Source organism: Flavobacterium laiguense, from assembly GCF_003097655.1.
GTDB lineage: Bacteria > Bacteroidota > Bacteroidia > Flavobacteriales > Flavobacteriaceae > Flavobacterium > Flavobacterium laiguense.
Genome location: NZ_QCZH01000021.1, coordinates 1 through 57671 on the forward strand (window position 1 = coordinate 1; position 57671 = coordinate 57671).

The 57671-nt window shown below is 32.2% G+C and carries 48 protein-coding genes and 1 pseudogene (1 of these 49 running past the window's edge); 24 read left to right on the forward strand and 25 right to left on the reverse strand.

The features are described 5' to 3' along the window. Positions 1–35: 35 nt before the first annotated feature. The 4 genes from DB891_RS14380 to DB891_RS14395 all read right to left on the reverse strand — a co-directional run bounded on the left by DB891_RS14380 (position 36) and on the right by DB891_RS14395 (position 5051). Complete coding sequence (locus DB891_RS14380; RefSeq protein ID WP_116764280.1) at positions 36–533, reverse strand: hypothetical protein; 498 nt, start codon at positions 531–533, stop codon at positions 36–38. Positions 534–586: 53 nt separating this feature from the next. Beyond that, entirely contained in the window at positions 587–3712 is a 3126-nt protein-coding gene (locus DB891_RS14385) for an SIR2 family protein (protein ID WP_116764281.1), read from the reverse strand. Between the two features lie 274 nt (positions 3713–3986). After that, the gene (locus tag DB891_RS14390) at positions 3987–4460 is read right to left on the reverse strand and encodes a hypothetical protein (RefSeq protein WP_116764282.1); all 474 of its coding nucleotides are present in this window, start codon (positions 4458–4460) and stop codon (positions 3987–3989) included. Between the two features lie 342 nt (positions 4461–4802). Next, positions 4803–5051, reverse strand: coding sequence for a helix-turn-helix domain-containing protein (locus DB891_RS14395; protein ID WP_116764283.1), 249 nt, complete (start codon positions 5049–5051; stop codon positions 4803–4805). Between the two features lie 114 nt (positions 5052–5165). On the opposite strand from DB891_RS14395, the gene DB891_RS14400 reads away from it, so the two are divergent. Then, the gene (locus DB891_RS14400; protein WP_189337155.1) at positions 5166–5537 is read left to right on the forward strand and encodes a hypothetical protein; all 372 of its coding nucleotides are present in this window, start codon (positions 5166–5168) and stop codon (positions 5535–5537) included. Between the two features lie 39 nt (positions 5538–5576). Beyond that, complete coding sequence (locus DB891_RS14405) at positions 5577–6164, forward strand: hypothetical protein (protein WP_124019523.1); 588 nt, start codon at positions 5577–5579, stop codon at positions 6162–6164. A 134-nt stretch (positions 6165–6298) separates the two neighbouring features. On the opposite strand, the gene DB891_RS14410 is transcribed toward DB891_RS14405, so the two are convergent. From DB891_RS14410 to DB891_RS14420, 3 genes are all read right to left on the reverse strand, one after another. Continuing rightward, positions 6299–6931, reverse strand: coding sequence for a recombinase family protein (locus DB891_RS14410; protein ID WP_116764285.1), 633 nt, complete (start codon positions 6929–6931; stop codon positions 6299–6301). 152 nt (positions 6932–7083) lie between these two features. Next, positions 7084–7395 (reverse strand): hypothetical protein, encoded by a 312-nt coding sequence (locus DB891_RS14415; protein WP_116764286.1) that lies wholly within the window; start codon positions 7393–7395, stop codon positions 7084–7086. 17 nt (positions 7396–7412) lie between these two features. Next, positions 7413–7736: a hypothetical protein gene (locus tag DB891_RS14420; protein ID WP_116764287.1), complete on the reverse strand. Its 324-nt coding sequence runs from the start codon at positions 7734–7736 to the stop codon at positions 7413–7415. A gap of 132 nt (positions 7737–7868) precedes the next feature. Between DB891_RS14420 and DB891_RS14425 the strand changes: the two genes are divergently transcribed. Next, on the forward strand, positions 7869–8147 hold the full coding sequence (locus DB891_RS14425; protein ID WP_116764288.1) for a helix-turn-helix transcriptional regulator: 279 nt from the start codon (positions 7869–7871) through the stop codon (positions 8145–8147). Positions 8148–8202: 55 nt separating this feature from the next. On the opposite strand, the gene DB891_RS14430 is transcribed toward DB891_RS14425, so the two are convergent. The 7 genes from DB891_RS14430 to DB891_RS14460 are packed head-to-tail and all read right to left on the reverse strand — an operon-like array spanning position 8203 to position 19398. Next, positions 8203–10326, reverse strand: a complete 2124-nt coding sequence (locus DB891_RS14430; RefSeq protein WP_116764289.1) for an ATP-binding protein — start codon at positions 10324–10326, stop codon at positions 8203–8205. A gap of 8 nt (positions 10327–10334) precedes the next feature. Continuing rightward, complete coding sequence (locus DB891_RS14435) at positions 10335–11777, reverse strand: SIR2 family protein (RefSeq protein WP_223256116.1); 1443 nt, start codon at positions 11775–11777, stop codon at positions 10335–10337. A gap of 57 nt (positions 11778–11834) precedes the next feature. After that, positions 11835–14867: a type I restriction endonuclease subunit R gene (locus DB891_RS14440; protein ID WP_116764290.1), complete on the reverse strand. Its 3033-nt coding sequence runs from the start codon at positions 14865–14867 to the stop codon at positions 11835–11837. 59 nt (positions 14868–14926) lie between these two features. Then, a complete protein-coding gene (locus DB891_RS14445; RefSeq protein ID WP_116764291.1) occupies positions 14927–15859 on the reverse strand; it encodes a hypothetical protein in 933 nt (310 codons plus the stop codon). Further along, entirely contained in the window at positions 15852–16316 is a 465-nt protein-coding gene (locus tag DB891_RS14450) for a DUF6932 family protein (RefSeq protein WP_116764292.1), read from the reverse strand. The genes DB891_RS14445 and DB891_RS14450 overlap by 8 nt, the downstream gene beginning before the upstream one ends. A 40-nt stretch (positions 16317–16356) precedes the next feature. Then, the gene (locus tag DB891_RS14455) at positions 16357–17667 is read right to left on the reverse strand and encodes a restriction endonuclease subunit S (RefSeq protein ID WP_116764293.1); all 1311 of its coding nucleotides are present in this window, start codon (positions 17665–17667) and stop codon (positions 16357–16359) included. A gap of 3 nt (positions 17668–17670) precedes the next feature. After that, positions 17671–19398: a type I restriction-modification system subunit M gene (locus DB891_RS14460; RefSeq protein WP_116764294.1), complete on the reverse strand. Its 1728-nt coding sequence runs from the start codon at positions 19396–19398 to the stop codon at positions 17671–17673. A gap of 565 nt (positions 19399–19963) precedes the next feature. Between DB891_RS14460 and DB891_RS14465 the strand changes: the two genes are divergently transcribed. The 3 genes from DB891_RS14465 to DB891_RS14475 all read left to right on the forward strand — a co-directional run bounded on the left by DB891_RS14465 (position 19964) and on the right by DB891_RS14475 (position 22926). Then, positions 19964–21535 (forward strand): hypothetical protein, encoded by a 1572-nt coding sequence (locus DB891_RS14465; RefSeq protein WP_116764295.1) that lies wholly within the window; start codon positions 19964–19966, stop codon positions 21533–21535. Positions 21536–21555: 20 nt separating this feature from the next. Continuing rightward, entirely contained in the window at positions 21556–21825 is a 270-nt protein-coding gene (locus tag DB891_RS14470; protein WP_124019524.1) for a hypothetical protein, read from the forward strand. Between the two features lie 93 nt (positions 21826–21918). Continuing rightward, on the forward strand, positions 21919–22926 hold the full coding sequence (locus tag DB891_RS14475; protein ID WP_116764297.1) for a tRNA dihydrouridine synthase: 1008 nt from the start codon (positions 21919–21921) through the stop codon (positions 22924–22926). 107 nt (positions 22927–23033) lie between these two features. Here the strand turns inward: DB891_RS14475 and DB891_RS14480 are convergent, their stop codons facing one another. The 4 genes and pseudogenes from DB891_RS14480 to DB891_RS17810 form a co-directional block, all read right to left on the reverse strand. Next, positions 23034–23549 (reverse strand): glutathione peroxidase, encoded by a 516-nt coding sequence (locus DB891_RS14480; RefSeq protein WP_394335999.1) that lies wholly within the window; start codon positions 23547–23549, stop codon positions 23034–23036. A gap of 165 nt (positions 23550–23714) precedes the next feature. Continuing rightward, the gene (locus DB891_RS14485; protein ID WP_116764299.1) at positions 23715–25928 is read right to left on the reverse strand and encodes a TonB-dependent receptor; all 2214 of its coding nucleotides are present in this window, start codon (positions 25926–25928) and stop codon (positions 23715–23717) included. A 7-nt stretch (positions 25929–25935) separates the two neighbouring features. After that, entirely contained in the window at positions 25936–27228 is a 1293-nt protein-coding gene (locus DB891_RS14490) for a tetratricopeptide repeat protein (protein WP_116764300.1), read from the reverse strand. Positions 27229–27304: 76 nt separating this feature from the next. After that, a pseudogene (locus tag DB891_RS17810) lies at positions 27305–28543 on the reverse strand (DUF4331 family protein). 219 nt (positions 28544–28762) lie between these two features. On the opposite strand from DB891_RS17810, the gene DB891_RS14505 reads away from it, so the two are divergent. Together DB891_RS14505 and DB891_RS14510 are read left to right on the forward strand one after the other, a co-directional pair. Next, the gene (locus tag DB891_RS14505; protein ID WP_116764335.1) at positions 28763–29293 is read left to right on the forward strand and encodes an RNA polymerase sigma factor; all 531 of its coding nucleotides are present in this window, start codon (positions 28763–28765) and stop codon (positions 29291–29293) included. Then, positions 29293–30075 carry an anti-sigma factor gene (locus DB891_RS14510; RefSeq protein ID WP_116764303.1) on the forward strand — a complete coding sequence of 261 codons (783 nt, stop codon included), beginning with the start codon at positions 29293–29295 and terminating at the stop codon, positions 30073–30075. Before DB891_RS14505 ends, DB891_RS14510 begins: the two co-directional genes overlap by 1 nt. Positions 30076–30509: 434 nt before the next feature. On the opposite strand, the gene ccsA is transcribed toward DB891_RS14510, so the two are convergent. Further along, positions 30510–33698 (reverse strand): cytochrome c biogenesis protein CcsA, encoded by a 3189-nt coding sequence (gene ccsA, locus DB891_RS14515; RefSeq protein ID WP_116764304.1) that lies wholly within the window; start codon positions 33696–33698, stop codon positions 30510–30512. Positions 33699–33896: 198 nt separating this feature from the next. On the opposite strand from ccsA, the gene DB891_RS14520 reads away from it, so the two are divergent. From DB891_RS14520 to DB891_RS14540, 5 genes are all read left to right on the forward strand, one after another. Beyond that, positions 33897–34658: a Rossmann-like and DUF2520 domain-containing protein gene (locus DB891_RS14520; RefSeq protein ID WP_116764305.1), complete on the forward strand. Its 762-nt coding sequence runs from the start codon at positions 33897–33899 to the stop codon at positions 34656–34658. Beyond that, a complete protein-coding gene (locus DB891_RS14525; RefSeq protein ID WP_116764306.1) occupies positions 34642–35169 on the forward strand; it encodes a KdsC family phosphatase in 528 nt (175 codons plus the stop codon). Before DB891_RS14520 ends, DB891_RS14525 begins: the two co-directional genes overlap by 17 nt. Positions 35170–35336: 167 nt before the next feature. After that, entirely contained in the window at positions 35337–36263 is a 927-nt protein-coding gene (locus DB891_RS14530; RefSeq protein ID WP_116764307.1) for a geranylgeranylglycerol-phosphate geranylgeranyltransferase, read from the forward strand. Next, positions 36256–36837, forward strand: a complete 582-nt coding sequence (locus DB891_RS14535; RefSeq protein ID WP_116764308.1) for a Maf-like protein — start codon at positions 36256–36258, stop codon at positions 36835–36837. Before DB891_RS14530 ends, DB891_RS14535 begins: the two co-directional genes overlap by 8 nt. Positions 36838–36847: 10 nt before the next feature. Continuing rightward, complete coding sequence (locus tag DB891_RS14540) at positions 36848–37381, forward strand: mechanosensitive ion channel domain-containing protein (protein WP_116764309.1); 534 nt, start codon at positions 36848–36850, stop codon at positions 37379–37381. Here DB891_RS14540 and DB891_RS14545 read toward each other — a convergent pair. Continuing rightward, positions 37352–37537, reverse strand: a complete 186-nt coding sequence (locus tag DB891_RS14545) for a hypothetical protein (protein ID WP_116764310.1) — start codon at positions 37535–37537, stop codon at positions 37352–37354. The genes DB891_RS14540 and DB891_RS14545 overlap by 30 nt on opposite strands. Before the next feature lie 417 nt (positions 37538–37954). Between DB891_RS14545 and DB891_RS14550 the strand changes: the two genes are divergently transcribed. Together DB891_RS14550 and DB891_RS14555 are read left to right on the forward strand one after the other, a co-directional pair. Then, positions 37955–38464 carry a hypothetical protein gene (locus DB891_RS14550; RefSeq protein WP_116764311.1) on the forward strand — a complete coding sequence of 170 codons (510 nt, stop codon included), beginning with the start codon at positions 37955–37957 and terminating at the stop codon, positions 38462–38464. A 180-nt stretch (positions 38465–38644) separates the two neighbouring features. Beyond that, the gene (locus DB891_RS14555) at positions 38645–39076 is read left to right on the forward strand and encodes a DoxX family protein (protein WP_116764312.1); all 432 of its coding nucleotides are present in this window, start codon (positions 38645–38647) and stop codon (positions 39074–39076) included. A gap of 61 nt (positions 39077–39137) precedes the next feature. On the opposite strand, the gene DB891_RS14560 is transcribed toward DB891_RS14555, so the two are convergent. Both DB891_RS14560 and DB891_RS14565 read right to left on the reverse strand, forming a co-directional pair. Next, positions 39138–40196 carry an AMP-binding protein gene (locus tag DB891_RS14560; RefSeq protein WP_116764313.1) on the reverse strand — a complete coding sequence of 353 codons (1059 nt, stop codon included), beginning with the start codon at positions 40194–40196 and terminating at the stop codon, positions 39138–39140. Positions 40197–40235: 39 nt separating this feature from the next. Next, a complete protein-coding gene (locus DB891_RS14565; protein ID WP_116764314.1) occupies positions 40236–41150 on the reverse strand; it encodes a CPBP family intramembrane glutamic endopeptidase in 915 nt (304 codons plus the stop codon). 104 nt (positions 41151–41254) lie between these two features. Here DB891_RS14565 and arsC point away from each other — a divergent pair, with 104 nt between their 5' ends. Together arsC and DB891_RS14575 are read left to right on the forward strand one after the other, a co-directional pair. Then, positions 41255–41596: an arsenate reductase (glutaredoxin) gene (gene arsC, locus DB891_RS14570; protein WP_116764315.1), complete on the forward strand. Its 342-nt coding sequence runs from the start codon at positions 41255–41257 to the stop codon at positions 41594–41596. 165 nt (positions 41597–41761) lie between these two features. Beyond that, complete coding sequence (locus DB891_RS14575; RefSeq protein ID WP_116764316.1) at positions 41762–44236, forward strand: TonB-dependent receptor domain-containing protein; 2475 nt, start codon at positions 41762–41764, stop codon at positions 44234–44236. A 118-nt stretch (positions 44237–44354) separates the two neighbouring features. Here the strand turns inward: DB891_RS14575 and DB891_RS14580 are convergent, their stop codons facing one another. After that, complete coding sequence (locus tag DB891_RS14580; RefSeq protein WP_116764317.1) at positions 44355–44513, reverse strand: hypothetical protein; 159 nt, start codon at positions 44511–44513, stop codon at positions 44355–44357. Between the two features lie 286 nt (positions 44514–44799). Here DB891_RS14580 and DB891_RS14585 point away from each other — a divergent pair, with 286 nt between their 5' ends. The 7 genes from DB891_RS14585 (at position 44800) to DB891_RS14615 (ending at position 56160) form a co-directional block, all read left to right on the forward strand. Next, positions 44800–46227: an L-serine ammonia-lyase gene (locus DB891_RS14585; protein WP_116764318.1), complete on the forward strand. Its 1428-nt coding sequence runs from the start codon at positions 44800–44802 to the stop codon at positions 46225–46227. A gap of 228 nt (positions 46228–46455) precedes the next feature. Continuing rightward, positions 46456–47274, forward strand: a complete 819-nt coding sequence (panB, locus tag DB891_RS14590; RefSeq protein WP_116764319.1) for a 3-methyl-2-oxobutanoate hydroxymethyltransferase — start codon at positions 46456–46458, stop codon at positions 47272–47274. Between the two features lie 56 nt (positions 47275–47330). Beyond that, complete coding sequence (locus tag DB891_RS14595) at positions 47331–48026, forward strand: RluA family pseudouridine synthase (RefSeq protein WP_116764320.1); 696 nt, start codon at positions 47331–47333, stop codon at positions 48024–48026. A gap of 76 nt (positions 48027–48102) precedes the next feature. After that, on the forward strand, positions 48103–49431 hold the full coding sequence (locus tag DB891_RS14600) for an aldehyde dehydrogenase (RefSeq protein ID WP_116764321.1): 1329 nt from the start codon (positions 48103–48105) through the stop codon (positions 49429–49431). Positions 49432–49723: 292 nt separating this feature from the next. Then, positions 49724–50512 (forward strand): hypothetical protein, encoded by a 789-nt coding sequence (locus DB891_RS14605; protein ID WP_116764322.1) that lies wholly within the window; start codon positions 49724–49726, stop codon positions 50510–50512. 223 nt (positions 50513–50735) lie between these two features. After that, positions 50736–54608, forward strand: a complete 3873-nt coding sequence (locus DB891_RS14610; RefSeq protein WP_223256117.1) for a PAS domain S-box protein — start codon at positions 50736–50738, stop codon at positions 54606–54608. 262 nt (positions 54609–54870) lie between these two features. Then, entirely contained in the window at positions 54871–56160 is a 1290-nt protein-coding gene (locus DB891_RS14615) for a DEAD/DEAH box helicase (protein ID WP_116764324.1), read from the forward strand. A 459-nt stretch (positions 56161–56619) separates the two neighbouring features. Here DB891_RS14615 and DB891_RS14620 read toward each other — a convergent pair whose 3' ends face one another. Both DB891_RS14620 and DB891_RS14625 read right to left on the reverse strand, forming a co-directional pair. After that, positions 56620–57318, reverse strand: coding sequence for a pseudouridine synthase (locus tag DB891_RS14620; protein ID WP_116764325.1), 699 nt, complete (start codon positions 57316–57318; stop codon positions 56620–56622). Positions 57319–57513: 195 nt separating this feature from the next. After that, positions 57514–57671, reverse strand: the end of a protein-coding gene (locus tag DB891_RS14625) for a YifB family Mg chelatase-like AAA ATPase (RefSeq protein WP_116764326.1). It continues 1378 nt past the right edge of the window; the window shows 158 of its 1536 coding nt (coding positions 1379–1536); its start codon lies beyond the right edge, outside the window — the gene reads right to left on this strand; it ends in the stop codon at positions 57514–57516.

Here is a 57671-nt window from a genome sequence, read left to right on the forward strand (position 1 = left end):
AGGTGGTCATTTTGAATTGGAATCAGGTGCTCACTTTAAATTGGAATTGGGTGGTCAATATCACCGGAATTTGCAGTTACTTCTTGACTAGCTGATATATAACCTGAATATGGAGATTTCTTTTTAGGGTCAATACCTTTATATAAATATCTTCCATAACAAGTAGCCATGGTTACATATAATTTATTACAAGTATTAACATTAATAACTCTAAATAAATCTGATAACACCTCCCAAGTTATAGTTGAGTTGTTTTTTAGAATTAATCCTTGTAAATTATCCAGACCATGTATTTCCAAATGTATAACTACACCTCCTTGCATATAAGAAGAGTTAACACCATAGTACTTTAATACTTCTATTAAAGCTTCTTTATCTTCAACATTGTGAAAAGAATGTGACATTTTAATATCTTGTGCCTGTACATATTCAATTTGCATTTTAATGGTATCATTATAAAGCTCTTCACCTGTTTTTTTATCACCATCAAACAAACTTTGTATAACAACTATGTGTTTTATATCTCCAACCATATTTAATGTATTAATTATATTTTGTACTTATATATATTAAATAATTTACATAGTTATATAAAATATCTATAATCATATTCAATCTTTTCTTTGTTTTCAATCAATTTACCAATTCTGGCAATATCATTTGAAGATGATATAGTTGCTGGTAATTGTGAGTACATGTTTAACGAATTCCAATTCATTTTTGTCAATCCTAAAATTTCATTAGCTATTTGCTCCAGACTACCTGTTCCGTGATGCTTAATAATTTTTAATGGTTTTGGAATATACCTGCCTCCTGGATAAAAATTAAACTTTGGATTGTTTACAGATGGAATTACACCGTGCGCCCATAATAATGCTTCGCTTGCATTTAATTGAATACAAGTCCCCCTAGATACTGAATAGCCATCTATTTCGGTCTTTCCATCTTTTATTTTACTTGAAACGTATTTTATGTCGTCTTCGAAATTAATCTCAACCAAATCAACAGATTCAATATTAATATTATCATGGAGGCTATCTAGAATTCCCTTTTTTTCTTCATCTGTAAAAAAAGTTCTTTTATGGATTACTACTCTTTTCGGTATTTCATTCATTGATTCATAAAAGAGATTAATTACACTTTTACCAAACTCATAAGCATCATCGTAGCCTAAATGAGGTTTTTTGTGCCTCCATTGAATTTTATCATTGCTAATCTTCGATAATTTATATTTTAGACCTTCGCCTGTAGAACTATAAATATGACTACATCCTAAAATTATATGTCCTTTATCTTCTTTCTTCGAATCAATACTATAACCAATTCCTGCAAAAGCTGTAGTTTTATCTGTATTGCTTAATATCCAAGGAGTTCTGAAAGATTTAACAAAATAAGATAATGATAGCCACCAATTTATTTGACAACTTTGTTTTAAATCTTTAATTGTTTTTTCTCTAATAAATTGAGAAGTGACCCTTTTTTCTACGCAAAATGCTTTTACATAATCATGTAAGTCATATGACTCTCCATCTTCATGGAAACTTGTGAAATTTTCCCATCTCTGAGGAATATAAATTATTATGACTTTTTGATTTCCAGTAGCACTCAGACTAGTAATTTTATCACAAATATTTCGTTTAATTTCATTTATATTCTCCTTAAATTTATCGCTAATTGGTTCAGATATATTCTCCCAATCTGAAGAAGTTGGTTCAGGTATATTAAGGCTTAAGCCATAAGTATTATAAAAACCTTTAAAATCAATAATATAATCTTCTTTTTTACTGAATTTTGATATTTCTTGATTCTGTTTTGATAGAAATTCAAATAAAATTTTAGAATCTTGCTCAGGAGCTATTACTCCTAGTTTTATTGTTGTATCAAGGAATGTATTTAAACTTGTTTCAAATGGTTTATTGGTTATTAGCCCCCTCATTGGATGAGTATCGGAAGTATGATTATTACCATGTTTTGTTGAAAACAATAGAGAAGCTTCTTTAAATTGAACACCTCTTAGCTTAATATACTTAAGAGGAACATTATGAGTATTTGAATATTTGTTATTTAAGTCACATATATTTGTAAATATTGGGATTTTGCCAATTGAAAAATTAAATCCACTTGCCGAATTTATTGGAAAATCATATCTGTCTTTAGTAAGTAATAGTTTGCTCCATTTTTTTATGTAATCGTTGTAACTGTTGTTCCATATTTTTTTATAAAATTCAATTCCAATTTGCTGTACTATGCTTTTATCAACACTATCTTTTTCTAGAGCGAAGCTTGGGTTTAATGTAAGATAAAACTCTTTATCTATCTTTTCTAACGATAATGTAACTGCACTATAAACCTTTTCATTTGCTATAATTCGAGACTCCTCTGACCATATTTTATCCCTATAGTTTGTATTTAAACCTTCAGATGATGATAAAATTTTACAAATTGAAGATAACATAAGTGAATTTATACCTGAATGATGAATTCTTGTGTCAGTTAATGGCTTTCTTACAATATCTCCAGAAAGCATATCTTTAAACGCTTCTTTAATGGATTCTAAAGTTCCAAATGTCCAAATTTTATTTTCATATGGTATTGCAGAAATATCATTCCTTTTTAAAGCAATATTATTCACAGCTTCCCATGGCTTTTCTTTAAAAATTGCATCAAAAACAAATACCTCTTCTGGAAATTTTATAGGGAAGAAGTTGCTTTTAAGAACTTTATTTACACGTTCTAGTTTTAAGTCAAAAGGAGTAAATGTTTCATTTACAATGTTATTTGATTGTTGAATAGAGCTAAGTTCTTGTTTTAAGTTGTTATTACCTTCAATTACAAGCTTTGTAATATTAAGCATTGTAGAATCAAAACCATCGGTAGGAATATAGAATGCTTGTCTATTATTATTTTTAGCATGTTGAATTAAGTCAGAAACCTCTTGACTGTTATTATTGTGATAACCACACCAAAATAACATTCCTCCTCCTTTTTTTGAGTAAGCATCTTTTAAAGCATTCATCAATGAAGTATCACGTCCACTATATCCAACTACAATCAAATGTTTGTCTCCCAAGTATTCTATTAGTTTTTGCCTAAATGTTTCATCTTGAAACTGTAATTCTTCATCTGTATTTTTTAAATCACCGTATTTAAAATCGCCATGTAATTTTATGATTGGTAATTCATTTCTATTTTGTGTTCTTTGATTAATTCGTTTTACCGTATCTAAGGTAATTTCAATTCCTTGTACACCACCTAAAACACAAGAATTCATTACTAAATCATCTAAATTGGTTGTCCAAACAGAATCTAATAAACCATTTTTAACTAATAATGGAATAGTTCGATACCCAATCGAGGGTTTTATATTTGAACATATTTTTTGAAAATATTGACTACGATTTTTTTCTATTGGAAAACACTTTTTTGCATAAAATGAATATTCTTCCTTACTATCCCTTTCTACATAACTTCCTTGATTATCTAACCAAGATTGTATAGTATTTTGAACCTTTGGGTTTCTGAAATTATTTATCCAATCATTGGTTGAAGAATTGTTAGATTTATATATTGTTCCTTTCCAATCCCAAATACAATCATTTGCAGAAGGAATTCCAGATGTAATTGAGCTACCTGCTCCTAATAAAAGTGTGTAAGTATCATTTTTGCTTATTGCGACTGACCTTAAAAATTCATCAAATTGTAATTGGTTCATGTAGTTTTTTTCTAATGGTTTGGTGTGTTGAACAATTCGATGGCTTTATTATATTTGTAGAATAGTTCCTTTAAATTTTATAAAACCAGATTGTAAAGTTTTGAATTTAGTCATCCAAATAATAATTTATTCAAAAACTAATTTCTCAAATCTAAGAAAAAAAAAGATGAGAATTCATGTGTAATAAAAATAGATTCAATCATTATGTTAGCAATTAATTTAATTACATTTTTACAATATAATACTCTGTTTTTAAATCAGCTTGTCATCTATCTTAATCTATTTTTTTCATAATTTCGATAATTCGCAAACATTCATTCATTAAACCTTTGTCCTTAATCTGTGCTGTTGTATATGGCTTTACTGATGAAAGACTAGTTTGAAGTCTGTCAACTTCTCTTCCAGATTGCTTTTTTGTGGATGCTCCAGTTGGATGGTCTGTAGTGGTTCTGATTTTATTTGACAACTCTTTTTTTCTTTTATCCTGTTTTGTCCAATTCTTAGCAAACACAATAATTCTATCCAATATCTCAATTTTTTCTTTGTCATCGTTATTGTTTAATGAATGATGATTTGAAAATGAATTAAGCTTAGCTAATTGCGATTTTGTTGCTTTTTCCAAGGCTATATACCTCAACGCTTCATCAAAGCCCTCTGGCTTTTTATCTTTTAAAACATAAATAGCGACGTTCTTTTTAAGTTGGTCTAGTACACTTGGTGGTATCGTAATTAAATCATTTTGTTCCATATTCTTCTTTGATTATAAATATCTGTAAAGATGGATTTAATTCATTTTTTTAAACTGAAAAAATTCCAAAAAAAAATTTTTGACACTTTTGGATTCTAAGAAGTGATTTTGGAAAATCAGGAAAAATAATAATATTTTAAAATGTTGAATTAAACATTATTTTGTGTTTGAACACCTCATCATAGGTGTACATTTTAGAAGAGGTGCTTATAAAGTGGAGTCATGGATTCTCTGGAGAATTTCATCAGTATAAAAAATTGAATTTTTATTTAAAATTTTCTTATATTTTGTAATCTGTATCGTTAAAAATTGAAATTGTAAAATAATGGTTTATTTTGCCTATTAGTTAGGGGCATCAATTCCTTTAAAGAAATCTTCTAAGCTAATTTTCAGCACTCTACATATTTTAATTAATGTTTTTAGTTCAAAGTTAGCTCCACTTTCTAATCGCCAATAGGCGGAACGACTCATACCTAATTCAAAGGCAATATGCTCGTAGTTAGAATATCCTTTAGCTTTTCTTAATTCTTTTAATCGTTCAGCTATTACTTTTAGTTCTTCTGAACAGTTTATTTGGTCTGAGTTTTCCATAAACCAAATTTCATTATTTTGTTTTTTTTAAGGTACTCTATAATGTAGTACACTATATAATAGAATTTTTTCTGTATTTTTGTCAGGATTTTAAACCAATTAAAAAACATTAAAATGAAACAAGCCTTGAAAATCATAGGAATTATGTCGTTTGCCGTATTTCTATTTGTAGCAATTGTACTGACAAAATTTAAAAACCATGTTGATGATGAGTACGATAATGACCATCCAAAAACACAAAACATTGAAGAATTAAAAGCATGGGCGCAGAAAGAAATCGTTCAAGATTATTGCGAAAGATATGCGAAGGTCAAAAATATCAATAATGAAACTAATCAACAACGAGAACTAAGTCGTGTTGAGAATAGCAGATTTGCATATGTACCGCAAAAAATTCGCAATGTAATTGAAGAAAACGATTTACCTGATAGTTATGCTGATGAATTATATCATTACGTAGATGACGAAATAAATAAATGTCAATAAGAAATTCAAAGAGTGTATTACTAAATTAAATCAAATTTTATGAAAAAAAATCTATTAATTGCATCGGTAGTTTTATTAACCATGTCAATGTTTATCGGGTGTTCAAGTGATTCAAATGATTCAAATGGCGATGCCAACAATTCCTCAAAATCGTCATTAAGCTTTACACTAAATAATGCACAATACGAGCATGACTCTGCAATTTCAGAAATGTATTGGGAAAAAAGTACTACTACAACTACGAGTGCCAATGAGTTTAAAATAGTTACATCACCAAAAATAAAAGGGGTTGCTTGTGATTTTTTAGAAATACTTGTCTTGAGAATTAGAACAACTGATAATGTATTAATTGCAAATAAAACTTATGATTTATACACAGATAACATGGGTGCTTATTTACCGCTAAATGACCCAGCTCTCTGTTATAAAGAGGTAAATTTATGGAGCAAAAGTGGAACATCAGGTAAAGTAAAAATAACAAGTTTTGACGGAACGATTTTAAAAGGAGAATTTAGTATAAGTAATTTAACCAATGACGGTGGATTTCCATTAGGTTATTGTAACGGCACTAAAATAGTTGAGAAAATATTCAATATTACAAATGGTACATTTACGGCACTTCCGTAAATTTTTTAGTACTGATAGAAAAAGCCATAGAATTCTATGGCTTTTCTATTTTTACAAATGTCTTATTTCCCTAGAAATGGCGATTTTACACATGTAGTTTATGCTACACTACCCTAATAATTCATTATACTTTATTAACTTATCAATTTTCTATTCAGCATAACTTTTTTCACCTTAATAATAGTAGCTGAGCTTGCTCCTGTAATTTCCGTAATCTCACGAATGGTTAAACCTTTTTGCAATTTCTTCATTACTGTTTGGTGTCGTTCCAATAGTTTTTCATCACTTTGAACGGCTCCAATTTTTCTACCAGAGAATTTTCCAAGAGCTTGAGCAATTTTTATCCCTTCCATAGAACGGGTTTTTATCTGATTACGGCTCATCTCTCCAATTGAACCCATTACTGAAATCACAAGATTAGCCATTGGGTTTTCTTCACCATTATCCAAGAATGTTGAAAATCCTTCTTTAAGTGATTTCAAATTGATGTGATTTTTTTTAAAGACAGATATTGTATTTAAAATATCAAGTAAATTTCTGCCTAAACGGTCGGTTGAATCCACTACTACAGTACATCTTTCAAATTGATTTGTGATTTCATCAAACATTTTAACTGCTTCTGGTCTTTCCATAAATGGAACATTTCCTTGAATCCTTTCAACAAACAATCTAGAAGTATCAAATCCCTCATGCGATTTAAATGATTCGATTTGTCTAGCAGAATTTTGAAGGACAGTTGATGTGCGAGAATAAAAATAGTATTTCATAATATTAGGTATTTAGGTTGAATTTTGTTTTAGTTTTAGAGTCCGAATTGTTTTAAAACATTATAATCGGTTTTGTTGGGTTTTCACTTTCAACTTCCGTTTTAGAAAAGAACCATGGTCTAATTCTAAAACGGACAAGTCAAAAAAAGGAATTACCTTCCTTCAATCCAATCTATAACCTCAACTAGCATATCACAATAAGCTCCCTCGACTTTTTTTACTTCTTCACGATTTTTGTTGATGAATATTATCGTGTAATCATCAACCCAACGAAGACAAACTTTAACCCATCCTTTGTGAACTAAACCATTAACTTGAAAAGTTAATCCACCTTCAAATTCTTTGCTTTCGCTGATTGCTGAAAAGTTTTTAGCTCCCCAAGCCATTAAAGCACTTCTATCAGCATATTTAATTTGTTCTAAAATTGTTTGAGCTATTTCCATTGTTCTTGATGTAGTTTCCATGTTTTTCTTTTTTCAGTTTAGTCTAAAGCTCCAAAGCTTCTAATATATTTTTCTGTTGTACTGTAATTGAAAAAACTTTCAAATTGTATAGCAGTAACTGTTTCTGTTTTGATTAATTCAGTAAGGGCTTTAATTGATTTTGCTCCAACAATACCAGCTTTAGTCCAAACTTGATTGATACGAAAATCATTCCCTTTGTTCTCTTCTTCTAAGATTGCATTACCAAACTCTTTCAAATTAAAATAAGGTCTGTAACCATTTTTAGTAACTAACTGAAGAGTTAAACCTTTTAGGTTTTCTTTGATGTCTTTAATTTCAGATTTAAATTCAGTTGCTTTCATAAATCAAGTGTTACTTTATTAATACAATACAAAGTAAAGCATTGTTTTATTTAAAAACAAGTTTTGTTTGATTTATTTTAAAAAAAGTTAAGTGACACTTTATTTATTTGTATATTTGTAAAAAATATAAAAATGGAAATTCTACGATTAAAGGAATTGATGATTCAAAAAGGAATGAGCCGTGAAGATTTGGCAAATAAAGTTGGGGTGTCAATGACCACCATAAGCAATATTAATTCAGAGAAAAATCTGCCAACAATACATTTATTATTGCAAATAGCTGAAACTTTAAACGTGGACATAAGGGAAATGTTTGTACCAACAAAGGGTACAGCCATTTCACAATTGGAAGTAGAAGAAGTTAAAGACTTTTTAAAAAGGAGTCTTAAAATATTAGAATTTGAAAAATAAAAAGTTGTAATAAACTAAATCTATTTTAATTTTATACAACGATTCTAAGAATAATTTATTCTTTTTTGGGTGGATTGTATTTTTCTCCTTTTTCCCATGCCTTACCAATTTCTTTGTAATTTGGAAAGTCATTTGGAATATCCTTTGTCCAATTTTCAATGAATTTTGGATTATTACTATTTGGTCTCGGATTTGCCGTATTCATTTTTGCTTGAACAGGTGTTCTTACAGCATCTCCCATGATTACTACATGTTGTTGGGGTAAAATTGGTAGTTGCTGTAGTATGTCTTCATTTGCGGCTGAAACAAGTTGTCTCACATATTTTTGGTCTTCTGGATTTTGAAGTCTATGGATTATAAATGAATTACATTGTGATAAAACGGTTTTTGACAATTCAGATGGACGTTGGCTTGAAACAAGAAGTGAAATTCCATATTTACGCCCTTCTCTAGCTATACGCTCAAAAACTTTTTTTGCAATTGATTCTTTATCACCTCGATTTTTTTCAGGAATATAGTTTTGTGCTTCCTCAAGTGCTATAACCATAGGCAACTTACCTCTATCACTTTCAGGAAACCGAGAAACAAAATCCAAAATTAGTCGTCCTATTAGACCTGTAATAGTTTCTAAAACTTCATAAGGTAATAAAGACATGTCAATTATTGTTATTTGGCTTGGTATATTAGGTAGATTTTCTAGTTTATCAATAGTGTCATCATAGTATTTTGTGAATAAGTCTGTATCTCCAGATTGATAAACTTTACAAAAGTCACCAAGAATAAATGAAATAAACTTAGCTAGTGCATCCATAATTTCTTCAGGCTGATTAAGAAGTAGTGGTTGAGATATTCTTTCATCTCCTAAATATGATTGTAGTCTTAATCTTAACGTTGAAACAAACTCTCTTAATCTATTTCCAGAGCTTTCTTGTTCAAGAATTGCTTCGTCAAAAAATCTAGTAATTAAATCACTAAAATTAAAATAAATAGGTAAGTCAATATTTCTGTCTTCTATAATTTCCAAATCTCTTAATGAAATATTATATCCTATTAATTGATTTCTTAATATTTCAGAAGAATAGTGTAAAATAACTGAACTTACATTACCATTTACATATTGCCCATTTTCTTTAAGATTTATTTTTTCTGCCAATAAATTACTTAAAGCTTTTGAAATTTGGGTTTTATCAAAATCCGTATCAAGAGAATTAATTTCAATAAGAAATTGTTCAAGTTCTCTATAAATTGTCCCTTTTATTTTAAAATTATTTTCGTCACATTCAACAATAATAGATTCTATTTTTGAAATAAACGTTTGAGGTATCATTTTTTTAACTGTAGCAACCCTTTGATTTTTAGCTAGACCTAAAGCTCTCTTAAAAACAGGTGCTTGTGTTCCTGAAGTTGGTTCAAAAAGATAATCGAAATCTGCAAAATTCATAAACCAAAAAGGGACTTTCATTCCCTCTTTATCAATATGAAACGCATTTACTTCATTCACATTTTTATATGGATTTTCTGGAGTTCCTTGAAATGCTTGTTTGTATTCCCCGTTGGTATCAAAAATAATTATGTGAGCATTTTTCAGTTTCTTACCATTATATTCAAATTCAAAGAGACTTTGGATAATGGAAGCAAAAGTACAAGATTTTCCAGAACCTGTATTCCCAAGTATTGCAACGTGCTTTCCAAAAAACTTATCAGGATTAATCTTTATTTTGTAGTCTGAAAAGGAAGGCGATGTCCCAATTGGCAAATAATAATCTTCGTCAAAATCAATTGTAGATTTCTCTTTTTGGTCAAAAATATTATCTAAATCCTCTCTGGTAACATACCAAACTGGATTATCAAGAATTGGATAATTATAAACACCTTGGATATATTTTCCACTATTTTCAATTGTTCCAATCATCGTAGCTACTAAATACCTCGCAGATTTTGTTAAAAATATTGCTTCTTTGTTTTTTCCAAGTTCAGTTTCGTCAATTGCTCTAACACTAGTAACCATCGCAACAATTCTATCTGCTCCAATTGGAATAATTACATAGGAATTAATTCTTGCAACTTCATAAATATCTTCAAATCCACTCTTAAATAAACTTTTCAAGTCATCATCTAATCGAATATAAGCTCTAAAACTGTCTACAGAAATTACTTTTCCAATACTTCTTTCACTCATTATTTAGTTTATTTAGCTGGTTCTTCAATTATTGGTTTAGTACTCAATAACTGGTTTAATGTATTAGCTACTCTTTCGTTACTGTCAATATTATTGAAATTTGGCATCAAAGTATCAGAAAAAGTCAAAAAATCACCAAAAAATTCACCCTCTAGAATTATGATTCTAGGGTCATTTAATTCTTTTAAGTTGTTAATATACTCATTTCTTGTTCCTTGAAAATCAATAACAATAAGTGTAAATGTGGGATTTGATAAAGCTTGATATATAATATCATTAAAATGCTCATCTCCAAATGAATACCCAACTGTTATAAGAACTGATTGTGATTGAGTTATTGTAGAAGCAAATTGTCTAAATAATTCTGAATATGGCAAATCAAGAGTATATGATTTTTTTACTGCTGAAGGATATATTATTATCTCTCCTTTTTTCTTTAGTAATTCAATTGATTCTAGTGATTTTTCTTCAATTCCGTATAGATTGTTAGCATCTCTTTGTCCTGAATTAACCCAAGATAAAGAACCATGTAATTTAAAATATCTCACTACCTTTTCAATTCTTTGTACCTTACCTGAAGTTGTTGAACCTGGATAAAAAATATCATATTCAAAAGTTTCAGGTTTGAAAAATCGTTTGTGAAAACCAGTAAAACCATCAATATAATGCACACCTAATTTATCAAAAGCATATTCAAAAGCCAAATCATAGTTTGCAGTAAAAATATTTGCTCTTCTTAAATTCAATGGTCTTTGGAGTAAAGTCTTAACGAATTTTTCATGAAAAATATATTTAGTATGAGTTTCTAAAAGTATTCCTTGCTCTCTATCTTTTTCAAATTGACTAGCCTTTTTTCTATCTATAACAAATTGTGATACTTTTCTGTTTTCTAAATCACAAACATTGAATAATCCTTCTTTAATAGCTGTTATTAATTCTGAATAATTATCAGTTCTTGGTTTACTTTTATCTTCATTAAGAATATACTCAAAAGCAATTAGATAATTTAAAACCTTTTCATATTCTATTACTATTTCATTAGACTCAATATCACGAACAATATCATTTTCAATTTTAAATTTCCATTTTCTTTCATCTTCAAAAGTCTGAGTGTCTTCAATTAAATTGGCTTTTCCGAATGATAAAAATTCACCTTGTAATTGTTTGATTATAAAAATAAAAGATTGATAGATTCCTTCAACAGTTTTTTCTTGTTCATAGATATATGTTTCAACCTCTAAAGGAAAATTACGTATTGCTACAGCTCCTAAATGAATGGAAGTGCCTGAACCAAAAAGAAAACTTACATTATCCAACTCAAGGTAATTTTTGAGCATTAATCTTATTTTTTCAATGATTTTATTTTGGTCGTGGTTATCTACAATCCAATCTACTAATTTATCAGTATTACCAAAGAATATTTTATTTTTTGTTGGGTCAAAATGTGTCATTAAATTTTGTTTAATATTGTTATTGATTTTTTTAACTTAAAATAATCATTACTATAACTACTGATTCAATCGATTATAAACTTTCTTCAACATATAATCTCTCACTATATCTCCAAACTCTTTGTCATTCATCATTTTGGTGAATATATCTTGATTTTGTTCCATTCTGCTTATTGTTGTATCCATGAATTTATCTTCAAAACCGTATTTAAAATTTTCCATGGTATTGGATTTGGCTTGAAGTCCTAAACTATTATCTGCTATCAACTCTTCATAAATCTGGTCAAAATAGAGTTTATCAGCTGTACTGAATTCTGTTCCAAATCGTTTGTTCAGTACATTGATGATTTCTGATAATGCCGTTTCTTCCTCTTGACTCATTCGGATTCCTGCTGAACCACCACCTTCTAACTCATAAATCCCTTGACTTTCTAATAAAATATCCTGTTCTGTTATTTTCTGAAGTCTGTAATATTCTAATGAAACTTCGTCACCCAGCTTGAATTTATCATCTTGACTGGTTCGAGGTAATTTCTTTATTAAGTATCTAGTGTAGGTAAACAACTTTTCCAAATCAATATCTGAAAATGGCATGATTTGAGTCAAAAATGAATACGTTCTGGTGAAAACCTGTAAAGTATTTTTTAAGTCTTCTTGCGTGATTTCTGTACCAATGGTGTTTTCTTTTGACTGCTCTTGTGGTAGCTTTTTAAATCTATCAACGGCTGGGTCAATAAATGAATATAACTTCTTTTGGTCTGATACAGTAAGGCTTTTAACTGATTTGAAATACACATTGCAAAAATTATCCACCTCAGATTGCCAAATGATTTGTGAAGCAACTATTTGAACTTTCAGGTCATACAAATGGTTAGGGTCTGAATTTTCAACGATTGATGTTAATTCATAATAGGGTTGAAACGAATTTAAAATATCTTCAGTTTCATTGGCAAAATCCAAAATAAAAGTATCTTCTTTACCAGCACACATTCTGTTAAGTCTGGAAAGGGTTTGCACTGCTTTGACTCCAGATAATTTTTTATCCACATACATAGTATGCAGTAAAGGTTGGTCAAAACCTGTTTGGTATTTGTCTGCAACTAACAATAATTGGTATTCATCGGATGCAAATTTCTTCGGTAGCATTTTTTCCGAAAAACCATTTAATTCTACTTCTGTTACTCCTTCAGGTGAAGCATCATAGATTACTTTTCCTGAAAAAGCAACAATGGTTTTCACATCGGTATATCCTTTTTCTGTAATATATTTATCAAATTCTTCTTTGTAGCGTACAGCGTGTAATCTTGAACTACTCACTACCATCGCTTTTGCTTTTCCTCCAATTTTTTTTGAAACTACCTGTCTAAAGTGTTCTACCATCACTTCCGTTTTTTGAGCTAAATTATGAGGGTGCAATGACATAAAACGTCCAATGGCTCTGGATGCTTTTTTCTTGTTTACTTTAGGGTCGTCTTCAATCTCTTTGGATAACTTGAAATAGGTTTTATAAGTCGTATAATTTTTAAGTACATCCAAAATAAATCCTTCTTCAATGGCTTGCTTCATCGAATACAAATGAAACGGTTCTGGTTTTCCGTTGCTTCCTTTTGTCCCAAATACTTCTATTGTTTTTGCTTTTGGTGTAGCTGTAAATCCAAAGAAACTCAAATTGTCTTGTTTACCACGTGCCAACATCGATTTTCTTATTTCATCCTCTGCATCTTCTTCCAGTCCTGTATAAGCTTCGTCTTTTTCTGCTTGTTCTAGTGATTTTAATGATAATACTTCTTTCAATTTTTTGGTAGATTCACCACCTTGAGAAGAGTGCGCTTCATCAATAATCACGGCATATTTTCGGGCTGGAATTTCACCTATCTTTTCTAATATAAAAGGAAACTTCTGTAAAGTTGTAATGATAATGTTAGAGCCAGCAGTCAAAGAGTCAGCCAATTGTTGAGAGTCTTTGTCAATCTTTTGAACCACACCATCTTTATGCTCAAACTGATAAATAGTGTTTTGTAATTGAGAATCCAATACTTTTCTATCGGTGATTACAATAACCGAATCAAATATCCTTTTGTTTGTATCATCGTGAAGACTGGATAATCGATAGGATAACCAAGCAATTGAATTTGATTTTCCTGAACCAGCTGAATGTTGAATTAAATAATTCTTTCCAGCTCCATTTAATCTAGCATCCTCAGTAGTTTTTCTAACTACTTGCATCTGGTGAAACCTTGGAAAAATGATGGTTTCTTTCTTCTTTTTAATTCCGTTTAATTCAAATTCTTCCACACTTAGGTGAAGGAATTTACCAATGATGTCCATGAAACTGTCTTTTGTCCAAACTCCAGCGTTTCCATCAGGAAGTTTATCCCATAAGTAGGAAGTACGGTAACCGTGTTTATTCAAAGGATTTCCAGCACCATTATTACTTCCTAGATTGAAAGGCAAATAACGAGTGCGTTTCCCATCCAGTTTGGTGGTCATATAACATTCATCAGCATCTACAGCAAAATGAACTAAAGTTCTTTTCTTGAATAAAAAGATTGGTTCATTGGGTTCACGGTCATAGACATATTGCTTTTTAGCATTTTCTACTGATTGTCCCGAAAACTGATTTTTAAGCTCTACAGTGGCTATTGGCAAACCATTTAATGCAAATACCATATCCAAAGAATTTTTACCCACACGCTCATAATAAACCTGTCTTATTACAGACAAATTATTCTTGTTGTACAATATTTCTGCATCAGGGTTTAAAGTACTTTCAGGCTTGAAAAATGCCATCTGGAACTTTACGCCATAATCGGTAAAGCCATTACGGATAACATCCAGAACACCACGCAAATCTATTTCTTTGATTAAGCGTTGAATTACTTTTTTATCCACTTCATCTTTGTGGATGTTATTAATTTTTGCCCACAAAATAGGTTGCGATTCTTTTAAGAAATTAATGATGTATTTAGGAAACAAACCCAATTGTGCATCAAAATCTTCTGAAAAACCTTTGGTATAACCCCCAATTTCTAATAAAGATTCCTCAATTGCTCTTTCAAAGGTGAGTTCTGTATGTATTCCTTTTGCCATATATTCGATATTTTTTGATTAGTTAGTTCCTCTCGAAGGAATAACTACTGCTAAATCTTTTAAGAATTTATTTCTTTTAATTCAAATGATGCCTTCTCTTCTTTAGTAATACTATTTTTAAGAGTGTTTTTAATAATTACTGCGGAAAAATTTTCTCCAATTTGAAATTCTTTTATTTTTTCTAAAAAAGACATCGGGAAAGATACTTTTACAGATTTCCCATCGTTATCTTCAATTTCAAGTTGTCCTTTTATACTTTGCATAACCAATGTACCAGAAATTTCAATTTCTTCTGGAGTAATGGTTTCTATTTTTGAAATAGAATTATTGAGTTGTTTTATTTTATCGGAACTACCTTCCCATCTATAAACTTTTGAGTTTGGTGAAGACCATTCTAAATCAAATTCTAAATGGTTAGTAATACTCAGGTTTAATATTCTATTCAATTTTTTTATACCTACTGCACCATATTTTTCTGATTTATCCATTAATTCAGAATCATTATTTACATTTAACAATTCAAAAGTATTGACCAAAGCATTTTCTATCATACTATTCCCAAATAAATCGGGACTGCTATTACCTGTAACCAAAATATGTGTCGAGCCAGGAACTAGCCTGTCAAATCTTAAATCTACAGTTTCTTTAATGGAGGTTAATATTTTTGTACCGCTTTTATTACCATATTGATATTTTCTAGATGATTCTATAATGCAGTCGGATAAGCTTTTGGCGAATTCTCCCAGTAAATCTAAGGGTAGCTTTCCAACTTTTGCAACTTTACCTTTCAAGCGAATATCTATAATTTCTTTTTCTCTTTTCTGTTTTTCGAAGGCAAGGTTGGAACGCAATTCTGTTATTTGTTCACGGGTGTTTTTTACCATACCTTTATTGAACAGACTATTTGGATTGCTTTTGAGCAAGTTCTCATATTTCAGTAAAGTATCTTCTGAATTTGCTAGTAATTCCTCTATGCGTTCTATACTATACATCTTTTGGTAATTGTATTTTATATATTCCTTTACTGTTTATTTTTCTTGAGTCAAAACCGTAAGTTGCTATCCATTTTTGTTTTTCAATTTCATCATTTTGGTCTATGAAATAAACATCTACGGAGTATCTAGCTTTAATTATTTCTCTATTTAAAAATAACTCTTCGAACAATTTCTGTTTTCTGTCGCTTAAATGCTCTATTTCATTTTCGTCTAATAAAAAAACAACATCCACATCTTGTGGCTCGGGTTTATATGTTGAAAATGAGCCGTCTATCCAAAGCTCTGCATTTAAGCCTAAAGATAAAACTTCACTAATATACGCAGATAAACGATTTATTAGATATTGTCTTTGTTCATTTTCTTCAAAAGGTTCTAGAAATACTTTGTCCAACTGCCACAAAGCAATTTGTTTAAATCCATTTTCCAATAGTGGTTCGTATTCTCTCTTGTACATTTTTATGATAAAATTAATTCAGCAATTTAAACTTTTTAATCTAATTTAAAACCACATCTCTAACATCAACTTTACCCGTAACAACTTCACTTATCAAAGCCGTTTTGTATTCTTTTAATAGTTCGATTTCTTGTTGAGATTTGGAAATAATTGAATCAATCTCATTTGTTTTTTTATCCAAATAAAATGCTATTTCTTTTTGCTCTTTAATTGAAGGTAATAAAACGGGAAGCCTTTTTAGTAATTCTTGACTTAAAGAAGCTCTGGTTACTAAGTTCATTTCTTTAACGAAAAATGTTCTTGGTATAAAGCATCTAAAATAATATTTCGAAAACTCTTTAATTATTATTTCTTTATTAGGTCTAAATCTAATAAGAAAACCAGCGAAGACTGCTTTTTCAATCGTATTGTAACAAATTGATGCAATGCCAATTTCTTCAATAGTTTCAGAGGTTCTTGTAAAAAAAATATCGCTTTCCTCTACCGAATAATGTTCTTGATGCTTTTCATTTGAATTTGCTAAACCAATAACATTATTCGGTAATATTACGTTCTTATAAACATCACCATAACTTACAAAAGGGTGACCTGTACCAAAGAACTCTGCTCCTTCACTTACTCCATTTTGACAATTTCCTACATACTTCAGTTTCTTCACCTCCCAATGTTCAGGAATTTCTCCCAACCATTCAATACCAGAATCTTTCATGTTTACTTTTGGGTCTAAACCTTTGGTAACCGTTTGGTTTATTACTGCAATTCGTTCTTCTTGTAGTAAAGTGATGAACTGTTCTTTTTTAGAAATTAAGCTATCTATTTGAGTAGTTTTATGGTCAAGAAAATTTGCTATTTTAGTTTGTTCAATTTTGGATGGTATAATAATTTTAAATTGATACAAATCATCCATTCTAAAAGATGGTTGCATATGGTCTGGGATAAGTCCTCTGTGGAACTTAAAAATCGGTTGAAATTGATAAAAAAAGAATCTATTATTTATTTCATTTTTATTTCGAGATGTTATAATCATACAGTTTTGTGACAAACTAAATTTTCCTCTTAAGTAAGAAATAGACATTGCTTTAGCTCCTACAGTTGTAGATAAAAGACATCCGTCTTCTCTAAAATCAAATTCGTATTCCTTTATTAAACTCATGATTCCATTATTCTCAGTTTGACCACTATAAACTGGAAAATTACCTTCAATCGTTCCGCAATATTCTTTGGTTAATAAAGCTGCTTTTTTCCCCTTTTCGGCTTTGAAATGATGAAATGTTTTTTTTACCTTCCAATGCTCTGGTATCTCACCTATATATTCAATGCCAGAATCTTTATAGCTATCGTATTTTTTCATAATTTACCCAATAACTTCTTTAAGTAAACCATCCGTTTCTTCCTCAATAGCCATAATGTCTTTACGAATTTCTTCTAAGGAACGTAACGGCTTGTATTGATAAAAATATTTGGTAAAGTTAACTTCGTAGCCAATATATGTTTTACTGTCGTCTATCCAAGCATCGGGAACGTGTGGCAAAACTTCTTTTTTCATATATTCTTGAAAATCCATTGTCAACGGAATATTCTCTGTATCACGCAAAGAAGAATCTGGTTTAGGATTTCCTTTTTTATCGGTTACGACCTCGCCTTTCACATTACGTTCAGGTCGCTCTACTGTAACTTTTGCATAACCAAAAGCTTTGTTGTCGAATATTTTAGAGTATTCGTTGGGCTTGAAATTACCATATATTTCAGTAATTTCAGCAATCTGTTTTTTGGTTATTTCATTTCGTTTATTACCTAATGATTTACTCATTTTCTTAAAGAAATCAATAGCATTTATTAGTTGAACTTTTCCTTTTCTTTCAATAGGTTTATGGTTAGATATTACCCAAACATAAGTTGAGATTCCAGTATTATAGAACAATTGGTTAGGCAATGCAATTACAGCTTCTAATAGGTCATTTTCGATAATCCATTGGCGAATACTGCTTTCGTTTTTAGTTTTACTAGGAGAACCAGAAAAGAGTGGTGAACCGTTGAATACCAATGCAAGACGAGAGCCACCTTCTTCAGGACGTTTCATTTTGCTCATTAGGTGCATTAAGAATAAAAAAGAACCATCACCTACAGAAGGTAATCCAGCACCAAAACGCCCGCCATGTCCTAATTGTTCGTGTTCAGTTTTTACAGGTTTAGCAAATTTTTCCCATTTTACCCCAAAAGGAGGATTTGTAATGAGGTAATCAAACTTTTCGTTGGATAATTTATCTTCAGAGATGCTATTTCCTTTTTTAATGTTGGATGCATTTTGTCCTTTAATCAATAAATCTGATTTACAAATAGCATAGGATTCTGGATTCAATTCTTGTCCAAATACTTCCAGACGTGCATCTGGATTCAGCTCATTTAAGTATTCTTCAGCAACAGATAACATTCCGCCTGTACCAGCGCAACAATCGTAAATGGTTTTGGTGATTCCTTTTTTGGTCAAAATATCTCTATCGTTTAAGAACAAGATATTAACCATCAGTTTGATTACCTCACGAGGTGTAAAATGCTCTCCAGCGGTTTCATTAGAAATTTCAGCAAATTTCCTGATTAATTCTTCAAACATGTACCCCATTTCCATACTAGAGATTCGGTCTGGATGCAGGTCTATTTCTTGAAATCGTTTGATGACCATGAATAACAAATTGTTGTCATCCATTTTATTTATTTGGTTTTCAAACTCAAATTGTTCAATAATTTCTCTTGCATCTTCAGAAAAACCGTTGATGTAGTTTCTTAGGTTTAAAGCAATATTATTTGGGTCAGCAACTAATTTATCAAAAGTAAAATTGCTTCGGTTGTGAAATTTATATCCAGAAGCCTTGTTGAGTAGTAAATCAAAGTCTTCAATTCCAGTGTTTTTTAGTTGTTCGTGTTTTTTTAAAACCGCTTCTTTTGAGGATTCTAAAACACAATCCAATCTTCTCAGTACGGTTAATGGTAGTATTACTTTTCCGTAGTCACTCTGTTTATAATCACCTCTCAATAAGTCAGCAATTGACCATATAAAATTTGCCGATTCTTTAACGTTCTTCATGTTTTATTTTGGATTGATATAGTATTTTAATGTTCAATTTATAGATAGATTAATTTATAAACTGATAAAAATGTCCATTGATTAATGTAACTTTTGGCTAAAAGTAAGCAAAATAATGAATTGGAAATAGGATTTTTACCTGAAAAATGGAGTGAGTGAGAACACCGTATTGAATGTAATTGAAAAAACAGCTTAAAACAACTCAAAATCAGCTTTTTCCCACATACCATGATAGAGCAGTTACCCACGTATCTGAATCCGTTTTGGTACCATAAAATCGATTAAAAGTTGATTTTTAGTACAAAAAAGTAAAAGTTTTTATTGTTTAAGTATTGACAATATCAGAATGTTTCATTATAATTGAGTGTATTTGATATTCATCTAATTCTGGACTCAATTTAATAAATAATTGACAAAATGGATTTTTAGATAAACATTCAGATATTTATAAAAGTAGTCGGAAATGATTGCCTTGGGTGCTGGGATAAAAGATAGGCATATCTCCCAGCTTCTCTCACCAAGTAAAAATGAGAGAACAATAACGAGAGAATAATATTACCCTTTAATGCTAACTATTAACCAGTTTAAAAATGTAAAAAACTCATTTATAGACAAAAACGTAACGATTGATGAAGTCTTTTCGACAATCAAAAATGGTGACTCAAATTTAGAAACAATTTTAGCCATCAGAAAACTTGGTAAATCATCTTCAATTTACCAAAAGACTAAAACCCATAACATTCCAACTTTTCGATTTAACTTTAAATTTGAAGGTAAAGCAACAAACGAAACAATAATTGAACCAACTGGTTTAATATATATTGATGTCGATGACAGCACTACTATTGATTTGACCAATCCACACATTTATGCTTGTTGGAAATCACTTTCTGAAACGGGATTAGGAATACTAGTTAAAGTTGATGGTTTATCTCTTAATAACTTCAAAGATACTTATCATGGAATTGGTAATATGTTAGGTATTCCAATGGATTTAGGAGCATGTAAAGCTACACAACAGAATGTATTGACGTATGACGCTAATTTGTATCATAACAATGAATCTCTTACTTTTCAAGCAATTAATAAAAAGGTATCATTTACTCCCATACAGGAGGGAGAGAAGAGAGAAAGACTTATAACAGTAAATGACACCTTTTTACAATCAGATAAAATAAGATTCAATAATATTGATGATTACTTTAAGGGTACTGATGGTGACTATATTGTGTTTGATAAGAAGAAAAATTTATGTATCCCATTTATACCAAAAAGAATTGAAGTTGGTCAACGGAACAGAACCATGTTTGGTGTGTTATCCCAATACGCACTTTTGAACCCAACTAAGGAAATTGGTTTTTTAATGGCATGTGCCAACGAAATAAATAAGCATTTTACTCAAAAATATGACCCAGAAAAAATTCAATCAATTGTTGCTGGTGTTATCAAAAAACGCAAAGAAGGAACACTAGAGACATACTTGAACAAGGAAAGAAGAATTCTCTTTAACCCAAATAAAAAAATATCTAAAGAAGAAAAGCAAAAAATGACCGCTGTATTAATGGGTAAAATAAAAACTGATAAGACTCAAAAATCTATCAATGATACCATTGAGGACTGGAATTTTCAAAGTGATGGTAAAATAACCCAAGAAAAAATCACTAAAAAGCTTAATAAAAGTCTAGCTACCATTAAACGTAACTGGTCTCCATTTAAAGAATTAGTTTCAGAATTAAATAACAGCTCTAAAGAAGATTTGATGATTAAGGATAAACTAATAGTGTCAGCAAAAGAAGATTCTCCAGAGGTGCTTAAAATCGATTCTAAAACAGTAATAGACAACCAAATTGAAAATATTCAGTCATTGCCACCACATCATAAAGAACTAATAACAAAACAAGTACCAACAATAATAAACTCAACAATAAGTGTTGAAAGATTTATACACAATTGTAAGTATAAATTTGGTAGCTATGTTGCAGATAAAAGATTTGATACATTAAAAAAAGACCTAGAAGAAATTTGGAATCTGAAATTCATGAATGAAGTTACTGAAGAAATTAGAAATTATATCAACTCGCAGATTGACTATTCAAATGAAAATGGCTCGTACATAAAATTACAACTATTAAAATAATGAAATTAAAAGAAAAAAAAATGAACTCAAAATTATTAAAACTTAAAACTATTGGGAGTACTGAAAAATTAGTGCTTATGCTCATACTGGATTTTCCTTCTATTGGAATATTCAATCTAAGAGCTGGGGATATGGCAAAAGAACTTGGAACTACCAGAAAAATAATCCTAGAAACAATAGAAAACTTACGTGTAGTTGGATATATCAAAACCAAAGTAGTTTCAGAATGTTATTCAAGAACGACTGAATTAACTTCAGATTTTTTGATGCTTATAAATGAAGGGGGATAAAGTTTTATAAATATAAAAGATAATTATCTATTTAAGATGATATTCTTAAACAAGTTTAAATAATCACTTACCTTTGCACCTTTAGAAATAATTATGAGTTTTACCCTGCTTTCCTCACCTTTACAAGGATTTACCGATTTCCGTTTTAGAAATGCTCAAAATAAATTTTTCGGTGGAATCGATACTTTTTATTCTCCATATATCCGTTTGAATGGAAAACTTGAAATAAAAAATTCCTATCACCGTGATTTGCTTCCTGAAAATAATGAAGGATTAGAAGTTATACCACAAGTACTAACCAACGATGCTGATGAATTTTTATTTGTTGCTAAATACGTACAGTCATTAGGCTATAAAGAGCTAAACTGGAATTTAGGATGCCCCTACCCAATGGTTGCTAGACCAAAGAATCCACCAAATATTGCTGGACAAAAGCAGTCCGCATTGTCTCAAATCGCAAACAAATGTGGCATGGGTTCTGGTCTTATCAGTAATACCGAGAAAATCAATCACATTCTTGATAGAGCACACTCAGAAACCGACATAATTGTATCGATGAAAATGCGTTTGGGGTACGATACTACTGAAGAAATTCTTGATGTTTTACCTATTTTAGACACTTACCCTATTAAGAATATTGCCATACATGCCCGCACAGGGAAACAACTATATAAAGGAGGCGTACATCTGGATGCGTTTCAGCAATGTATTGACAACACCAAACACAAATTGTATTATAACGGTGATATTACTTCGGTGGCTAAATTCCATGAAATGCAACAACGCTTTCCCACCATAGACCATTGGATGATTGGAAGAGGATTGATTGCAGATCCTTTTTTGCCGAGTATGATAAAAAGCAATGCTTTAGAATATCCTGAAAATAAAATGGAATTGTTCAGTGCTTTCCATGATACTCTTTATGAAGGATACAGTGAGTCATTATCTGGACAAACTCATATTCTACTAAAAATGCACCACCTATGGGAATACTTTTCGGTTATATTTTCGAATCCCCATAAAGTTCATAAAAACATCAAAAAATCCAAAAGCATCAAAAATTATGAAGCTACGGTTAAAGAAGTTATAGCTAAAGGATAGTTTTTGGTTTTTGGTCAAAATATAACACCCAAAAAAGAGTTTGACTAGCAAACTCTTTTTTTATAACTGAATACTAAAAACTGATCACTGATCACTTCCTTAATAAACTATCCCTTAATCCAATTCACCACTTCAGGATCGGTTGGCAAGGTTTTTGGAGAAATTACTTTTTCTAACTCCCCTTTTTCATTGATAAGGTACTTTTGAAAATTCCATTGTACTTCTGAATCCTCTAAACCATTTTTAGATTTTTGAGTCAAAAATTGATAAACGGCACACATATCCTCCCCTTTTACAGAAACCTTGTCCATCATAGGAAAGGTAACCCCATAATTCAATTGGCAGAAAGTGGCAATTTCTTCATTGGTTCCAGGTTCTTGTGAAGCAAAATTATTGGCTGGAAAACCTACAATCACAAAACCTTTGGTTGAATATACTTTATACAAAGCTTCTAAATCTTTATATTGAGGCGTTAACCCGCATTTTGAGGCGGTATTGACAATCATTACTTTTTTGCCTTTTAGAGTGGCAAAATCAAAAGTCTTTCCAGATAAATCTTCTACTTTAAATTGATAAATATTTTGTTTCACTTGAGCTTGTATTTGAATATTAAAAAAGAACATTGCGCAGATCGCTACTACTATTTTTTTCATGTGTTTATTTTTATATAAAATTAATCAAATATTTGTGTTATCATAAATTATTTTACTTGAACAAAAGTTAATTAAAACAGAAAACCCAGTATCAATAAAGATGCTGGGTTTTCAAACAAACAAATTAAATTAGGACTAAAATTTGTAGAGCACTCCAACTTTCAAGAAAAATGGTGCTCCTGGTGTAAAATGAATTTCTTCTACACTGGCCGTTTCGTTCTTCAATCTGGATTCTGTGGCAAATTGGGTTTCATTCCATTCCGAGTTAAATAAATTTTCAACCGTTACTCCAAAGACTATTTTTTTGAAGGTATAATTGACATTGAAATCAGTTATAAAATAGCCTTTTGCCACTATCGAATTATTTTCATTGGCAGGTCGGTCATCCATATATCTGTAACGTAAACCTCCCGAAAACTTTTTCCAGTTTTGAAAACTTAACCCACCGGTAGAGGTAAAATCTGGTGCCAGCGGAATGTAATTCTGCCCATTCGGCTCATTAATACTTCTGGCATGCGTATAATTGGCATCAAAATTAAAAAAGAAATAATTACTTAACTGATAGCGAATCCCTAAATCAAAACCAGCTCTACTTGTTTCTCCCCTTGGTTCAACAACTCCTGCATCGCCTACATAAACAAATTCTTGTTGCAAATACAAATACCACAAAGCCGAATTGACAATCAATCTAGGGAAAGGTTTCCATATTGTACCAATGTCTGTCCCAATTGCCTTTGGCAAAATTTCGTCTCCATTATTAGCAATCACAACTCGGGCATCATTTGAATGAAAACCCATTCCCGTTTTGAAATAAAATTGCAAATCATTGTTTTGGGAATACGCAACATTCATTTTTGGAGATACTTTTACTTGACTTTCTGTCTGTGTCATGTAATTACCCGCTAACTTATCCTGATAACCAAATTTAAAATAATCCAATCGAACAGCAGGATTGATCAACCATTTCCCCAAACGAATCTCAGTATTCAAATAACTAAAAACATTTGACTCGTCTATATCTCCCAATTTAATTGTTTCCAAAGTGGTAATTCTATTCAAGGTATGAGATAATTCAGTATTTGTTGTCGCATCGTTGCGGACACCAAATCCCAATTGAAATAACAAATCAACCGATTCTTTATTGATGTTTTTATTCAATTCTGCGTTGATTCCATATAGATTTCTATACTCTATTTGCTTAATCTGATCACCATTGACAGGATCTTCCAAGAAAAAAGTAAAGTTGGAAAATAATTCAAATTTATAATTCGAATAAAAAGTACTGGCTTTCAAAAACGTATTTTCATCAATTGGTTTGCGGAATGAAACATAAAAATTAGATCTCGAAGTAGCTCCTCCTTCTGTATCATCTACCGATCCAAATCTGGAAATAGTTCCATCATCGACCAGTCGTTGTGGAATTTGACCCGAAGTATCCCACTTGCTGGTGAAGCGAGAAGCAATAATAGAAAACCGACTATTATCTTCTAAAACAAATGAATATTTTCCAAACAAATTGATTCGGTTGAAATTTTGTGGAGAAACAAATGGACCATCAGTAAGAATATATTCGGTAGCAATATAAGCACTTTGCTTTTTGTTGCTTCCCAAAAGATCAAACAAACCCACCGTTCTAAACGTATTAAATTGCCCTACTTCAACTCCGATACTGCTAAAATCCAGCTTTTCTTTTGTGCCAAAATCAACATATCCGGCCGTTGCAAAATCACCTTTACTGGCATAATAAGTCCCTTTTCCAAAATCAATTTTATCTACTGTTTCCGGAATTACAAAATGCAAATCGGCGTACCCTTGTCCGTGTGCATGCGAAACCATATTTACTGGCATACCATCTACATTAATCGCGATATCCGTGCCATGATCGATATCAAAACCACGTAAAAAAATTTGTTCCGCTTTTCCTCCTCCTGCATGCTGACCGATAAATAATCCTGGAACTTTTCGCAAAATTTCCTGCGATGAATTGACAGGTGTGGTTTCCAAATCAATTTTGGAAATCACATTTATCGCTGCTATTTTTGACTGAATGACCACTTCCTCCAGTTTAAAACTACCACTTTCCATCAGAATAGTTCTTTCAGAATCCGTAATCGTATAGTCCGTTTTTTTATGTCCCAATGCACTTACATTAAGAACATCTCCAACATTGGATTTATCAATACTAAAATTTCCAATTTCATCAGTATGTGAATGGGTATTCGATTTTGGATTGGTAATGGTTGCATTTTCTATTGGTTTTCCGTTTTCATCAATAACAAAGCCTTTTTGAATCTGACTGAATGCATTTAAACCAAATAGAACCAAAAAAATCAGTATATATTTTTTCATTTCTCAATTACAATTGCATCACCTTTTTTTCCAAAGTTGGTCCTAATTCATAAGTGCTACCCAATAATTCTTCTTTGATTGGTTTTACTTTTTCGATACTATTATTTGATTTATAAATCATAGCCAAGTGGTATTGTACTTTAGGTTCAAAGGATTTACCAACAACATATTTTTGGGCAATTTCCAAAGCTTTTTTATTTTGCCCCAAATTCAGATACGACCAAGCCAATAAATCATAAGAATCTGGAGTTGGTCGGTGATCAATTTCGACTTTAGCAATTTCTAGCGCTTTTGAAGCTGTAGCTTTTGTATCGGCATAAATCAAAACATTGTATTTATTGTACATCGCTCCGTAATTATACTTCTTGAGCATTGAAAAGTAAGCGTTTCTATTCGCTACTTCCATTGACTTATCTCCGCTGAATTCTGCGATTTGTGATTTCAATAAATAAAAATCTGGTGTATCATGTTTTTTGGCGATAGCCGTAATAATTCTGTTCGCTTCGGTGGTATTTCTTTCGTGCGAAAAAACGATCCAGGCAATCCCTTTCAAGGCATACGAATAATTAGGATCTATTTCCAGGGTTTTCAAATAACTATCATACGATTCCTGTATTCGGCCTGCATGTCCATAAAAATCACCTAAATTAGAATACGACCAAATTTTCAATGTTTTATTATCGTCTTTTATCGATATGTCTCGAGCTTTTTCCATAAATGTTATTGCGGTCTTCAAATCCCCTTTATGGTCATTCCATTTGGCCAAACGAATTAAATAATCATAATCATTCATTTCTCGAATAGCATTTAGGTTTTTCAGCGCTTCAGGATAATTCCCCACTTCCATTTGCACATCAAACAGTAATTTTTGAGTCTCTTTTCGTCCTTCACCAATGGCTAATGCTTTATTGGCAAGATTCAAAGCTTCTTTAAAACGATGTTGAGAAATATAATTTCGAGCAAGCGCTCGAATGGTCGATACACGAGAATATTTATAAGCTTCATTATACTTTGTCAACAATTCCTCCGATTTGTATAAATCTTTAATGTTTCCTGTATATTGAAAAAGAGTTCCATAATTGGCAGCTAGCATTCCTAAATACATTGCTTGATTGGGTGCTGTATCAAATTTTGTTTGCCAGAAATTAATTTCACGGTTGGCAAAATCAATGGATTTATTGTCTTTTATGTTTAGGTATTTCTCGTAGTCCGAAGTTTGTGTAATTTGAGAAGGTGTATTGGTACAACTGTTCAGCATTGCTACAAAAAACAATAACGGTATTATTTTTAAATTCTTCATAATCTAATTTTGTTTGTTTGTTTTGAAAAAAAACAGAGCAAGCAGTCCAAAACCTACTCTGTTTTTTTATAAAATATTACCAAGCAGTTGCTAAGTAAGGAAATGATGTTGTAAATGCTTTATCATTAGCATTAACGTGATCTGAAGTAAGTCCCGCATTTGAAGTCCCCATTGGTCCACCAAAAATCAGTAACAACTCTACATCAATTACATCATCAGCCAAAGCTCTTCCTGTTAAAACATTGGTTCCGTCAAAGAAAGTAGTCTTGGCCGTTTTAGAAACATTCAATACATCAGTAGACAAAAGTCCTGTAAATGCTGCGGCATCTTGTCCTAATGCATTTGTTGTATAACCGGAATTCAGCGCCAATAATCTAGATTGAAAGATAGACTGGTATTTGGCTCCCATTTTAGAAGGAACTGCTGCATTGAAATCATCTTTCGGTTGTCCCGAAGCAATGAAAACGGTATTAATTGCTGGCCTAGCCATTTGATCCTGTTGCACATAAGTTCCTGAAAAATCCATACTTTGCACACCATCATTAGCATTATCATCATTATTGTCACAATTCACAGAGAAAAAAGCGACTACTAATGCTACCGTTATAATTTTGAATTGATTTGTTTTCATATTTGTAAAATTTAAAGAATAGTATATTAATTATTGTTTTTTCTTGGTTTCGGCCCAAACATTTAATGTACTTGAAGTACCTAACATTGTTTTTGGAACTTCAACAACTATAGAAAGAACATTCGTTCCTGCAAAAGTGTCTGTTCCAGGATTATTGAAACCTGTTGCTGTTCCTGCAAGAATTGATTTGAATTGTCCCAAATCAAAGAAAAATGGATCGTCTCTTGGACCTGCAAAAAATTTCATTCCATTTTTGGTCGCCATTGTCGGGGCGGCACCATAAGTAGAAATAGCTACTTCACCAGAAGCTGCACTTGTTTTAATCATACTGGAAGTCCCAGTGGCAGTTGGAGCATAAGGTCCAAAGAAGTACATTTTATCTCCTCTTTTGATGGCTTGAATTACTAAATCTTCCACATTGTCCCCAGTGTTGTCAATGTTAATTTCGACCATTACATTTTCTTTAAATGTTGCCATTGCTGTAGCATTTGGACTCAATAACCCTTGTGTGTTTACCGTAAAAACCAAATTATTGGTGTCTTGACCTTGAAACGTGTATACATCCGTAATGTCGCCGGCATCTCCTGACATTGTTCCCGGAACATCAATGTGATCCGCTGCTACTAAAATTAAGCCTGAAATCACTGCTAGTGATAAACCTAATATCATTTTTGTTTTTTTCATTTTGTTATAATTTAAAAGTTATAAAAGCATTTACGGGATTGGATGTCTTTTGGTTTTAAAAAAGTGAATAAAAAATTAAACTATTTTTCAAACAACTGATTTACAGCGATTATAGATCATATTTTTATTTCAAAAAAAAATAAAATTGTTGCATTAAGAAATATAATCTGCTATTTATTAATGGAATTGTATATGTTTGCAACTACTAAAAAAGAAAATATGACCCAAGATGAATTGTTAGTTTTAATTCACCAGAAAGATGAAAAGGCGTTTACGTATCTCTACGATATGTATTCCAAAAGTCTATTCTCGGTTATTAATGTGTTGGTAAAAAACCGAGAAGAAGCTGAAGATGTACTCCAAGAAGTTTTTGTCAAAATATGGAAGAATATTGATTCCTATAACGAGAGCAAAGGGCGATTTTATACTTGGATTCTCAATATTGCCCGAAACACTTCAATAGATAAATTGAGATCCAAAAATTTTAATGACAGTCAAAAAAACCTTTCTTCTGATAATTTCGTACATCTCTTAGACGACAGCAATAAACTGGTAAACAAAATCGATACAATTGGGATTCAGGAGTTTGTCAAAAAACTAAAACCAAAATGTATTCAAATTATAGATTTACTTTTTTTTAAAGGATATACCCAACAGGAAGCTTCAGAGGAATTGGCGATTCCACTTGGAACTGTAAAAACACAAAACAGAAATTGTATTAACGATTTAAGACTTTATTTGAAACTATAATGGATACGAAAGAATATATAGAATCAGGCATTTTAGAACTTTATGTTTACGGTTTACTCAGTGAAGCCGAAAACATAGAAGTGAGCACTATGGCCAAAAATCATCCCGAAATAAACGATGAAATCATAGCTATTGAGAAAGGAATTGTTGCTTTGTCCTCTAGCTTTTCTCCTTTCCATTCGGTTGCCAATTTTGAAAAGATAAAAGCCAAACTAGAACTCAAACATTCTAGCGTTATCCAAATGAAACCAAGAAATTGGTCCAATTATATGGGCTGGGCAGCAGCCATTGTATTATTGATTGGAATCGGTTACCAGTACCAAAAACTGGGACAAACCAATAACCAAGTTGTGACTATTGGTAACGAAAAAGAGAAACTCACTAAAGAATTAAATTTTTTAGAACAAAAAAATAAAGCAGCAGAAACTAGTCTGGCAGCAATTAGAGATCAAAAAAATACAGTAGTGGCCCTTAGCGGACAGGCTGTAAATCCGAAGTCATTTGCTAAAGTCTATTGGAACAAAGAAACCAAAGTCGTTTATGTAGATGCAGCTGGATTACCGGAACCGCCAAAAGGAATGGTTTATCAGGTTTGGGCCTTAAAAATGAATCCATTAACCCCAACAAGCATTGGTTTATTAGAAAATTTCGATACAAATAATCAAAAAATATTTGCAGTTGAAGATACTGGTAGTGCAGAAGCTTTCGGAATTACATTAGAACCTGCAGGAGGAAGTTTGACGCCAACAATGGAACAATTGTATACTTTAGGAAAAGTGTAGTTTAAACCCAAGAAATTGGGTTATTATCAATAAGACAAACGCTCACTCTAATAAACTAATTGGAGTGAGTTTTTTTTTAGGAATTTAGAACAAGTACAAAAAAAAGATGTCCTCAAAAAGGACATCTTTTGCAAATAATAATGATAATATTAAAGGCCCCCCTTTGTATTTTAATCTCCTAAACCTAACCTACTAAATTAGAAATTTACAAACCTTTAATAATTATCTTTGAATAGATAGGGCAAATATATAGAAACATATCCTTGAAAAGCAAATTTAATCGTTAAAATACATATTATTTTTATAATTGTAAGACTTGACTATTTGTTTTAAAACTTTATTTTGTATGATATGCAGAATATAAATACTCAATTGAACGTAACAAAAAAGGCTCAACCGCTAAGTTGAACCTTTTGAATTTGTTTAATCAAAACCTATTTTTTATAATACTTTCTGTATTTTGGATAAGTAATGGCTCCAATTAAAGATATTGTCCCCAATGAATACCAAATCCAACTCAAAGAATGCGCTTCGCCACTAGCGTAAGAATGTAATCCCACTAAGTGAAAGTTTACCCCATAATAGGTAAACAAAATAGAGATAAAGGCGAACATACTCATTAGGTTAAAGATCCACTTTCCTCTTAATGAAGGTACAAATCGAGCATGAATCACAAATGCATACACCATAATACTGATTAAAGCCCAAGTTTCTTTTGGATCCCAACCCCAGTAACGTCCCCAACTTTCATTAGCCCATTGACCACCAAGGAAGTTTCCAATAGTCAACATTATCAAACCAACTGTTAATGCCATTTCGTTGATATAGGTGATTTCTTTTATATTCAAATCCATCTTGGTTTTGTTCTTTTCATTGGTGAAAAAGATTAAAACAAGAGAGACAAAACCTAAAATCATTCCCAATGCAAATGGTCCGTAACTCGCCACAATAACCGCAACGTGAATCATTAACCAATAGGAATTAAGAACGGGTTGCAAATTGGCTATTTCTGGATCAACCCAGTTGGCATAGGCAGCCGCTAAAATCATTGCTGTCACAAATGCCGCCGAAGCTACCGTCAATTTTGATTTTATGTCAAATGCCAATCCAAAGAACATCGTCGCCCAAGCCACATACACAATGGCTTCATAAGCATTACTCCAAGGGGCATGCCCCGAAATATACCAGCGCGCTCCTAATGTAATGGTGTGCAATACAAAAAGAACTGCTATAATTACATGCATAGAATTGACTAAAATGTTTAAAATTTTAGACTCTTTAAATATTTTAAGAATAGTAAACAATAACATCAAAATCGCTGCAAATAAATACGCAAAAGGCAACTTTTGAAGCAAGTCATATTTGTTATATGTAATTTCTAAATTAATTTTCTCTTCACTTGGTCTCACTTTACTACCAAATTTTTTCTGGAAACCGTTAATGCTTTCCAATAAATCATCAGACGTTTTGTAATTCTTAGACTCAATGGCATGTCCTAAAGTCCCAAAATAAAGAGGCAAAATACTTTTGGTATACGTAGAATCCATTCCTTTCATACCAGCCTTTTCTAATTCTAGATACGAAATCCATTTATTGCCGGGATCATTCGGTATTGGAAAAATCCTTAAAATACTACCACTCAAGGCAGATTCCATCAGATTAACTTTCTTATCCGTTTCTATAAAATCTTTCTCAAATTGATTTGGATTTCCAGCTTTGTAGGCAGCATCCAGATAGGGTGATAATTTGTAATTTCCTTTTTCGTCAAAGAAAGCGATAAAAGGCGCATATTTTTGTTTGGAATCAATTCCTATAATTTTACGAATACTATCGTTTTCTGGCTTAATATAAATTATCGGAATTTCGATCCACAATTGAGCACTTTGGGTCATTGACAAAAACACTTGATCCGAGTTCATCCCTTTGTACGAATTAGAATGACTTACTTTTCGCAACAATTCAGAAGAGAATGTATTGATCGGTTTCATTCTACCTCCCGCATCTTGGATGACCAATCTACCAAATTTTGCAGCATGATCTTTATTAACTGTAAAAGCAGTCAATAGAGAATCCAATTGTCTTTGTGTAGGCTTAACCCTTACATGGCTTTCATTATGTGAAGCTTCGGTTTCATCGGCAGAGTGATTATGACCTTCATGCTCTTGTGCAAAACCTGTTAAACTAAATAACAAAACAAGAATTGGTAACAGCTTTGCTTTTTTAGTTTTCACTACTTCTAGTTTTCGTTTCACATCGGCAAATCGGGAATGCTTGGTAAACATTATCGCCATCATGGCAAAAAACAACATGAAATACCCAATATAAGTGATGGTAGTTCCCCAATAATCGTGATTTACAGATAAAACTGTTCCTTTTTCATCCGGATCAAATGAAGATTGAAAAAAACGGTAGCCTTCATGATCCAGAACATTATTCATATAAATTCTGGCATCAAATGGTTTTACAGAGTCTTGAACGGTCACTTGGCTCTCGAAAGAAGAATAACTTTTCTCGGTTCCCGGATATTTTTGAGCAATAAAATCGTTTAGTTTTATTTTGAAAGGCAAAACATAAGCTTTACTTCCGTAAAAGAAAGTATAGTCTAATCCACCTATTTTAAAGGTTTTAGAATCTCCCGTTTTTCCTTTAGATCCCAATAAGGTAACTTTTTCTTCTTTGCCATTGGCAATCACTTTAACTATTAAAGCGTCCTCATGACTTTTTTCTTTAAAATCATTTTTAGTCTGATAATCAATAACTCCAGTCAAGGCAGGCTCTGGAAAAACAAATCGAATATCTCCAATACTGTATAAAGAACGCATCATCAAAGGTTGCACAATGTCTTTTACCACTTTCCCTTGCATTTTATCCGCCATTCGCATAAAATCTCCCTCAAAAGGCATTTGAATAGTATAACTGCTTCCCGTTGTATTAATATTGATAGCACCTTCGGTAAATTTATTTAAGGCAAAAAGTACATTATGAATATTTTGAACTTCCCCTGATTTTAAGAAATGCTCTTCACGGCCACCATCACCGGCTTCAACCAGTTTAAAATACAAACTTCCTTTAGGATCCGGTTTAATGTATTCTTTGGCTCCCATAATGAAATTTTCGTATTTTACTTCAAACTTCGTGTCCGCAAAATCACCTTTCATGGTAAAATCATTATCGGTAACTGGTGATAATAAAACGGATTTTTCAAAAACCCTACGTTTCATTTCACCTTTATATTCTCCATCAACAAAAAGAGTCAGGAATGTTTTATCAGAATAAAATTGATTTTCCGCAGCTCCTTCACGAATAGGCATCATCCCTTCAAAACTGATATAACGAGTGATGAAAGCTCCACCAATAATAAATACAAAAGCCAAATGCAGCAATAAAGTCGCCCATTTTTCTTTTTTAAGCAATTGATAACGCTTGATATTCCCAATAAAATTAATCATAAAGAATCCCATAATAGCTTCAAACCACCAGGTATTATACACTAAAATTCGAGCAGTATCGGTATTGTATTTGCTTTCTATAAAAGTTCCAGCACCCATTGCTATTGCAAAAGTCAAAAACAACAAAGCCATTAATCGGGTTGAAAACAGGACAGAGAATAATTTTTTATCCATTTGAAAGGAGTTTCGTTTTATTTAAGTGTCGCAAAAGTACTCAAAATTGTCCACTTGTATAAGAGGGCAATTGTTAATTTAATCCAAAAATAAGCATCCTTAATTTTAGACAAAAAAAATAAATCATATGCATCTTTGTTACAATTGTTCAAAAAAAATACGTTCAGACTCTTCGTTTTTTTTTGTTAATTTTGCAAAATGATTAAAATAACAATTATCGGTTCGGGAAATGTGGCACAACACTTGATTGATGCTTTCGCAAAAAGCGGAGCGGTAGAGATCATTCAGGTTTTTTCAAGAACCCAAAAGGAAATTTCCCCTCTCCTTGATTCCGGCAAAATAACAAATGATTGGAATGCTTTGGCGGAAGCCGATTTGTACATTATAGCCGTTTCAGACGATGCTATTGCAAGCGTTTCTGCTCAATTGCCTTTCGAAAATCGATTGGTTGTACATACTTCGGGCAGTGCGACATTGACATCACTAGATGACAAGAACAGGAAAGGTGTTTTTTATCCTTTGCAAACTTTTACCAAAGGAAAAGCAGTAGATTTTAAAACCATACCTTTTTGCTTGGAAACTCAACTGGAGAGTGATTATGCGCTATTAGAAAAATTGGCTCAATCTATTTCTGATATTGTTTACAAAATCGATTCTCATCAACGAAAAGCATTGCACATAGCAGCGGTTTTTGTCAACAATTTTACCAACTATTTATACCAATTAGGAAATGAAATTTGTCAAGAAAACCACGTTCCATTCGATATTTTAAAACCTTTGATTCTGGAAACTGCCGAGAAACTCTTGACCCTTTCTCCCGAAGATGCACAAACTGGCCCTGCAAAACGCAATGACGTTTCTACTATTGCAGCGCATGAATCTTTTTTATCGAATGAAAATCAATCTACCATTTATAAAATACTAACACAATCTATACAAAATCATGGCAAAAAGCTATAAAGAAATAATGAATGATATTACTACGTTTGTTTTTGACGTAGACGGCGTACTTACAGATAGTTCTGTTTTTGTAACCAATGAAGGAGACATTCTAAGAACGATGAACATTCGCGATGGTTATGCCATGAAAGCAGCTGTTGAAAGCGGATATAACGTATGCATCATTTCAGGCGGAAGCAACGAAGGAGTTCGAGTGAGACTCCGCAATTTAGGGATAACCGATATTCATTTGGGGACTCCAGACAAGGTAGAAACATTTAAAGAATACACTGATGTTTACAGCATCAACCCAGAACAAGTTTTGTATATGGGCGACGATATTCCGGATTATCATGTCATGAAATTAGTGGGATTACCTGCGTGCCCACAAGATGCAAGTCCAGAGATAAAAGCGATTTCAAAATATATTTCCCACATAAAAGGTGGCAAAGGCGCTGCCCGCGATGTGATTGAACAAGTGATGAAAGTACAAGGAAAATGGATGACTTATTTTGACGGGAAACACGATTGATTAGTGATCAGTGGTCAGTTTTTTAGTAATCAGTTGCAATGATTGATAAAAAGTAATTTAGTTCTTTTTTTTATGAACACTGAATACCATATGAACAATAAAAACTGAACACTGAATACTAGATCCTCTAATCTGAACACTAAAAAAATGAACACTGAACACTAAATATGAAGTACCTTAAACTTATACGCTACCAAAACCTATTGATGCTGGCGCTGATGCAATTGCTTTTTCGCTATGGTTTTTTGAAATTGCAAAATATTCCTTTGGCGCTTAGTGATTGGCAATATTGCCTTTTGGTCTTATCTACTGTTTTAATTGCAGCTGGAGGGTATGTGATTAATAATATTTTTGATCAGGCAACAGACAATGATAACAAACCCAATCAAGTTGTTGTAGGCAAAAGTATTTCGGAAACCCAAGCTTATAATATCTATTTAGCATTGACTGTTTGGGGCGTTGGCATTGGATTTTATTTGTCTAATGTGATTGCAAAACCGGGTTTCGCTTCTATCTTTATTATGATAGCCGCAACGCTTTATTTGTACGCAACAAGCCTCAAACAAATGATGCTTATTGGGAATCTAATCGTGGCTTTATTATTATCGTTTAGTGTAATTATCATTGGAGTTTTTGATCTTTTTCCGGTTACAAATCCAGGAAACCAACAAATTATGTCCAATTTATTTTCAATACTTCTTGATTATGCCCTATTTGCTTTTATCATTAACTTTGTCAGAGAAATCGTAAAAGACCTGGAAGATGTCAATGGCGATTACAATCAAGGTATGAATACATTGCCAATAGTACTCGGAATTAACCGAACCTCAAAATTGATTTTGGTTATAAGTTTCATTCCGTTGCTAATGGTTATATTCTATATTAACACTTATTATATGCCAAACAATTTATACATCGCTACACTATATGCGTTGTTATTTGTTGTTGCTCCCCTACTCTATTTTATCATAAAAATGGCTACCGCAAAAAAGACCAAAAATTTTCATCACTTAAGTATAATTTTAAAACTAGTGATTTTATTTGGTTTATTTTCTATTGCGATTGTCACTTACAACATTCAACATCATGCTTAAAGAAAAACTACAGGATTACAAACTGATATTGGCTTCGGGTTCTCCGAGGAGACAACAATTTTTCAAGGATTTAGACTTGGATTTTGAAATTAGGTTAAAAGAAATCGAAGAAATTTTTCCTTCCGAATTGAAAGCGGAGGAAATCACCAACTTTTTGGCACAATTGAAAGCCAATGCCTTTGAAGGCGAGTTGCAACCCAACGAAATTCTGATAACAAGTGACACTATCGTTTGGCACAACAACAAGCCTTTGGGTAAACCAAAAGATCATCAAGACGCTTTTGAAATTTTAAAATCATTATCAAATGCGACTCACGAAGTCATCACTTCGGTATGTTTTAAAACTAATACGTCGTCTGATTTGATTTTTGAAACAACAAAAGTCACCTTTAATAAATTAAGTGATGAAGCTATCCTTTATTATTTAGAAAATTACAAACCCTATGATAAAGCCGGAGCCTACGGCATTCAAGAATGGATCGGTTTTATTGGGGTTTCAAAAATAGAAGGATCCTATGCCAATGTTATGGGAATGCCAACCGATAAAGTGTATGACTATTTGATTAATTTATAAAAAACAGAAAATGGATTTTTTTAATCATTATCTTAAAGAGGAAATCAGTACAGGAATCCTATTAATGCTAGTTATTCTAATGCGGATAATTGTTTCCAAATTAGTCCGAAAATACGCTAAAACAAGCCAAATAATTGAACGGAGAACCAACTTGGTTATCAAGTACATTCACATTCTGATTACTATTTTGGCATTGATTACCTTAATATTAATTTGGGGGGTTCAAGCCAAAGATATTTTCATTACGCTTTCGTCTATTGCTACCGTAATTGGTGTAGCGATGTTTGCCCAATGGTCTATTTTGAGCAATATCTCATCTGGAATTATTTTGTTTTTTTCGTTTCCTTTCAAAATTGGAGATATCATTTTAATTCATGATAAAGATTTCCTTGAAGAAGGCGAAATAGAAGATATAGGAGCTTTTCATGTGACTTTACGATCCAAAGAGGGAGAAGTGATCATCTATCCCAATAATTTATTTTTTCAGAAAGGGATTTCAATCATGAAGAAACCTTCAATCAACGATAATGAGTTTACTGATTAATTCAACACGATTTAACCACAGAACAATTGCTTTAATTTCCAAAACATTCTCTTCCTTAGAGGTTATTAAAGCTATATAACTATCAACAATATCAAATATTTTTTTGCCACGAGCCGATCTGCCAATGCCATTAAGCCAAGCTGTTTCAACTGCCACTTCGAGTAATTTTATACATTAATACAATAGCTTTAATGTATAAAATTGTATCGAGAAGCTTTCAAAACGTAAGGGCGAAGCTATTTTATTTGGCACGATTTTTGAACTTTAATAGAAAACACAGCCAATTTTGTGGAATTCATGGCTGAAAAATAATTATTGTCTCTTTAACGGATAGTTGTCCTATAAAATTAGTATTGACCCTTGAAATATGTGGCAAAAATGAAAACTTGCCAGAATTAAGGATAGTCCTAATAAATTAAACACAGACTAGAGAGCCCCTAAAATCATTCGATTCAAGTTATACAATAATACATTTAATGTTGAGTTATTGTCTATCTAAGTAATCCGAAAAAGACGAATTCCTTCTAATGAACTGCATACAAATAACCCCTAAATACCAAATTTTAAATTACAATGAAAACAATTAAATTATTCATTATCGGACTCCTGTTTTTTACAGCGATTTCAACACAGGCCCAAGTTTCTGTTAATGTAAATATAGGCACACCTAACGTAAATGTTAATATAGGAAGACCTCCTGTTTGGGGCCCTGTAGGGTATAATGATGTGGATTATTACTATTTACCGGATATAGAAGTTTATTATGACATTAGAGCATCTCAGTATATTTATTTTGGAAACGGAAACTGGGTTCGAACCAGACAATTACCCAACCGTTGTAGAAAATATAATTTACACAATGGCTATAAAGTAGTATTAACCGATTATCACGGCAATAGGCCTTACTCCCATTTCAACAGTCACAAAGTAAAATATTACAAAGGCTACAAAGGGAAACCTCAGAAAAACAGAGGTGACTATAGTGAGCATCGTGATTACGACAACCACGATCACGATAATCATGACCATGATCATCACGATAAGCATGAAGGAAAAAAAAACAATGGAAAAGGGAAACATTAACTCTCTAATTTACATTTTATCAGCATTTCTACTATAGCCCACTCCCGATAATTATCAGGATCAATCGTGGGTAAGCCAGTAAGAACAAAAAATAAAATTGATAAAAAATACCGTCACAAATTACACTTATCTCACTAAAAATTAATACCTTAGTATCGATAAACTTAAACTTGAAAAATTATGAACAGTGTAAAAACCTTGAATAAATGGGCCAATGCGCACACTTATTTAACAATAGATTTGATACGAATGGCACTTGGAGTATTTTTGTTTGTAAAAGGAATCACTTTTATAACAAATATCCAATATTTGGAAGATTTGATATCCTCAATTGACAATTATGAAAAAGGAATGTACGGATGGTTTATTATCCATTATGTAGCTTCGGCACATTTTTTGGGAGGTATCATGATTTTCTTTGGTCTGCTTACCCGATGGGCCATAATAGCACAACTACCCATTTTATTAGGCGCAATTGTCATTAATTTTATGGGAGAGATGCATTCCGAAAATTTACTTCAAGCAATAATAGTTTTCGGATTTTGTGCGTTTTTTACATTTTATGGAAGTGGAAAGAACTCCGCGGATTATTTTTTTAAAATGGAAAAATAATTTAAAAAAAGAGAGAGAGGAATAATAATCCTCTCTCTCTTTTTAATCAAAACTTAAACTATTACTTTTCTTCAACTAGTTCTTTACTTTCAGCTCTCATTATCTTTCCGGTAGCCGTTTCTTTAAACTTTGGAATGAAAACAATTTCTTTTGGTTTTTCATATTTATCTAATCTATTGAAAACCGATTCGTCTAATTTCATCGGCTCTCCTTCTATATAAAGAACCACTTTTTCCCCAAGAGTATCATCTGGTTCACCATTTACGAAATAACGTCTTGAAATTAATGTAGATAACTTATCCTCAATTTGCTCTGGCATTAATTTTATACCGCCACTATTAATAACATTATCATATCTACCCAACCAAACAAATTGCGTGTCCGAAATTAAATTTACAATGTCATTTGTCTCAATTTTTTCGTTGCTTATATTTTTAGCAAGAACCACCAAGCATTGATTTTCATTTACAGAAACAGTAACATTGGGCAATGTAGAAAAAGCTTCTTCTCCTATTTTCTTAGCTGCAATATGAGTGATTGTTTCCGTCATGCCATACGTTTCATAAATTTGAATGGGCAACTTAACCAATTCTTGTTCCAAAGGTTTATGAACTTTCACTCCTCCAATAATTACTTTTTTGATATTCGTTAACTTTTTAATAGAATTCTTTGCTTGAAGCGGCACCATCGCTGCAAAATCATATCGTTCATCATTATGTTCTAAAGGATTGGAACTTGGAGCAGCAAAGTCCATGTCTAGTCCTAAAATAAAAGATCGAACAAACATCATTTTACCCGCAACAAAATTGGTTGGTAAACAATGTAAAACTCTATTCCCCGGTTGAAGTCCAAAAAAATCTCCTGTAGCAATAGCTGATTGCACCATTGCCTCTTTCTCTATTCTTATCTTTTTGGGCATTCCTGTGGTTCCCGAAGTATACATATCAATATAATTCTTATCATCAAACCAATCCAATAAGAACTCGCCAACAGCTTGCTCGTAATCTTCCCCTTCTTTTATAAAACTATAGGCTACTCTGCATAGATCTTCTTTAGTTAAATGATATCCATTTAATTTAAAAAAATTATGGACATTTTTATAAGTTACTGTATTAATCATATTGGTTATTTTTTTTAGATTCTATTGTAGAATTAAATTTTAAACAATCTTCCCAGTTAGTTTTTCTTTCCAATTAGTCCAACCGTATTTCTTATCAAATATAACCAAAAGCAAAGGATAAACCACCACTATCGGTATAATAATATCAACTCCAACAGTGGTTTCTGATACATCTTTAAAAATAGAATTGGTTTGAAAAGCAGACCAATCTGTTGTGACTAATAACGCCCCAATTAAATTATTGGCTGCATGAAAACCCAATGTCAATTCCATTCCCTCATCCATTAATGTAATTATACCCAAAAGCAATCCTGTTCCTATATAATAAACCATAATCACATAACCCAACTTAGCCACTTCTGGATTGCCAATATGCATCAATCCAAAAATACCGGAAGTCATAATTAGAGGAAGCCATCTATTTTTTGATAAGTTAGCGAATCCTTGCATTAAATAGCCTCGAAATACCAATTCCTCTACAGTGGTTTGTACGGGTATTAATAAAGTTCCAATTATCACTAAAAATAAAAATGGAATTAGTTTAAAATTGAGCACGAAATCACTAGGGCTAAAAAACCAAAATAACAAAGTAGAAACAATTGTAAAAACGGACCAGATACCAAAAGAGAACCATACCCTACTCCAGTCTAATTTTGGTCTTGATGTTATTATAGAAAGCAAAGATTGTTGATGCAAAAACCGAACAACAAAATAGATTCCGAACAAAACAAAAACAAAAGAAATAAGCAAAAAAAACAAAGTCAAATTAGGATCAAAAAAATGCATTAGTTCTTGATCACTGGACGGGTATACTTTTCCTTTAAATGTAGTTTCATACAACAGAGCTATCAGCATGGGTAACTGCCCAAAAAAAGAAGCCATTATTATAAATACAGTCCCCATTAAATACTTCGAAAATTTATTCTCTTCTTTTATACCTTGCTCTAAAAACATTTATTATTTTTTATAATTATACTTCGATTGGTGTTTCAAATCTTATTTTTGTTCCGTCTAAAATAGCTCTTTACTTTAACATAAACTAAATCTTACTTACTATAATGATACAAATATACCACAATCAGCGTTGCGGAAAATCTAGAAATTGTTTACTGCTTTTGGACGAATCCAACAAAGAATATGAAATCATCAATTATCTGATCACTCCTCCAACAGCCGCTGAATTGGCGTTATTACTTCAAAAACTAAACCTTACCCCAATAGAATTGGTGCGTCAGAAAGAAAAAATTTGGATAGAGAATTTCAAAGGAAGATCATTGACACCGGATGAAATCATTCAAGCCATGGTTGAAAATCCTATTCTTATAGAAAGACCTATTGTAGTCAAAGGAGATCAAGCGATTATAGGAAGAGATCCAGAGAAAGTAACTTCGTTTTTATAGACATTAACAAAACTTTAAGAATTCAGCTTTAAACCATTTTCATTTTCTACTATCCAAGTTGGAAAACTTATTTATTTTACATGAAATCGCCATGACAAAATTGGTCACAAACACCAATGAAGATCTGGCGATACCATATTCCAACAAAAACAATATTATCTTCGTATGAAAAATTTTAAACTTACTGTAATTCTCTTATTTTTATTTATTGGTCTCTCCAATTTTGCACAGCAAGGCCCTCCTACAAGAAGCAAAATAAAAGTAACAGGGAAAATAGTTGATAAAGTTAGTAACCAACCTCTTGAATACGCTACTATCACCTTAAAAAACACTAAAAACCCCAAAGGTATAGCCGGCGGAATCACTAACGGAAAAGGAGAATTTGAAGCTGAGGTCATTCCAGGAGTTTATGATATTACCATAGAATTCATTTCGTTTAAATCAATCCAAATCAAACAAAAAAGTATACTAGAAAAAAAATCTTTAGGTGTAATTAGCCTAGAGGAAGATGCTTCACAATTGAACGAAGTGGTTGTTCGTTCCGAAAAAACGACCGTAGAAATTAAACTGGACAAAAAAGTATATAGCGTAGGGAAAGATTTAATGGTAAAAGGGGGAACGGTAAGCGACGTACTCGACAATATCCCATCGGTATCAGTAAGTACAGATGGAGTTATCAGTTTGAGAGGTAATGAAAATATTCGATTTTTAGTAGATGGAAGACCTTCAAATGCCATTAACATCTCCGAAGCTTTACGTCAAATCCCAGCTGATGCCATAGACAAAGTTGAAGTAATCACGAATCCATCTGCCCGTTATGATGCCGAAGGTGGCGCAGGAATATTGAATATTATTCTTAAAAAAGGAAAAAACAGAGGATTAAATGGATCGTTTATTGCCAATGTCGGTCATCCTGAAACCTATGGTGCAAGCGCCAACATCAATTATAAAACCGAAAAACTTAACTTTTTCACCACTAATGGATATAACTACAGAAACAATCCTGGTTACAATAAAACCGAAACCCAATACTTAAACAGTGACGGAACCACAAAAAGTTATGTCAATGACAATAGAGACACACAAAGAACAGGAAAAGGATTCAATAGCAATATTGGGTTAGAATGGACTATTGCTCCCAACACTTTTTGGACCAACACCTTTAATTATAGAACAAATAAAGGAGACAATACGGATGACGTATTTTACGGTTATTTTGATTCAAACATGAGTTATTTGTATTCCAGTACCCGAAAAAATGACGAATCAAATGACAGTAAAAATATAGAATACACCACTAATTTTACTAAAAACTTCAATAATGAAGGGCATAAATTATCTTTTGACGGTTCCTACTCCAAGAATGATGATAACGTGAACTCAATCATTGTTGATGACAATATCAAAAACACCATAAATCCGGCAATAGATAAAACAGGTACTATACAAGACCAAAGTAAAACTCAAATCCAAACGGATTATGTGTTGCCTTTTGAAAAAGGGAATCAATTTGAAGCAGGATACAAAGGTGAATTTAGCAATTTAACCAATGACTATCTTGTAGCAGATGTTGATAGCAACGGAAATACCGTTCCTAATCCGAATTTATCGAACACTTTAGAATACAAAGAATACATCAATGCCCTTTACACCCAATACGGATTCAAAAAAAATAAATTTTCTTATTTATTAGGTTTACGATGGGAAAATTCAAATATTGAAGTCAATCAATTAGTCACATCCGATTTCAATACAAAAAAATACAGCAACTTTTTTCCAAGTGCTTTCGTTACTTATGATTTATCCGAAGAAACAAGTTTTACTTTAAGCTACAGCAAAAGGATTTCGAGACCTAGAGGCCGTTTTATGAATCCATTTGTCAATTACTCCAGTAACATCAATATCTTTAAAGGAAATCCAGATTTAGACCCATCGATGACCAATAAATTTGATTTTGGTTATTTGAAGCGTTGGGAGAAACTGACTCTAAGCACATCCATGTATTATGAAAACACTACCGATGTATTCACATTTGTACGACTGGAAACTGGCGATTTTGTAAATGGAACACCCGTTATTTTAAGTACTCCAATCAATTTGTCCGAAGAACAAAGATTAGGTTTTGAATTGACTTTAAATTATTCACCCTACAAATGGTGGAAATTAAACGGAAGTTTCAATTTGTATAATATACTAACAACTGGTGATTACGTTTACACCAATTATTTAGGTACTGAAGTCCTTCAAAACTTTGACAGTAAAGCTTTTTCAACCTCAGGACGCATTAATTCACGTATTACTTTGCCGTACAAAATAGAATGGCAAGCCAATGCTAATTACAACGGTCCACAAACTACCGCTCAAGGGAAAATATTAAGTGTTGTTGGAGTCAATACCGCTTTTAGCAAAGATATAATGAAAGACAAAGCAACTCTTGCACTCAATGTGAATGATGTTTTTAATTCCAGACTTAGAAAAATGGAAACCCATATTCCAGGTCTAATCAATTCGTATGGTGAAATGCAATTTAGAGCAAGACAAATTATGTTATCCTTTACCTATCGTTTTAACAAGGCAAAAAATGATAAAGAAAAACCTAAAAAACAACAAGGCGAAGGTGAAGGCGATTTTCAAGGATAATAAACATAACCCAAAAATCTGCATTATACTTCGAAAGTCTAATGCGGATTTTTGTCTATAAAAAAAAGGACTCGTAAAACGGGTCCTTTTTTTGTAAAGTAAAATCAGGCTATGCTGATTACTCTTCTCTTTTTGCTTTCTTTTCTTTATAAGCTTCCCAAGTTGCTCCACCTACCCAATAGGATACGAAACCAACTAAGAAAAACATTAACCAAAATCCCATTGTAAGGACGGTTAAGAAAAGTAAAAAGCCTAAATACTGTTGAAATTCAAACATGTTTTCCGGAATTTTTGAATGAAGCCACAAATATAGGCTTATTATCTTTGTACACCAATAAAAATCACAAAAAGTATGATGCTATTTTTTTAGTGATCAACTGAACTAAATTAAAACAAAAAAATGCAGAATACTAATACTACACAAAACAGAAGCGTTATAACAATCCTTTAAACCACCACTCTCTTTTAACAGCATTTTTATTAAATCATCATTTTTTAGCAAAAATTTCACTTTTTACACGATTAATTATTAGTTATATTTGTTCCACAAAATTTACAAATTTATGGAAGAATGTATCTCGGTTTTTGATATGTTAAAAATTGGTGTCGGACCTTCTAGTTCTCATACACTTGGCCCTTGGAGAGCAGCAGAACGTTTCTTAATCGAATTAAGAAATGAATACAACCTTAATGCTATTACAAGAGTAAAAGTTGATTTATACGGTTCTCTTTCTTTAACAGGAAAAGGGCATGCGACTGATTTGGCTGTTATGCTAGGCTTAAGTGGCCAAGACCCAGAATACATTCCAATTAAAGATATTGACGGGATTATCAAATCAATTGAGGCAAAAAATGAAATCAATTTGGGAAATGAAATCAACATCCCTTTTTACTTTCTTCAAGATATTGTTTTCAATAAAAACTTCCTTCCTTTCCATGCCAATGGATTGACTTTTACGGCTTACTTTAATGATGAAACTGAATATGCTTCAACTTTTTACTCTATAGGAGGAGGATTTGTCGTAAAAGAAGAACGGGATAATGCCAAAAAGAAACAGGCCATTAAATGTGCGTTCCCCTTCCCTATTCAAAATGCGGAAGAACTTTTGAATTATACCATTTCTGAAAATAAAACTATTTCTGAAATTGTTTATGAGAATGAGAAATCGATGCGTCCCGAAGCCGAAATTCATCACGAATTAATGCGCATTTGGAATACCATGCTCGAATGTATGTATATCGGTTGTCATTCCGAAGGTATTCTTCCCGGTGGACTCAATGTTCGAAGACGAGCCTTTGATATGCATCAAAACTTAATCGGTTTGGCCAACTATACCAATCCTCAGGAATGGCTAGAAGAAATTCGAAAAACCGAAGTGAAATTTCGTCAAATCCTAAAATGGGTAAGCTGTTTTGCACTGGCCGTAAATGAAGTAAATGCAGCATTGGGTCGAGTAGTTACCGCTCCTACCAACGGAAGTGCCGGAGTTATTCCTGCAGTTTTGATGTATTATTTGGTAATTGAAAACCACCAAGCTGGTGAAAAAGAAATCAAACAATTCTTGATGGTTGCCGGAGAAATAGGCAGTATATTTAAGAAAGGGGCAACCATTTCGGCTGCTATGGGAGGTTGTCAAGCCGAAATTGGGGTATCCTCGGCAATGGCTGCTGCAGCCTTATGCGAATTGATGGGAGGCTCTTCTGCTCAAGTACTTATGGCTGCCGAAATCGCTATGGAACATCATTTAGGATTAACTTGCGACCCTGTTGGTGGTTTGGTTCAAATTCCTTGCATCGAAAGAAATACAATGGGTGCTATAAAAGCAATTAATGCTGCCGAACTCGCCTTGGAAACCGATGCCAAAAACGCAAAAGTTCCTTTGGATAAAGTAATAGATACCATGTGGCAAACCGCCAAAGACATGAACTCCAAATACAAAGAAACCTCTGAAGGAGGACTGGCAATTGCCGTAAATATGGCGGATTGTTAGAAAAGTGTTCAATGAGCAGTTTTTAGTTGTTGAACAATTAAAAACAAACTTAAATCATATCATGTATGTATTTTACATCATAAAAAAGCTGAACATCAAGTTTTCATAAAATCTCCCAATTAATAAAGGAAAGCATCTTTCCTTTATTAATTGGGAGATTTTATTACTTTTACACTCTCAAACAAAAATCAACACCGAAAATTATCGGAATTAAAATCATAAATAATTATGTCTGTAGCAAAAAAAGACTATAAAAGAATAACTACAAAGTCCTTAATTGAGATGAAAGCCAATGGTGAAAAAATTTCGATGCTTACGGCTTATGATTATACCATGGCCAAAATTGTAGATACTGCTGGGATTGATGTAATTCTAGTTGGAGACTCAGCTTCAAATGTTATGGCGGGACATGAAACTACACTACCAATTACATTAGACCAAATGATTTACCATGCTTCATCGGTGGTTAGAGCTGTTGAAAGAGCCTTAGTTGTTGTTGATTTACCATTTGGTAGTTACCAATCAGACCCAAAAGAAGCCTTGCGTTCCTCTATCAGAATCATGAAAGAAAGTGGAGGTCATGCCGTAAAATTGGAAGGTGGTAAAGAAATAAAAGAATCCATAAAAAAAATACTAAACGCTGGAATTCCCGTTATGGGACATTTGGGTTTAACTCCACAATCTATTTATAAATTTGGGACATATACTGTTCGTGCCAAAGAAGAAGAAGAAGCTGAAAAATTAATTGAAGATGCCAAACTTTTAGAAAAACTGGGTTGTTTTGCATTAGTTCTTGAAAAAATCCCTGCTCATTTGGCAGAAAAAGTCGCACAGAGCATTTCGATTCCTGTAATTGGGATTGGTGCTGGTGGTGGTGTAGATGGACAAGTATTGGTAATTCACGATATGTTGGGGATGAACAATGAATTTAGCCCTCGTTTCTTGCGCCGCTACATGAATTTATACGAAGGTATGACTTCGGCAATCAGTAAATATGTTGAAGATGTAAAATCATGTGATTTTCCAAATCCAAGCGAACAATACTAGTAATCAGATCTCAGTATTCAGTTCTCATTAATTTAAAATATTTAAACAATTTACCATTGTCCAATAAAATAATATCCAATAAAAACAATCTCCAAATCCTACACGAAGACAATCACCTAATCGTGGTAAACAAACGTGTAGGAGATATTGTGCAAGGGGACAAAACAGGAGATAAACCGCTAAGTGATGTTGTAAAAGAGTACATCAAAGACAAATACAACAAGCCTGGCGAAGTGTTTCTTGGAGTGGTTCATCGATTAGACAGACCCACTACCGGAATCGTGGTATTTGCCCGCACCAGTAAGGCCTTGACCCGTATGAATGAATTATTCAGTAACAGAGAAACTCAAAAAACATATTGGGCGGTTGTCAAAAATAAGCCCTCCAAAAACGAAGACACTCTTGTTCATTACATCAAAAGAAACGAAAAAAACAACACTTCAAAAGCACATCTAAAAGAAGTCCCAGATAGCAAATTGGCCAGTTTAGAGTACAAAATCATCAAAGAACTGGACAATTATTATGGCCTTGAAATTCAATTGCACACGGGAAGACATCATCAAATACGAGCTCAACTCTCGGCTATCGGTTCGCCCATCAAAGGAGATTTAAAATACGGTTTTGACAGAAGTAATCCTGATGGTGGAATTCATCTTCATGCCAGAAAATTGGTGTTTATTCACCCTGTTTCAAAAGAAAATATAACCATTATTGCTCCAACTCCAGATGAAGTAATTTGGAAAGCCATTTAAAATTTCATAGGAAAAAGATCTTATATTTGAATTATAAAATTTAACTTGCCTTATAACTAACCAATGTCTTTTTATGATGAGTTACAAATTAAATATTAGTTCAAGAAAAGAGACTTTAATTAAACTGCTGGATGTAATCATCAAACATGAAAATAAAATCATCCAAGCCTTACACGAAGATTTCAAAAAACCTCCTTTTGAATCCGTTCTTACAGAAACCAGTTATGTGATATCTGAGTTAAAAGATACCATAAAAAACATCAAAAGTTGGGCAAAACCAAAAAGAGTATGGCCATCATTACTCAACTTTCCTTCTACTGATTATATTTATAAAGAGCCCTACGGTAAAGTTTTAATTATTGCTCCTTGGAATTATCCTTTTCAACTGGCGCTTTGCCCTTTAATTTCAGCAGTTGCTGCTGGGAATCAAGTGGTTTTAAAACCTTCTGAACTGACTCCGAAAACATCAGCCATAATTGCTGAGATTATTGAAAAAACATTCCAACACAATCACGTTAAAGTGATAGAAGGCGGTGTAGAAGCCACCCAAAAACTACTAGCCCAGAGATGGGATTACATTTTTTTTACGGGCAGTGTTCCAGTTGGCAAAATCGTAGCCAAAGCCGCTGCCGAAAATCTAACACCAGTAACACTGGAGCTTGGAGGTAAAAACCCATGTATTATAGACGAAACTGCTAATTTGAAACTAGCTGCCAAAAGAATTGTTTGGGGTAAATTTTTGAACGCAGGTCAAACGTGTATTGCCCCAGATTATATCTTGATACAAGAAGACATGAAAAGCCATTTTGTGGATTATCTAAAAAAAGAAATCACAGCCGCATACGGAGAAGATCCCAAATCATCCCCTGATTTCCCAAGAATAGTCAATGAAAAAAATTGGCACCGATTGGTCAGTATGATTGAACCTCAAAAAGTGATTTTTGGAGGGATAACCGATGTTGAGGATTGTTACATCAGTCCCACACTCATTGAAGAAAATTCTTTAGATAGTTTACTGATGGAAGATGAAATTTTCGGACCAATATTACCTATACTTACCTATAAAGATGAAGCTGAAATAGGTCCAGTGATTTCAAAATACGAAAAACCATTGGCCCTGTATGTTTTTACAGATGATAGAAAATTTGCAAAAAAAATCATCAAGAACCATTCCTTTGGTGGAGGCTGTATTAATGAAACAGTGATGCATTTTTCTAATAAAAGACTCCCTTTTGGCGGCGTAGGCCATAGTGGAATTGGTGCTTACCATGGTAAGCTAAGCTTTGATACTTTTTCACATTGTAAAGGTGTCGTAAAAAAAGCAACTTGGCTAGATCTGCCTATGCGATACGCTCCCTACAATAACAAATTGGCCTCAATCAAGAAATTATTAAAATGGTTGTAAAAAACCAAAATTGGTAAGCGAATTGAAGACTACAAAAGCGCTCCATTAGCAGTTCAAAACTTTTGATTAGTAGGGCTTTCATCTACTATGACACCAATCCATTAGAAGTTTTTGATTCATTAAGAATAAAAAAAACACTAAATTTGCAGTCCTATTCAAAAATAAACATTGTACTAGGATATAGAATACAGGTGGAAACAAGTGGTAATGGAGATCCTATTTTAGAATTCCATTTGAAAATAACTTATAAAAAATAACCAAACCTAATAGTACTTAACCAAGCTAATAAAAAATGAGCCTACTAAAAGAAAGACTACACGATATTGAAAAAAATGGATACCAATTGGATTTTGGGAATGTATTCAATCATGCCTTCGAAAATTATAAAAAAATTGCCTTGTACGCAGGATTAGTGTTATTTGTGTTTTCGGTTTTATTTGGACTTTTTGCAATAGGAACGCTAATCTCGTTTTGGGGCATTGACTTAATTACAGAAAAATTAAATCCCGAAAATTTAAAATCAGAAAACTTATCCGGCTCATCATTTTTAATTTACAGTAGCGCTATTCTTGTAGTATCTTGCTTATTAGCTCCATTTCAAGCTGGATTTCTTAAAATGGCCGATTGTGGAGATAAAGACGAAGAATTCCATATCAGTACCCTTTTTAGTTATTATCAACTTCCTTACCTTAAGGAAATAATAGTATCCACTTTTTTAATTACTTCAATTAGTTTTTTACAAGCAATAACACTTTCTCATCTAAAATTAGATTTACTTGGTAATTTCATTTCCAATTTTATATCATTCCTTACTATTCTAACTATTCCTCTTATTATTTTTGGCAATTTAAACGCGATTGAAGCCATAAAATACAGTATCGCAATTGTATTAAAAAAACCTTTCGTTTTACTAGGATTAATAATTGTGGCAATTATTGGTGCAATGGTAGGTTTTATAGGATGTTGTATTGGTGTGTTTTTTACACTGCCATTTTTTTACTCCATGAATTATGCTATTTACAGTGCTATTGTAGGTATTGATTCTCAAGATAAAATAGAAGAAACCAATTTTGTTTTATAAAATTGTAAAATTCACTTTTCAACTATTTTATAAAAACTAACTTAAATAAAAAGTTATGTTATTATGCTATAATATATTATTATCCTATTACTTCAACTTTTCTTTTTCTAGTTTAGTTTTTATTCCTATGGATACAAAGGTAGGAATGACTCATTTAAACAGCTTTATATTTAATAATAAAGTACTGATTCCGATGCTTTTTGTTTTTTTTATTGGGTTAATAATGAGTTTATTCAAAATTAATTCAATTACAAAAAACCCAGAAAATCATCCTACCATAGATGCTGACAAAAGAGAATATCAACTCTATTTATTATTTATTGGGTTCATAATCCCCCTTTTAGAATTCATTTTCGAGATTTACCACATAAGACCCAAAAGCTTGTTAATCAATAATTTTATTGTAGGAATGATCTTTTTGGCCTTATTCATAATTAGCAAAAATTCTACATATATCTATAATAGGATTCAAAATATTTATATTGTTTTATTCTTTTTTTATTATTTATTAATCTGTTATAACATCGTTTTTATACCTGAAGACACGGTTCCCAATTACGCTTTTATTGTTGCCTTTTTCTTTTCCTACATTATTCTTAAGCCCATAAAAGTATATTGGGCATTTTCGGGATTTATTTTATCGTTTTTAATAATAACCTATACTTTTGACTTGGTTCCCATTAAGAGAACCGTAATACTCTTTAATTATGCTGTAATTGTTTTCATAATAAACCACATCAGACATACCGCGACAACAAAAATTAATAATAAATTTCTCTTTGCCAATGAAATTGTAAACAAAGGTAATTCGCTAACAATCGCAACTAATAAAAATGGTGAATTGACATTTTGCAGCGAAACTATAACTTCTATATTAGGCTACACACCTACAGAAGTTTTAGGACTTGGCTTTTGGGAGCTTACAGAAGACCCTGAATTTATAGGAAAAGATTATTTGAACAACTACATTGACAACCGATTATATGTAAGAAAATTAAAATGCAAAAACGGGGAATACAAATTTATTCAATGGATAGACAAAAAATTTTCGAAAGAATTAATTATTGGAATAGGACAAGATGTTACCAATGAAATTAGAATTCGAAACCAGTATGAAATCTTAATACAAACAGCCGTTGATCTCATTTTTGAAGCAGACGAAAATGGCAATTTGACTTTTATAAATGATTACGCCATTAAAGTTTTAGGTTATACCAAAGAGGAGATGCTACATCAACATTTTTCATTCCTAATTCGAAAAGATTACATCACCAATACGATGAGTTTTTATCAAAATATTTTAGAAATTGAAGAAAATTTTACCACTTTAGAATTCCCACTTATTAAAAAAGACGGAAGTGAAATATGGATCTCACAAAATGTCTTTATAAGAAGAGATCATTTTGGTGCAATCAATGGCTATTCCGCTATTGCAAGAGACATTACTTTACTGAAAAATATTGAAGAAGAAAAATCTAAAAGGCAAGATAAAATTAAAAAATACAGTAAAGCCCTAAAAGATATTGCGTTATTAAACCACTCGAATAAGGGTTCTTTTGAAAGTCTTATAAAAAACATTTTGAGAATTATAAATAAAACAGTCGAGATCAATCGTTCTAGTTATTGGGAATATGATTTCGACAAAATCATCTGTAAAAACCTCTATAATTCAGATGAAAAAAAATTTGAAACAGGATCTATTTATTATAAAAGTGAATACTCAAGTTATTTTGAAAAGATAGAAAACAAATTACAAGTAGTTGGATCAGACATCCGAACCAATATTCTGAACAAACAAATAAATCAAAAATACATTAACAAGTACAATATATTTTCGGTATTGGACACGCCTATCTTTATTGATGGAGAATTAAAAGGAATCATCTCTTTTGAAACAACACAAAAAGTCAAAAATTGGGATAATGAAGATATCAATTTTGCCAAATCAATTTCCGATTTAATTATAATTGCACTTGCTTCCGAAATGCGATTAGAGGTAGAAAGAAAACTAGCTTATAAAAGTGAATTGCTATTGGTTATCAATAAAAACACCAATACCTTTTTATTGAAAAAAAATTCAAGTGATATCTTTAAAGGAATCATAAACGAAATAGGAAAAGTAACTAAAGCAGAACGTATTTCTTATTTTAAAAAAAATGCAACAACAAAATTATTCAATCAACGCTATAGATGGCTGTACAGTCTTGAAGGGTTTGATGCACCAAATCCAATTCTTCAAAACATTTCATTTTCAAGTATTGCAAGTACAATTCAAGATTTAACTCCAGATAAATATTATAATATTTCTGCAGAAGAAATCGAAAATCAAGAACTAAGACATTTTGTTATTCAATTAAATATAAAATCACTTCTAGTATTACCTGTATTTGTAAAAAATGAATTAGATGGCTTTTTTGTTTTTGACAATATTAATGAAGTACGAAAATGGAGTGCAGATGAGATTTCAATTTTGCAATTATTAATAAAAAACATTTCAACCGCTATTGAACGAAATCTCAACGAATCAATCATTGAAGAAAGTGAAGAACGATTCCGATTGCTTGCCAATAACATTCCGGGCACTGTATATTTGTCTAATTATGATGAGAAATACACCAAAATATATCTTAATGATGAAATAGAAAAATTGACGGGCTATCCCAAATCTGATTTTTTAGAAAACAAATTACATTTCATTGACTTAATAGTTCCAGAAGATATAGATAGAATAAAAAAAGAAAATTTTATTGCTCTAAAAGAGAGAAAACCATTTCATGCCATATACAGAATAACACATAAAAATGATTCTATTATTTGGGTAGAAGAATTTGGAGATTCTATCATGAAAAATGGAGAGATTGCTTTTATGGAAGGTATTTTTATTGATATAACAGAGAAAAAAAACAATGAAACCATACTCAAAGAAAAAGAAATAGCCGAAGCAGCCAATAAAGCAAAATCTGAGTTTCTGGCTAATATGAGTCATGAAATCAGAACCCCATTGAATGGGATAATTGGTTATACTGATTTGTTGATGAATTCAAAATTAGAAGCGTTCCAAAAACAATACATGAATACCATCAATCAGTCTGCCAATATATTGATGGAAGTGGTCAATGACATCTTGGATTTTTCTAAAATTGAATCAGGAAAACTAGAACTTAATGTAGAAAAACAACCTATAGCAGATCTGGTTAATCAAATCAAAGAATTAATAAACTACCAAGCAAATTCTAAAAATTTAGAAATAAATTATACCATCAATGAGGATGTCCCTAAATACATTTGGGTAGACTATATCCGTTTAAAACAAGTATTAATCAATCTATTAACAAATGCCATTAAGTTTACCAATAATGGCAAAATAGAACTCATGATTTCAACTCTTAAAAAAGAAAAAAATCTAACACTGTTACGCTTTTCAGTAAGAGACACCGGAATTGGAATTCGAAAAAGTAATCAAAAGAAAATATTCCATGCTTTTTCACAAGAAGATAGTTCGACTACCAAAAAATTTGGTGGAACAGGATTGGGATTAGCCATTTCGAACCAATTATTGGCCTTAATGGGCAGTACATTACAAATTGAAAGTCAATACAATATAGGTAGTACTTTTTATTTTGATGTCCTACTAAAAAGCACCAATAAAGAAAAAAAGACTCCTCTATTAAAAGAACATAGTCCTACTATTCATGAAGACAACAAAATAGTTTTAAAAAATGAACAGCCCAAAATATTGATTGTAGAAGATAATAAAATCAATATGCTATTGACCAAAACACTATTAAAACAAATTTTGCCAAATAGCACTATTTATGAATCAATAGATGGTGAGAAAGCGATTATAAAAGCAGTCGAAATAAATCCTGATATTATTTTAATGGATATCCAAATGCCATTAATGAATGGATATGAAGCCACGAAAGAGATTCGAAAATTAGATCTATTAAAAGACACTCTTGTCATTGCTCTAACAGCTGGAACAGTAGTGGGCGAAAAAGAAAAGTGTATCGAAGCCGGTATGGATGATTATTTATCAAAACCTATAGTAAAGCAAACACTTCAGGACTTACTAGGAAAATGGCTGCAGATTTAAATCAATGGCAATAGCAAAATAAAAAAATCAAAAATATTGAATTCCGCAACCTGAATTCTGCAATCTAAAAGCTACTCCCTTTGAATTTAACCTAGTTATAAACGTTTTAGATAAGGTTTGTAACGGATAAAAACAACATACTATCTATCTTTATTTAAACAAAGTAAAGCAATCAAAAGCACATCGGAAAAATTAGCAGTACCTTTGCGCCAACTTAAAAGGGGTAAACTAAATAATAGGGTTTACTTCATAACAACAATTTATGTCATTTAACTCATTAGGCTTATCTGATGCTTTATTAAAAGCCATCAGCAAAAAAGGATATACAACTCCTTCTCCAATACAACAAAAAGCAATTCCACCAATACTAGAAGGTAAAGATGTTTTAGCATCGGCACAAACTGGAACAGGAAAAACTGCAGGTTTCACCCTACCTATATTGCAAATATTGTCTCAAGGAAAACATTTGAGTCACAGACCTATTCGTGCCTTAATACTAACTCCTACACGAGAATTGGCTGCTCAAATATTGGCTAATATAAAAGAATACAGTGAATTTTTAGATTTACGTAGCACCGTAATTTTTGGAGGTGTAAACCAAAATCCACAAGTTACTCAATTGCGTCAAGGTATTGATATTTTAGTAGCAACCCCAGGTCGATTAATCGATTTGCAAAATCAAGGTTTAATATCCCTGTCTAAAGTTGAAATCTTAGTTTTAGATGAAGCTGATCGTATGCTAGACATGGGATTTTTACGTGATATTGAACGCATTATGAAAGTATTACCTCCAAAAAGGCAAAACTTACTATTTTCTGCAACTTTTTCAAAAGACATCAAGAAATTGGCAATGGGTATTTTACACCATCCTGTTCAGGTCGAAGCGACTCCGGAAAACACAACAGTAGAGGCTATTATTCAAAAAGTATATCCTGTTGCCAAAGAGAAAAAAACAGAATTGATAATTAAACTTATTTCTGAAGGTAACTGGAAACAGATTTTGGTATTTACACGAACCAAACAGGGAGCCAACAAGCTATGTGAAAGCATGATTAGTGCAGGTATTAAATCAGCAGCTATTCATGGAAATAAAGGTCAAGGAGCACGAACCAAAGCCTTAGCTGGTTTCAAAAACGGAAGTTTAACTGCACTAGTAGCTACAGATATTGCAGCTCGAGGGTTGGATATTCCATTACTACCTCATGTTGTAAATTTTGAATTGCCAAATATTCCCGAAGATTATGTTCACCGAATTGGTAGAACAGGAAGAGCTGGGGCAAGTGGTGAAGCCATTTCATTATTTAGTCCAGACGAAACCACTTTTTTACGTGATATTGAAAAATTGGTCGGCCTGAAATTGCCTAAAGAAAACATTAAAGATTTTGAACCAGATCCCAACGCATCGACTGAACCAATTAAGCAAGGGCAAGGAAGGCAACAACGCAATTCAACTCCTAAAAAAACAACCACTACTACTTCTAGCAGAACTGGGAATAATAGCTTTGGTCCGAGACGTCCAAGTCAAAACAACGACAGACGCTCTACTAAATAACAGCTAATAAATTGAGTTTTGTTTTTTTTAGGAGCAGGATGATTTCGTTTTTTTAAGAAGTCTCCTCCCGCTATACACTACAAACCTTGTGTGGGCTAAACACTAGCCCTCACAAGGTTTTTCGTTTCTATCGGGGCTAATATACACGTTTTTTATTTCTTTCAAATTTTCTGAAATCTGAAATCTTCTACTCCAACCAATCAACCCGATCCCGCGGAAATGTCACCACAACGATCTCGCGGATTTTCAATCCGTGCACACACAGCACATCGACAAAGTGAGAAATAAGAAAAGGAATGATTAAAACAAATTGGTCTTGATAATTGGAATGGGCACGGATTCCACCCGAGCGATAGTGAACAGACGAAGTAAATCCGCGCTATCGGGTCATCTTTATACTGAAAACTGTTGATTCAAAATACAACACTAATTTAAATCATTAATTTACAAATTATTATTCTATTGATACTTATTCAAATCTAGATTAAGAATATTACCTACTCTGCTAAACTCTTCATTAATCTTTGCATTCAAGATTAGTTGCTCATTTGTTATTGGATGATTAAAAATTAACTGATGTGCATGCAGCATCATTCCTTTCAGGTCAAAATTCTCCAACCATAATTTATTTTGTTTGTTACAACCATGTGGACGGCTTCCCAAAATAGGATGAAAAATATGTTTGAAATGTTTTCGTAATTGATGCATACGTCCAGTTTCAGGAATCGCTTCTACCAAACAATATCGTGACGTTGGTTTATTGTTAAATTCTAACTCAACCTCTGCATTTTGCAAACGATGAAAGTATGTTATTGCATTTTGTGTAATGTCATCATCATTGGTCAAATCATAATCTATCGTAAGTTCTTCGGGTGACCAACCACGTAAAATTGCTAAATATTTTTTTTCGACTTCGCGTGTGGCAAAACGATCATTCATAATTTTTAAAACGGCTGCATCCAACGCAAATAACAAAACACCAGATGTTTTGCGATCTAACCGATGAATTGGATAAACATGCTGTCCTCCTATTTGATTTCTCAATTCTTGAATAGCATAAACTTTTGCATCGCGCGCATAAAATGATTTGTGAACCAACAATCCACTTGGTTTATTAATTGCTATAATATATTCGTCTTGGTAAAGAATTTCTAACATTTGGTAAAAGTAAAAGAGATTTCTATTGAAATCTCTTTTTTGGCTTATTTATTTCTATACTTTTCTTTTTTCATTTTAGTTCGAAAAACAAAATCGGTTAAAAACAGAAAGTCACTTCCTCATAGTCGGAGACTTTGCCTTTACTAAACATCTGAAATCTAAAATCGTTAATCTAAAATCTAAAATCTAAAAATCTCAACCCAACCAACCATCACGATCCAAACTACGATATTGAATGGCTTCAGCAATATGCCCCGAAATAACATGGGGAGCTGCATCCAAATCAGCGATCGTTCTGGCTACTTTCAAAATTCTGTCATAAGCTCGTGCCGAAAGATTCAATCGTTCCATAG

What these genes read in the sequence shown, in the direction of transcription:
- DB891_RS14420 (WP_116764287.1), bottom strand. Translation starts at nt 7,736, where the DNA reads ATGAAAGCAACTGAATTTAAATCTGAAATTAAAGACATCAAAGAAAAC.
- DB891_RS14530 (WP_116764307.1), top strand. Translation starts at nt 35,337, where the DNA reads ATGAAGTACCTTAAACTTATACGCTACCAAAACCTATTGATGCTGGCG.
- DB891_RS14380 (WP_116764280.1), bottom strand. Translation starts at nt 533, where the DNA reads ATGGTTGGAGATATAAAACACATAGTTGTTATACAAAGTTTGTTTGAT.
- DB891_RS14445 (WP_116764291.1), bottom strand. Translation starts at nt 15,859, where the DNA reads ATGTATAGTATAGAACGCATAGAGGAATTACTAGCAAATTCAGAAGAT.
- DB891_RS14575 (WP_116764316.1), top strand. Translation starts at nt 41,762, where the DNA reads ATGAAAAATTTTAAACTTACTGTAATTCTCTTATTTTTATTTATTGGT.
- DB891_RS14550 (WP_116764311.1), top strand. Translation starts at nt 37,955, where the DNA reads ATGAAAACAATTAAATTATTCATTATCGGACTCCTGTTTTTTACAGCG.
- DB891_RS14490 (WP_116764300.1), bottom strand. Translation starts at nt 27,228, where the DNA reads ATGAAGAATTTAAAAATAATACCGTTATTGTTTTTTGTAGCAATGCTG.
- DB891_RS14465 (WP_116764295.1), top strand. Translation starts at nt 19,964, where the DNA reads ATGCTAACTATTAACCAGTTTAAAAATGTAAAAAACTCATTTATAGAC.
- DB891_RS14470 (WP_124019524.1), top strand. Translation starts at nt 21,556, where the DNA reads ATGAACTCAAAATTATTAAAACTTAAAACTATTGGGAGTACTGAAAAA.
- DB891_RS14610 (WP_223256117.1), top strand. Translation starts at nt 50,736, where the DNA reads ATGAGTTTATTCAAAATTAATTCAATTACAAAAAACCCAGAAAATCAT.
- DB891_RS14540 (WP_116764309.1), top strand. Translation starts at nt 36,848, where the DNA reads ATGGATTTTTTTAATCATTATCTTAAAGAGGAAATCAGTACAGGAATC.
- DB891_RS14585 (WP_116764318.1), top strand. Translation starts at nt 44,800, where the DNA reads ATGGAAGAATGTATCTCGGTTTTTGATATGTTAAAAATTGGTGTCGGA.
- DB891_RS14620 (WP_116764325.1), bottom strand. Translation starts at nt 57,318, where the DNA reads ATGTTAGAAATTCTTTACCAAGACGAATATATTATAGCAATTAATAAA.
- DB891_RS14460 (WP_116764294.1), bottom strand. Translation starts at nt 19,398, where the DNA reads ATGAAGAACGTTAAAGAATCGGCAAATTTTATATGGTCAATTGCTGAC.
- arsC (WP_116764315.1), top strand. Translation starts at nt 41,255, where the DNA reads ATGATACAAATATACCACAATCAGCGTTGCGGAAAATCTAGAAATTGT.
- DB891_RS14520 (WP_116764305.1), top strand. Translation starts at nt 33,897, where the DNA reads ATGATTAAAATAACAATTATCGGTTCGGGAAATGTGGCACAACACTTG.
- DB891_RS14475 (WP_116764297.1), top strand. Translation starts at nt 21,919, where the DNA reads ATGAGTTTTACCCTGCTTTCCTCACCTTTACAAGGATTTACCGATTTC.
- DB891_RS14505 (WP_116764335.1), top strand. Translation starts at nt 28,763, where the DNA reads ATGACCCAAGATGAATTGTTAGTTTTAATTCACCAGAAAGATGAAAAG.
- DB891_RS14425 (WP_116764288.1), top strand. Translation starts at nt 7,869, where the DNA reads ATGGAAATTCTACGATTAAAGGAATTGATGATTCAAAAAGGAATGAGC.
- DB891_RS14415 (WP_116764286.1), bottom strand. Translation starts at nt 7,395, where the DNA reads ATGGAAACTACATCAAGAACAATGGAAATAGCTCAAACAATTTTAGAA.
- DB891_RS14535 (WP_116764308.1), top strand. Translation starts at nt 36,256, where the DNA reads ATGCTTAAAGAAAAACTACAGGATTACAAACTGATATTGGCTTCGGGT.
- DB891_RS14525 (WP_116764306.1), top strand. Translation starts at nt 34,642, where the DNA reads ATGGCAAAAAGCTATAAAGAAATAATGAATGATATTACTACGTTTGTT.
- DB891_RS14400 (WP_189337155.1), top strand. Translation starts at nt 5,166, where the DNA reads ATGAAACAAGCCTTGAAAATCATAGGAATTATGTCGTTTGCCGTATTT.
- DB891_RS14410 (WP_116764285.1), bottom strand. Translation starts at nt 6,931, where the DNA reads ATGAAATACTATTTTTATTCTCGCACATCAACTGTCCTTCAAAATTCT.
- DB891_RS14450 (WP_116764292.1), bottom strand. Translation starts at nt 16,316, where the DNA reads ATGTACAAGAGAGAATACGAACCACTATTGGAAAATGGATTTAAACAA.
- DB891_RS14565 (WP_116764314.1), bottom strand. Translation starts at nt 41,150, where the DNA reads ATGTTTTTAGAGCAAGGTATAAAAGAAGAGAATAAATTTTCGAAGTAT.
- DB891_RS14510 (WP_116764303.1), top strand. Translation starts at nt 29,293, where the DNA reads ATGGATACGAAAGAATATATAGAATCAGGCATTTTAGAACTTTATGTT.
- DB891_RS14580 (WP_116764317.1), bottom strand. Translation starts at nt 44,513, where the DNA reads ATGTTTGAATTTCAACAGTATTTAGGCTTTTTACTTTTCTTAACCGTC.
- DB891_RS14600 (WP_116764321.1), top strand. Translation starts at nt 48,103, where the DNA reads ATGAGTTACAAATTAAATATTAGTTCAAGAAAAGAGACTTTAATTAAA.
- DB891_RS14395 (WP_116764283.1), bottom strand. Translation starts at nt 5,051, where the DNA reads ATGGAAAACTCAGACCAAATAAACTGTTCAGAAGAACTAAAAGTAATA.
- DB891_RS14555 (WP_116764312.1), top strand. Translation starts at nt 38,645, where the DNA reads ATGAACAGTGTAAAAACCTTGAATAAATGGGCCAATGCGCACACTTAT.
- DB891_RS14440 (WP_116764290.1), bottom strand. Translation starts at nt 14,867, where the DNA reads ATGGCAAAAGGAATACATACAGAACTCACCTTTGAAAGAGCAATTGAG.
- DB891_RS14485 (WP_116764299.1), bottom strand. Translation starts at nt 25,928, where the DNA reads ATGAAAAAATATATACTGATTTTTTTGGTTCTATTTGGTTTAAATGCA.
- DB891_RS14605 (WP_116764322.1), top strand. Translation starts at nt 49,724, where the DNA reads ATGAGCCTACTAAAAGAAAGACTACACGATATTGAAAAAAATGGATAC.
- DB891_RS14430 (WP_116764289.1), bottom strand. Translation starts at nt 10,326, where the DNA reads ATGAGTGAAAGAAGTATTGGAAAAGTAATTTCTGTAGACAGTTTTAGA.
- ccsA (WP_116764304.1), bottom strand. Translation starts at nt 33,698, where the DNA reads ATGGATAAAAAATTATTCTCTGTCCTGTTTTCAACCCGATTAATGGCT.
- DB891_RS14435 (WP_223256116.1), bottom strand. Translation starts at nt 11,777, where the DNA reads ATGACACATTTTGACCCAACAAAAAATAAAATATTCTTTGGTAATACT.
- DB891_RS14405 (WP_124019523.1), top strand. Translation starts at nt 5,577, where the DNA reads ATGAAAAAAAATCTATTAATTGCATCGGTAGTTTTATTAACCATGTCA.
- panB (WP_116764319.1), top strand. Translation starts at nt 46,456, where the DNA reads ATGTCTGTAGCAAAAAAAGACTATAAAAGAATAACTACAAAGTCCTTA.
- DB891_RS14615 (WP_116764324.1), top strand. Translation starts at nt 54,871, where the DNA reads ATGTCATTTAACTCATTAGGCTTATCTGATGCTTTATTAAAAGCCATC.
- DB891_RS14385 (WP_116764281.1), bottom strand. Translation starts at nt 3,712, where the DNA reads ATGAACCAATTACAATTTGATGAATTTTTAAGGTCAGTCGCAATAAGC.
- DB891_RS14480 (WP_394335999.1), bottom strand. Translation starts at nt 23,549, where the DNA reads ATGTTCTTTTTTAATATTCAAATACAAGCTCAAGTGAAACAAAATATT.
- DB891_RS14455 (WP_116764293.1), bottom strand. Translation starts at nt 17,667, where the DNA reads ATGAAAAAATACGATAGCTATAAAGATTCTGGCATTGAATATATAGGT.
- DB891_RS14560 (WP_116764313.1), bottom strand. Translation starts at nt 40,196, where the DNA reads ATGATTAATACAGTAACTTATAAAAATGTCCATAATTTTTTTAAATTA.
- DB891_RS14390 (WP_116764282.1), bottom strand. Translation starts at nt 4,460, where the DNA reads ATGGAACAAAATGATTTAATTACGATACCACCAAGTGTACTAGACCAA.